We start from the raw sequence: 57,671 nt of genomic DNA, 5'->3' as shown, positions 1-57,671 counted from the left end.
GAGGAGGAGTTCGAGACCGAGACCCGCGAGGCCGCGGTCAAGGGCATCAAGACCCAGTTCGTGCTCGACGAGCTCGTCAAGCAGGAGAAGCTCAACGTCAACCAGGAGGAGCTCACCGAGCACCTCATGCGGCGTGCGGCCTCCTCCGGCATGTCCCCCGACCAGTTCGCCCAGGCGGTCGTCGAGGGCGGCCAGGTTCCGCTCCTGGTCGGCGAGGTCGCCCGCGGCAAGGCCCTGGCCGTCGTGGTCGAGAAGGCCACGGTCAAGGACACCAACGGCGAGATCATCGACCTCGACGACGAAGAGGACGAGACCGAGTCCACCGAGGCCGCCGCCGAGGAGACCCCGGCCGAGTCCGCCGAGGAGAAGTCCGCCGAGGAGAAGACCGAGGGCTGAGCCCCGGTCGCGGTGAGTTCGTGAGAAGGCCCTGGGGCACGCCCCAGGGCCTTCTTGCCACCCAGGGGGCGGCGCTCCTCAGGGGCGCGGGGAACTGCGCGACGAGCCCCCACGCACCTGCAGCCGCCCACGGCCCGAAACCAGCCCGGCCCTGCCGCGCAGCGCTACGCCCCCGGCGAACACTCCCATCTCCGGGATTCCCCGAAGGGACCCGCGCGTTAGGGTCCATGAATACCAGGGCAGAGGAGTCCCCGAACGGCTCCGAGCCCCGCAGGGAAACGTGAGACGGCCCGGCGCCGTCGTAAGACGAGCAGGTGGATACGTGACGAATCTGATGCCTTCAGCCGCCGGCGAGCCTTCCATCGGTGGTGGCCTCGGTGACCAGGTCTACAACCGGCTGCTCAACGAGCGGATCATCTTCCTCGGCCAGCCGGTCGACGACGACATCGCCAACAAGATCACCGCACAGCTGCTGCTCCTTGCCGCCGACCCGGACAAGGACATCTACCTGTACATCAACAGCCCCGGCGGTTCGATCACGGCCGGCATGGCGATCTACGACACCATGCAGTTCATCAAGAACGACGTGGTGACCATCGCCATGGGTCTCGCGGCGTCCATGGGGCAGTTCCTGCTCAGCGCGGGCACCCCCGGCAAGCGCTTCGCGCTGCCGAACGCCGAGATCCTGATCCACCAGCCCTCCGCCGGCCTGGCCGGTTCGGCCTCGGACATCAAGATCCACGCGGAGCGGCTGCTGCACACCAAGAAGCGCATGGCCGAGCTCACCGCCCAGCACACCGGGCAGACGGTCGAGCAGATCACCCGCGACTCGGACCGCGACCGCTGGTTCGACGCCTTCGAGGCCAAGGAGTACGGCCTCATCGACGACGTGATTCCCACGGCCGCCGGTATGCCGGGCGGCGGCGGCACCGGGGCCTGAGCGGTCCCCACGGGGCCTGTGGCGCCCCGTGAGGCCCACGGAGCCCTCCCGGGCCCCAGCGACCCCAGACAGCCCCAGCCGACCGCCTCAGCCCCTTTCAGGAGACACCGTGAACCAGTTCCCCGGCAGCGGGATCTACGACCGTATGCACGCCGTGCAGGACATGAGCGGCTCGCAGGGCCGCTACACCGGCCCGCAGGCCGAGTCCCGCTACGTCATCCCCCGCTTCGTCGAGCGCACCTCCCAGGGCATTCGCGAGTACGACCCGTACGCGAAGCTCTTCGAGGAGCGCGTGATCTTCCTCGGCGTCCAGATCGACGACGCCTCCGCCAACGACGTCATGGCGCAGCTGCTGTGCCTGGAGTCGATGGACCCCGACCGTGACATCTCGGTCTACATCAACAGCCCCGGTGGCTCCTTCACGGCGCTCACGGCGATCTACGACACGATGCAGTACGTGAAGCCGGACATCCAGACGGTCTGCATGGGCCAGGCCGCCTCCGCCGCCGCCGTCCTGCTGGCCGCCGGTACGCCGGGCAAGCGCATGGCCCTGCCGAACGCGCGCGTGCTGATCCACCAGCCGTACAGCGAGACCGGCCGCGGTCAGGTCTCCGACCTGGAGATCGCCGCCAACGAGATCCTCCGGATGCGCTCGCAGCTGGAGGAGATGCTGGCCAAGCACTCCACCACGCCGGTCGAGAAGATCCGCGAGGACATCGAGCGCGACAAGATCCTCACGGCCGAGGACGCGCTGAGCTACGGCCTGATCGACCAGATCATCACCACCCGGAAGATGGACAACTCGAGCCTGCGTTGAGGCGAGAGGCTGTAACGTCTGCCGCCCCTTGGCACGGTTTGGCTCGGTTCACGTCAAAGCGAACCGCGCCAAGGGGGGCCCGAACGGGGGGCCCGGCAAGGTACCGTCGACATAAGGCAGCACCAGGAGTCCGCTGGACGTCGACGTCCAGGAGTCTCCCAGGCGAAGGGGAAGCACACCGTGGCACGCATCGGTGACGGCGGCGATCTGCTCAAGTGCTCGTTCTGCGGCAAGAGCCAGAAGCAGGTCAAGAAGCTCATCGCAGGGCCCGGTGTGTACATCTGCGACGAGTGCATCGATCTCTGCAACGAGATCATCGAGGAAGAGCTGGCCGAGACCAGCGAGGTCCGCTGGGAGGAGCTCCCGAAGCCCCGCGAGATCTACGAGTTCCTCGAGGGCTACGTGGTCGGCCAGGAGGCCGCCAAGAAGGCCCTCTCCGTGGCGGTGTACAACCACTACAAGCGTGTGCAGGCCGGTGAGAACGGCGGGGCGAACGGCCGCGACGACGCCATCGAGTTGGCGAAGTCCAACATCCTGCTCCTCGGCCCCACGGGCTCCGGCAAGACCCTCCTCGCGCAGACCCTCGCGCGCATGCTGAACGTCCCCTTCGCGATCGCCGACGCCACGGCCCTCACGGAGGCCGGATACGTCGGCGAGGACGTCGAGAACATCCTCCTCAAGCTGATCCAGGCGGCCGACTACGACGTCAAGAAGGCCGAGACCGGGATCATCTACATCGACGAGATCGACAAGGTCGCGAGGAAGAGCGAGAACCCCTCGATCACCCGCGACGTGTCGGGCGAGGGCGTCCAGCAGGCCCTGCTGAAGATCCTGGAGGGCACCACGGCCTCCGTGCCGCCGCAGGGCGGGCGCAAGCACCCCCACCAGGAGTTCATCCAGATCGACACGACGAACGTGCTGTTCATCGTGGGTGGTGCCTTCGCGGGCCTGGAGAAGATCATCGAGGCCCGGGCCGGCGCCAAGGGCATCGGCTTCGGCGCGCAGATCCGCTCCAAGCGCGAGATGGAGTCCAAGGACCAGTTCCAGGAGGTCATGCCGGAGGACCTGGTCAAGTTCGGCATGATCCCCGAGTTCATCGGCCGTCTCCCGGTCATCACCTCGGTCCACAACCTCGACCGCGAGGCCCTGCTCCAGATCCTCGTCGAGCCGCGCAACGCGCTGGTCAAGCAGTACCAGCGCCTCTTCGAACTCGACGGCGTGGAGCTGGACTTCGAGCGCGAGGCCCTGGAGGCCATCGCCGACCAGGCCATCCTCCGCCAGACCGGCGCCCGGGGTCTGCGCGCCATCATGGAGGAAGTCCTCCAGGGCGTGATGTACGAGGTCCCGTCCCGCAAGGACGTCGCCCGGGTCGTCATCACGGCGGACGTCGTCCAGTCGAACGTCAACCCGACCCTGATCCCGCGGGATGCGCGGGGGCGGGGGCCGGGGGAGCAGAAGACGGCGTGACACAGACGTGAAGGAAGGGCCCCGGTCGATGACCGGGGCCCTTCCCTTTTGGCGTTTCGTCCGCCGTCAGACCTTCACCCGGATCTCCGGGCGGATCTTGGTGGCGATGTCGATCGCGGTGTCCTTGCTGGTCTCCTGCGTGGCCTCACGAGACGAGACGACGGCGATCGTGCTGTAGTCGGCCCAGGCGCAGAACCAGTTGGTCTGCTCCTTCTTGGTCATCGGGTCCGGCCCCTTGGTCGCCTGGCACTTCATGACCGCGCCGTCCAGGTCCGCCTCCTCCGGCTCCCCGAGCAGCTCGGTCTTCCCGCCGCTGCTGGAGGAGGAGTCCTTCTCGGCCGACTTCTTGAAGTTGGCGAAGAACGTGTCCAGGGCAGCCTCGGGGTCGGAGATCTCACCGTAGACGCCGAAGAACGAGGCGCTCTTGGCCGTCGCCATCTGAGCCGCGGACGACGGGTCCGTGGGGTCGTACTTGGTGGGGTCCACGGTCGAGTAGGTGGCCAGCACCGACTTGCCGTCCTTGACGCCGCTCTTCTCCAGCTCCTTCGCGGAGTCGTCGCCGGCGGTCGCCCCGTCCTTGGTGATGCGGTTGTACTCGCTCATCACCTTCGCCGGCGTCGCCAGCTTGTGCGGCCCGTCGTCCTCCAGGGCGCCCGCGCCGCCGCCTCCGCCGATCACGAAGTACGCGCCGACGCCGATCGCCGCCACGACCGCGACCGCGCCGATGATCAGGCCCGTCTTCTTCTTGCCGCCGCCCGGGGCCGGGGGCTGGGGGATGCCGTAGGGGGCCTGGCCGTAGGGCGGCTGCTGGCCGTACGGGGGCTGCTGGCCGTAGGGGGCCTGCTGGGGCGGGATGCCCTGCGGGGGCTGCTGCGGGTAGCCGTAGCCGGGCTGGGGCGGAGGGGCCTGCTGGGGATAGCCGTAGCCGGGCTGGGGCGCCTGCGGCGGCTGGCCGTACGGGCCCGGCTGGCCGTACGGACCGGGCTGCTGGGGCTGCCCGCCGTACGGGCCCGGCTGGTTGTAACTCATGTTCTGGGTTCCCCTCCAGATGCTTATGTGTTCCGGACATCCTGGCGCAGACCCGCCGTGTGCATGGCATCGGGGGCCCCTTCGTTACGAAGCAAACGCGTTTCGGTACGGGCCGGTGACACCTCTAAACTGACCCCCGTGACCGAGAACGCTCAGCAGCAGCCACCAGCGCCCAGCACCGACCTGCCGACCCAGTACGCGCCGGCCGACGTAGAGGGGCCGCTGTACGAGCGCTGGGTAGAGCGGGGCTACTTCGAGGCGGACGCCAAGAGCGACAAGCCGCCGTACACGATCGTCATCCCGCCGCCGAACGTCACGGGCTCGCTCCATCTGGGGCACGCCTTCGAGCACACGCTCATCGACGCCCTGACCCGCCGCAAGCGCATGCAGGGCTACGAGACGCTGTGGCAGCCCGGCATGGACCACGCCGGCATCGCCACGCAGAACGTCGTCGAGCGGGAGCTCGCCAAGGAGGGCAAGTCCCGCCACGACCTGGGCCGTGAGGCGTTCGTCGAGCGCGTCTGGCAGTGGAAGGGCGAGTCCGGCGGCCAGATCAGCGGCCAGATGCGGCGGTTGGGCGACGGCGTCGCCTGGTCGCGTGAGCGCTTCACCATGGACGAGGGCCTCTCCCAGGCCGTCCAGACCATCTTCAAGCGGCTCTACGACGACGAGCTCATCTACCGCGCCGAGCGCATCATCAACTGGTGCCCCCGCTGTCTGACGGCCATCTCGGACATCGAGGTCGAGTACCAGGACGACGACGGCGAGCTCGTCTCCATGAAGTACGGCGACGGGGACGACACCATCGTCGTCGCCACCACCCGCGCCGAGACGATGCTCGGTGACACGGCCGTCGCCGTCCACCCCGAGGACGAGCGCTACAAGCACCTGGTCGGCAAGACGGTCAAGCTGCCGCTGACCGACCGCTCCATCCCGGTCGTCGCCGACGAGCACGTCGACCCCGAGTTCGGCACCGGTGCCGTCAAGGTGACCCCGGCGCACGACCCGAACGACTTCGAGATCGGCCAGCGTCACGGCCTCCCGGCCCTGACGATCATGGACGAGCACGCGGTCATCACCGCCCACGGTCCCTTCCAGGGCCTGGACCGGCTGGAAGCCCGCTCGGCGATCGTCGCCGCGCTGCGCGCCGAGGGGCGGATCGTCGCCGAGAAGCGGCCGTACGTCCACTCGGTCGGCCACTGCTCGCGCTGCAAGACGACGATCGAGCCGCGGCTGTCCATGCAGTGGTGGGTCAAGGTCGGCCCGCTCGCCAAGGCAGCCGGTGACGCCGTCCGCGACGGCAAGGTCAAGATCCATCCGCAGGAGATGGAGAAGCGCTACTTCGACTGGGTCGACAACCTCCACGACTGGTGCATCTCGCGGCAGTTGTGGTGGGGCCACCGCATCCCGGTCTGGTACGGCCCGAACGGCGAGGTCGTCTGCGTCGGCCCCGACGAGCAGCCGCCCGGCACCGAGGCCGAGGGCTGGCGCCAGGACACCGACGTCCTCGACACCTGGTTCTCCTCCGGCCTGTGGCCGTTCTCCACGCTCGGCTGGCCCGAACAGACCGAGTCGCTCGCGAAGTTCTACCCGAACGCGGTCCTCGTCACGGGCTACGACATCCTCTTCTTCTGGGTCGCCCGGATGATGATGTTCGGCCTGTACGCGATGGACGGCACCCCGCCGTTCCACACCATCGCCCTGCACGGCATGGTCCGCGACCAGTTCGGCAAGAAGATGTCGAAGTCCTTCGGCAACGCGGTCAACCCGCTGGACTGGATGGACAAGTACGGCTCCGACGCCCTGCGCTTCACCCTCGCCCGCGGCGCCAACCCGGGCGTCGACGTCCCGATCGGCGAGGACTGGGTCCAGGGCTCCCGCAACTTCGCCAACAAGATCTGGAACGCGACGCGCTTCGCGATGATGAACGGCGCGACGATCGAGGGCCCGCTGCCGGACGCCTCGAAGATGTCGTCGACCGACCGCTGGATCCTCTCCCGCCTCAACACGGTCGTCGCCGAGGTCGACGCCTTCTACGAGGACTACCAGTTCGCGAAGCTCTCGGACGCCCTGTTCCACTTCGCGTGGGACGAGGTCTTCGACTGGTACGTCGAGCTGTCCAAGACGACGTTCCAGGCGGGCGGCGAGGCGGCCGAGGTCTCCCAGCGCGTCCTCGGCGAGGTCCTCGACGTCACCCTGAAGCTGCTGCACCCGGTGGTCCCGTTCGTCACCGAGACCCTGTGGACCACGCTCACCGGCGGCGAGTCGGTCGTCATCGCCGACTGGCCCAAGGACAGCGGCTTCCGGGACGCCGACGCCGAGCGGGAGATCGAGTCCCTCCAGTCGGTCATCACCGAGGTCCGCCGCTTCCGTGCCGACCAGGGCCTCCAGCCCGGCCAGCGGGTCCCCGCCCGGCTGTCCCTGGACGGCACCCGGTTCGCCCCCCACGAGGCCGCCATCCGCCAGCTGCTCCGCCTCCAGCCGGAGGGCGAGTCCTTCACGGCCACGGCCACCCTCCCGGTCGCCGGTGCGGAAGTCGCCCTCGACCTCTCCGGCACGATCGACGTCGCGGCGGAGCGCAAGCGCCTCGCCAAGGACCTCGCCGCGGCCGAGAAGGAGAAGTCCCAGGCGAACGCCAAGCTCGGCAACGAGGCGTTCCTGGCCAAGGCCCCCGACCACGTCGTCGACAAGATCCGCACCCGCCTGACCAAGGCGGAGGAGGACATCACCCGCATCCAGGCCCAGCTGGAGCGCCTGCCGCAGGCGTAGTGGTTCGTACGGTCGTGAAGGCCCCCGCGCTTGTCGGCGCGGGGGCCTTCACGCGGTTCAGGGGCGCGGGGAACTGCGCGAGCGGCCCCCACGGACCCGCAGCCGCCCGGGGACACAAGCCACCGCGAACAATGCCGGCCGGTCTCCGTAGACTGGCCCCGTGAGCGAGCTCCCTCCAGACCACAACGCCGACGACCAGCCCGACCCTCTCGACGGCTTCGACGAGATCATCGCGGAGGAAACCACCCGCGACCCCGACCTCGCCGTCATCGAAGCCGGCAGCCGCACCCTGCGCACCCAGGGGGGTCCGCCCGACGCCGACATCCCCACGCGCCCCGCCGACCCCGAGGTCGACAAGGCCCTGCGCGAGGTCGAGACCGAGCTCGCCACCCGCTGGGGCGAGACCAAGCTGGAGCCCTCCGTCAGCCGTATCGCCGCGCTGATGGACGTCCTGGGGGAGCCGCAGCGCTCCTACCCGTCCATCCACATCACGGGGACGAACGGCAAGACCTCCACGGCCCGCATGATCGAGGCCCTGCTCGGCGCCTTCGAGCTGCGCACCGGCCGTTACACCTCGCCCCACGTGCAGTCGATCACCGAGCGCATCAGCCTCGACGGCGCCCCGATCTCCGCCGAGCGCTTCATCGAGACGTACCAGGACATCAAGCCGTACGTGGAGATGGTCGACGCCGCACAGGAGTACCGGCTGTCGTTCTTCGAGGTGCTCACCGGCATGGCGTACGCGGCCTTCGCCGACGCCCCCGCCGACGTGGCCGTCGTCGAGGTCGGCATGGGCGGCTCCTGGGACGCCACGAACGTGATCGACGGGGACGTCGCCGTCGTCACGCCCATAGACCTCGACCACACCGACCGGCTGGGCACCACGCACGCCGAGATCGCCACGGAGAAGGCCGGCATCATCAAGCAGGGTGCGACGGTCATCATGGCGCAGCAGCCGGTCGAGGCGGCGCAGGTGCTGCTGAAGAAGGCGGTCGAGGTGGACGCGACCGTGGCCCGGGAGGGCCTGGAGTTCGGCGTCGTCGAGCGGCAGGTCGCCGTCGGCGGGCAGCTGGTGACGCTGCGCGGGCTCGGCGGCGAGTACCCCGAGGTGTACCTGCCGCTGCACGGCGCGCACCAGGCGCACAACGCGGCCGTGGCGCTCGCCGCCGTCGAGGCGTTCTTCGGTGTCGGCGCGCAGCGGGCCGACGCACTGGATCTGGACACGGTCCGCAAGGCCTTCGCCGCCGTGGCCTCGCCGGGCCGGCTGGAGGTCGTGCGCCGGTCGCCGACGGTCGTGCTGGACGCCGCCCACAACCCGGCGGGCGCCCGGGCGGCCGCCGAGGCGATCGGGGAGGCGTTCCAGTTCAGCCGTCTGGTCGGCGTGGTCGGCGCGAGCGGCGACAAGAACGTGCGGGGGCTGCTGGAGGCCTTCGAGCCGGTGTTCGCCGAGATCGTGGTCACGCAGAATTCGAGCCACCGCGCGATGGACGCCGACGAGCTCGCCGGGATCGCCGTGGAGGTGTTCGGCGAGGACCGCGTCCAGGTCGAGCCGCGGCTTCCGGACGCCCTGGAGGCCGCCATCACGCTGGCGGAGGAGGAGGGCGAGTTCTCCGGCGGCGGTGTGCTCGTCACCGGTTCCGTCATCACCGTCGGCGAGGCCCGACTGCTCCTGGGGAGGGGCTGAGTCCCGTGCGCACGCTCTGTTCTTCGACGCTGATCGGCGAGTTCTTCGTCATCGGGTTCGCCGGTCTGGTCGCCATGAAGGACCCCGACCTGTCCATGGCGACGGTGTGGACGGTCAGCGGCGTCGCGATGTTCCTGTGTCTGGTGCTGTGCGGCCTGGTGACGCGCCCGGGCGGGGTCGCCCTCGGCTGGGCGCTGCAGATCGCGCTCATCGCGTCGGGGTTCATCGTGCCGACCATGTACTTCCTGGGTGCGGTCTTCGCGGCGCTGTGGTGGGCGTCCGTCCACTACGGGCGGAAGATCGACGAGGCGAAGGCGAGATTCGCGGAGCAGGCGAGCTCCTCCACGGCTGACGCTGCGTGACAGCCCTCCCGACACGCCGGGTAATCTCGTCCCACCGCAAGACCTTCACCCACAAGGAGCCCGTCGTGAGCCAGCGCACCCTCGTCCTCCTCAAGCCCGACGCCGTTCGTCGTGGCCTGACCGGCGAGATCATCAGCCGCATCGAGCGCAAGGCGGGCTGGACGATCACCGCGCTGGAGCTGCGCACCCTGGACCAGGACACGCTGGAGCAGCACTACGGCGAGCACAAGGGCAAGCCCTTCTACGAGCCGCTGGTGGACTTCATGGCCTCCGGCCCGGTCGTGGCGCTGATCGTCGAGGGTGAGCGGGTCATCGAGGGCGTGCGCGCTCTCGCCGGCCCGACCGACCCGATCGCCGCGGCGCCCGGTTCCATCCGCGGCGACTACGGCGTGATCGTCCGCGAGAACCTGATCCACGCCTCCGACTCCGAGGAGTCCGCCGAGCGCGAGGTGAAGATCTTCTTCCCCGGCCGGGCGTAGCCTCCGCACCTCACCAGCACATACGGCAGAGTCTGGGGGCGGGCCCCCCGGACTTTGCGGCATATGCGTGGCGATCGAGGGAACGATGGGCCCCGAACGCCCGTCTCCAGAAGCGAATGCGGTCGGCATCTGCTGACAATGGCGGAGACCCTCCCGCAGTGTTCGCGAAGGCGCGTCTACGATGGAAGCCTTCACGTCACAGCACCCACCTTTGCCTACCTGAAAAGCCCTCAAAAGCTCCTGGGAAGGCCAGACGAATCCTGATGGGGAACTCAATGTCGTTCATCGGCCGTGACATGGCTGTCGACCTCGGGACCGCCAACACGCTGGTGTACGTCAGGGGTCGCGGGATCGTACTCAACGAGCCGTCCGTCGTCGCGATCAACACCAACACCGGTGGCATCCTCGCGGTCGGTGCCGAAGCGAAGAAGATGATCGGGCGGACCCCCGGCAACATCGTTGCCGTGCGGCCGCTGAAGGACGGCGTGATCGCCGACTTCGAGATCACCGAGCGGATGCTCCGCTACTTCATCCTGAAGATCCACAAGCGGCGTTATCTGGCTCGTCCGCGGGTCGTCGTCTGTGTGCCCTCGGGCATCACGGGCGTCGAGCGCCGCGCCGTCATCGAGGCGTCGTCCCAGGCCGGCGCCCGTCAGGTGCACATCATCGAGGAGCCCATGGCCGCGGCCATCGGCTCCGGCCTGCCGGTCCACGAGGCCACGGGCAACATGGTGGTCGACATCGGCGGCGGCACCACGGAGGTCGCGGTCATCTCCCTCGGCGGCATCGTCACCGCCCAGTCCATCCGGGTCGCGGGCGACGAACTGGACAACGCGATCATCCAGCACATCAAGAAGGAGTACTCCCTCCTGCTGGGTGAGCGCACGGCCGAGCAGATCAAGATCACGATCGGTTCGGCGTACGACCTCGACTCCGACGAGCACACCGAAATCCGCGGCCGGGACCTGGTCTCCGGGTTGCCGAAGACCGTGGTCATCTCAGCGGCGGAAGTCCGCAAGGCGATCGAGGAGCCGGTCAACGCGATCGTCGACGCCGTCAAGACGACCCTCGACAAGTGCCCGCCGGAGCTGTCCGGCGACATCATGGACCGAGGAATCGTTCTGACCGGCGGCGGGGCGCTGCTGCGCGGTCTCGACGAGCGGCTGCGCCGGGAGACCGGCATGCCGATCCACATCGCCGAGGACCCGCTGGACAGCGTGGCGCTCGGATCCGGAAAGTGCGTCGAGGAGTTCGAGGCGCTCCAGCAGGTGCTGGACGCCCAGCCGCGCAGATGACATAACTCTTCGATTCCGCCGTACGGGACGATCTCCTCTCGTACGGCGGATCGTTGATATAGAGGCATAAGCTCCCACAAAGCAGCCCCTCGGGTTTCCCTGGGGCTTCCCGAATTCCTATGAGGAAGGGCACGGCCGCCGCACGTGAGGGACACACGAGAGAGCCGGCTGCTCCTGGTGCTGCTGATCGCCGTCGCGTTCGCGTTGATCACGGTGGACATCCGCGGTGGGGAGGACTCGCCCGTCGACGGTGCCCGCCAGGGTGCGGCGACGGTCTTCGGCCCGATCGAGAGCGGCGTCTCGGCCGCGGTCGACCCGGTCGGCAACGCGGTCTCCGCCATCCGCGACTCCGGAGAACGCCACGACCGGCTCGCCGCGCTGGAAGAGGAGAACGCGGCCCTGAAGGCGCGGCTCGGCAGCGACGACCGCAGCCGCAGCCGCCTCAAGCAGCTCGACAAGATGCTGAAGATCGCCGGCCGGGGCCAGTACGGCATCAAGGGCGCCCAGGTCATCGCCATCGGAGCGGCGCAGGGCTTCTCCTGGACCATCACCGTCGACGTCGGCGCCAACGACGGCATCAAACGCGACATGACCGTCCTGAACGGGGACGGCCTCGTCGGCCGCGTCACCACCGTCGGCCCCGACACCGCCACCGTGCTGCTGGCCAGCGACCCCGACTTCACGGTCGGCACCCGCATGGAGTCCGGCGACGAACTCGGCTTCGCCTCCGGGCAGGGCGACCGTCCGCTGCGCGTGGAGCTCCTCAACGGCAAGGCCGAGGTGAAGAAGGGCGACCGCCTGGTCACATTCGGCTCGCAGGCCGACCGGCCGTTCGTGCCCGGCGTGCCCGTCGGCGTGGTGTCCCGCGTGGACCCCTCCGGCGGCGGCCTGACCCGCACGCTGTACGTCACGCCGTACGCGGCCTTCACCAAGCTCGACATCGTCGGTGTCGTCGTCGAGGCCCCGAAGAAGGACCCGCGTGACACGGTGCTCCCGCCCAAGCCCAAGCCGACCCCCAGGCCGACGGTGACGGTGACCGTGACGCCGTCCGCCGAGGCACCCGTGGACGGCCAGAACCAGCAAGAGCAGTAGGAGCTGTCACCCCATGCGCGTCAACCGGATCCTGCTCTCCTCCGCCCTGGTCGTCGTCGCCCTGGTGATCCAGGTGAGCGTCCTCGCCCGGCTGCACCTGCCGGGCGCCGTACCCGACCTGCTGCTGCTCACCGTCCTCGGCCTCGCGCTGGTGTACGGGCACGTGGGCGGCGCCCTCGTCGGTTTCGGCGCGGGTCTGCTCGCCGACCTGGCCCCGCCCGCCGACCACGCGGCCGGGCGCTACGCCCTCGTGCTGTGCGTCGTCGGCTACCTCGCGGGCCTGGTGAAGCCCGAGACGGGCCGGCTGAAATCCGCGACCGGCCCCATGGTCGTGGTGGTCGCCGCCGCGGTCGCCTCCACCCTGCTGTACGCCGGGGTCGGCGCCCTCGTCGGCGACACCGCGGCCCGCCACGTCGGCCTCGGCAGCCTGCTGTTCACGGCCGCCCTGTACGACCTGCTGCTCGCCCCGTTCGTCGTGCCGGGTGTCATGGCGCTGGCCCGGCGCGCCGACAACGACCCGCTCGCCGAGTCCACCTCGGCCGCCGCCAAGGCCACGGACATCTCCTCCGGCTGGCTCTCCGGCGGCACCGGCCTGAAGATCGGCAGCCAGCGCAACGGACTGCGCGTGAAGGCCGCCCGGGCACGGATGGCGCGCGCCGGGCGCATCAAGGGGGTCAAGCGCCTGTGAACGCCCGGAAGTTCACCCGAACGGGGCGGTCCGGGAGGAACGCCGGCGCGTGGGCCCGTCGTTCCTCACTCGTATCCGCACACCCGTGCCCGGACACACCGTCGCACCCGCACATCCGTACGCGCACCGAGAGGGGGAGGCAGCCGCAGTGACCAACATTCCCGAGACCGGCAGGAACTCACGGGTCCAGATCCGGCTCGTCGTCATCCAGGTCCTCGTCCTCTCCCTCCTGCTCACCCTCGGCGGGCGGCTCTGGTACCTGCAGATCCGTGAGGGCGCCGCCTACGCCAAGGAGGCGTCGGGCAACCACGTCCAGCAGGTCGTCCAGCCGGCCGTCCGCGGCTCCATCCTCGACGCCCGCGGCGTGGCCCTCGCCGACAACGAGACCCGGCTGGTCGTCTCCGCGTCCCGCACGGACCTGCTGAAGATGAAGGACGACGGCAAGGAAGTCCTGACCAAGCTCGCCGGAGTCCTGGGCATGACGCCCAAGGAGGTCCAGGAGAAGGTCCGGCTGTGCGACGCCAAGACACCCCAGCCCTGCTGGAACGGCTCGCCCTACCAGCCCATCCCGATCACCGACGAGGCCACCGCCAAGCAGGCCCTGCAGATCCGCGAGCGCGCCGAGGACTTCCCCGGCATCACCGCCGAGCCGGAAGCCGTCCGCCGCTACCCGAGCCCCGGCAAGGCCAACTCCGCCCAGGTCCTCGGCTACCTCTCGCCGGTCACCGACGAGGAGATCAAGAAGGCGCAGAACACCGACTCGCCCTATCTGCGCTCCGACCAGGTCGGCCGCTCCGGCCTGGAGCGCCAGTACGACAAGGCGCTGCGCGGCAAGGCCGGCGTCACCCGCTACGAGGTCGACAACCTCGGCCGGGTCATCGGCCAGGCCGAAGCCGACCCGGCCCATCCCGGCGACAACCTCGTCACCAGCATCGACTCCCGGGTCCAGCGGATCGCCGAGTACCAGCTGAACGAGGCCATGAAGGAAGCCCGCAAGCAGCACGACCGCAACACGGGCACCAACTACAAGGCCGACTCCGGCGCCGTGGTCGTCATGGAGGCCAAGACCGGCCGCGTCGTCGCCATGGCCTCGAACCCCACCTACGACCCGAACGCCTGGGTGGGCGGCATCTCCGCCAAGGACTACACCCGCCTCACCGGCAAGAGCTCCAACTACCCGCTGCTCAACCGCGCGATCCAGGGCCAGTCGGCCCCCGGCTCCATCTTCAAGGTCATCCCGACGGCCGCCGCGATCAACGCCGGGTACTCCTTCGACGGCCCCTACAACTGCTCCAGCTCGTACTCCATCGGCGGCCAGGTCTTCAAGAACTTCGAGTCCCAGAACCACGGCCCCATCAGCCTCGGCCGCGCCCTGGAGGTCTCCTGCGACACCGTCTTCTACGCCCTCTCCCACGAGGAGTGGAAGCGCGACGGGGGCTCCAAGCCGAAGAAGAAGCCCCACGACTGGTTCTACAAGACGGCCCACCAGTTCGGCCTCGGCAAGGAGACCGGCATCGACCTGCCCAACGAGGTCACCGGCCGCGTCCCCGACCGCCAGTGGAAGCTGAACTACTGGAAGGCCAACAAGGACGCCTGGTGCCGCACCGGCAAGCGCAACGGCAGCTACGCCGAGAAGATCGCCTACGAGAACTGCCTCGAAGGCAACCGCATGCGCGCCGGTGACTCCGTCAACTACTCCATCGGCCAGGGCGACACCCTCGTCACCCCCATCCAGATGGCCACCATCTACGCGGCCATCTCCAACGGCGGCACCCTCTACAACCCCTCCGTCGGCAAGGCCGTCATCAGCCCCGACGGCAAGACCGTCACGCCGATCAAGCCCGAGTCGCACGGCAAGCTGCCGATGACGCAGAAGACGCGCGACGAGATAGACGAAGCCCTCGCGGGAGTCGCGACCCGCGGTACGGCCGCCTGGAGGTTCGGCGGCTGGCCGCAGGACAAGATCCCGATGCACGCCAAGACGGGTACGGCGGAGGTCTACGGCAAGCAGACGACCTCCTGGTTCGCCACGTACACCAAGGACTACTCGATCGTCATGACGATCTCCCAGGGTGGTACGGGCTCCGGCGCCTCGGGCCCCGCCGTCCGCAACATCTACAACGCGCTGTACGGCGTCTCCGAGGACGGCGACATCGACACCAAGAAGGCACTGCTGCCCACGCCGCAGAAGACCCTGCCGAAGATCAAGACGGACGGCACCATCGCCTCCCCGAAGGTCCCCAAGGACCCGGCCAAGGACCGCCAGGCGGACAAGAAGGACCCCAACGCCCCGGCGGACCCGCTCCAGCCGGCCACGTCGGCCCCGCCGTCCCCCGAGAACCGCGACACCCGAAGGCGCCGGCGCCGCCGGGGAAGCCGGAGGTTGCCCGCATGACCGGCGGAGTGAACAGCTTTCAGGTCTCCGGCTACGGACCCGAGCGCTCCGGCTGGACACGGCTGCTGGCCCGCGACTCGGTGGCACGGCGGCTCGACTGGCCGATCCTGCTGTCGGCGCTGACCCTGTCGCTGTTCGGCACGCTGCTCGTCTACTCGGCGACTCGCAACCGCACCGAGCTCAACCAGGGCGACCCGTACTACTTCCTCGTACGGCACCTGCTGAACACCGGCATCGGACTGGCCCTGATGGCCGGCACGATCTGGCTCGGCCACCGCGCCCTGCGCACGGCCGTGCCGGTCCTGTACGGCTTCTCGTTGCTGCTGATCCTGCTGGTGCTGACCCCGCTCGGCTCCACGATCAACGGCGCCCACTCCTGGATCAAACTGCCCGGCGGCTTCTCGCTCCAGCCGTCGGAGTTCGTCAAGGTGACGATCATCCTCGGCATGGCGATGCTGCTGGCGGCCCGGGTCGACGCGGGCGACAAGCAGTACCCCGACCACCGCACGGTCGTGCAGGCCCTCGGCCTGGCAGCCGTGCCGATGCTGATCGTCATGCTGATGCCCGACCTCGGGTCGGTCATGGTGATGGTCATCATCGTGCTCGGCGTGCTGCTGGCCTCCGGCGCGTCCAACCGCTGGGTGTTCGGCCTGCTGGGCGCGGGCACCCTCGGAGCGGTCGCCGTCTGGCAGCTCGGGGTGCTCGACGACTACCAGATCGCCCGCTTCGCCGCCTTCGCCAACCCCGCACTCGACCCGGCCGGCGTCGGCTACAACACCAACCAGGCCCGCATCGCCATCGGTTCGGGCGGCCTGACCGGCTCCGGCCTCTTCCACGGCTCGCAGACCACCGGCCAGTTCGTGCCCGAGCAGCAGACGGACTTCGTCTTCACCGTGGCAGGTGAGGAACTGGGCTTCCTCGGCGGCGGCCTGATCATCGTGCTCCTCGGCATCGTCCTGTGGCGGGCCTGCCGTATCGCCCGGGAGACCACGGACCTGTACGGCACGGTCGTGGCCGCGGGCATCGTCGCCTGGTTCGCCTTCCAGACGTTCGAGAACGTCGGCATGACCCTCGGCATCATGCCGGTCACCGGCCTGCCGCTGCCGTTCGTGTCGTACGGCGGCTCGTCGATGTTCGCCGTGTGGATAGCGGTCGGGTTGTTGCAGTCGATCAGGGTGCAGCGGCCGATGTCGGCCTAGCGTCCTGCAAGGGGGAATCCGACATGTCCGGGGAGTTCGTGGCCCGGTGCCCGGTCACCGAGGAGCTGGTGGGCCAGCTCCTCGCCCTGGCGGAGCTGGACCTGACCGACACCGGCGCCATCGAGGCACGGATGCGGGAGGCCGGCTGGCCCGACTGGTCGCAGGCGGTGACCGGACCGGCGTACGAGGACACCCCCGACGTCCCGGACGCCACCCATGTCAGCCCCCAGGGCCACTTCGTCACCTGTGACGGCGACGGCTCGCTCCACCTTCCCTTCGCCTACCTCTACTCGGTCGACGGCGGCCTCCTCGACGAGGACTGCTGGGGCCCCGTGCCCGGCTGGACCAGCGAGGAGGGCGCCTGGCGGCCGGAGTTCGACGCGCACTTCGCCGCCGTCGTGCAGCGCTTCACCGAGCGGCTGGGCCTGCCGGACCACGACATCCGGCAGCCCCGGTACGACACCCGGTACGTCAGCTGGCGCCTGGAGCACAACGTGCTGATCGTCGGGCAGGGCCCGGAGCCGCTGTCGTACCACCAGTTCGAGGACGCCCACGTCCGCCTCGTCTCCCGCACCGTCAAGGACGCGCCGTTCCCGGACGGCGAGGAGATGCGGGCCCTGCTGACGACCTGAGCGTGACCCTCCTCCCAGAGGGCGCCCACCACTGCTGTCCCGGCCTCCCGGGCACTAGATTTGATCCATGGCGGAGACGAAACGCGAGATCGAGCGCAAGTACGAATCCGACGAGAGCGGGCTTCCCGACCTGACCGGCGTCGCCGGCGTCGCGTCCGTGGTCGACAAGGGCATCGCCCACCTCGACGCCACCTACCACGACACCGCGGACGAGCGCCTCGCCGCGTCGTCCGTCACCCTCCGCCGTCGCACCGGCGGTTCCGACGCGGGCTGGCACCTCAAGTTCCCCATCGCCCCGGGCGTCCGCGACGAGATCCGCGCCCCGCTCACCGACACCCTCCCCGACGAGCTCGCCGCGCTGGTCCGCTCCCGCGTCCGCGACCGCGAACTGCTCCCGGTGGTCCGGCTGCGCTCCGACCGCGACGTACGCCACCTCCTCGACGCCGACGGCCGGCTGCTCGCCGAGGTGAGCGTGGACACCGTGCACGCCGAGCGGCTCACCGGGCGCGGCGGACAAGCACAGTGGACCGAGATCGAGGTGGAACTCGCCGACGGGGGAGACGCGTCCCTGCTCGACAAGGTCGACAAGCGGCTGCGCAAGGCGGGCGTCAGACCGTCGAAGTCGTCGTCGAAGCTCGCCCGCGCCCTGGAGGAGACCGCACCGGGGAAGCGGCGCAGGAGGCCCACCCGCGACCGCGAACCGGTGACCGCCGGAGACCACGTGCTCGCCTACGCGCGCACCCAGCGGGACGCGATCGTCGCACTCGACCCCGCCGTCCGCCGGGACACCGAGGACTCCGTGCACAGCATGCGGGTGGCCACCCGCCGGCTGCGCAGCACCTTCAAGTCGTTCGGCGCGATCCTCGACCGGGCCGTCACCGGTCCGGTCGCCGACGAGCTGAAGTGGCTCGCCGGTGAGCTGGGACGGGACCGGGACCGCGAGGTGCTGGCCGAGCGGCTGTTGTCGGCCGCCGGAGAGGTACCCGAGGAGCTGATGCGCGGCCCGGTCGTGGAGCGCCTGCGCGCCTGGTCGAGCGCCGAGCACAGTGGGGCCCGGGGCCACCTCCTCGGTGTCCTGGACTCCCGCCGCTACCTGACCCTGCTCGACACCCTCGACGCGCTGATCGCCGACCCGCCCCTGCTGCAGGCCGCCGGCAAGGCACCCCGCAAGCCCCTCGCCAAGGCCGTGCGGAAGGACTTCTACAAAGTGTCGAAGCTGGTCGAACGGGCGGCCGAGCTGGAACCCGGCACCGACCGCGACGTCGCCGTGCACGAGGCCCGCAAGAAAGCCAAGCGCACCCGCTACGCGGCGGAGGCGGCCGAACCGGTCCTCGGCAAGCCGGCCAAGACCATGGTCAAGTCCATGAAGGCCCTGCAGAACCTGCTCGGCGAGCACCAGGACAGCGTGATGGCCCGGCACACCCTGCGCGAGCTGTCGGCGGTCGCCCACGCGGCGGGGGAGAGCGCCTTCACCTACGGCCTCCTGCACGAGCGGGAGGAGCAGCGGGCACTGCGCGTGGAGGCCGAACTGCCCGGGTTCTGGGACGGGATCAAGGACGGTGCGGCGGATCTCTGATCTTCCGGCGTACGGAGGTACCCCGCGACCGCGTTAGTCTGGATGGTCACCCCTGTCAGTTCAGTCCAGCTCACGAAGGTGCGCGACATGCCTGCCGAAGTCGCTGCGTCGGTCTTCCCGCAGCTCGAAGCTCTGCTCCCGCATGTGCAGAAGCCGATCCAGTACGTCGGCGGAGAGCTCAACTCCACGGTCAAGGACTGGGACTCCTGTGACGTCCGCTGGGCGCTCATGTACCCGGACGCCTACGAGGTCGGTCTGCCCAACCAGGGCGTCATGATCCTCTACGAGGTGCTCAACGAGCAGCAGGGCGTCCTCGCCGAGCGCACCTACAGCGTGTGGCCGGACCTCGAGGAGCTCATGCGGGAGCACCACGTCCCGCAGTTCACGGTCGACAGCCACCGGCCCGTGAAGGCCTTCGACGTGTTCGGCCTGTCCTTCTCCACGGAGCTGGGCTACACGAACATGCTGGCCGCCCTCGACCTGGCCGGCATCCCGCTGGAATCCAAGGACCGCGGCCTGGACGACCCGATCGTCCTGGCCGGCGGCCACGCGGCGTTCAACCCCGAGCCGATCGCCGACTTCATCGACTGCGCCGTGATCGGCGACGGCGAGCAGGCGGTCCTGGAGATCACCGCGATCGTCCGCGCCTGGAAGGCCGAGGGCCGCCCCGGCGGCCGCGAGGAGCTCCTCTTCCGCCTGGCGAAGACGGGCGGGGTGTACGTCCCCGGCTTCTACGACGTCGAGTACCTGCCGGACGGCCGTATCGCCCGTGTCGTGCCCAAGCGCAGCGGGGTGCCGTGGCGCGTGTCCAAGCACACCGTCATGGACCTCGACGAGTGGCCGTACCCCAAGCAGCCGCTGGTCCCGCTGGCCGAGACGGTCCACGAGCGCATGTCGGTGGAGATCTTCCGCGGCTGCACCCGCGGCTGCCGTTTCTGCCAGGCCGGCATGATCACCCGCCCGGTGCGCGAGCGCTCCATCACGGGCATCGGCGACATGGTCGAGCAGGGCCTGAAGGCGACGGGCTTCGAGGAGGTCGGCCTGCTGTCGCTGTCCTCCGCCGACCACACGGAGATCGGCGACATCGCCAAGGGCCTGGCCGACCGTTACGAGGACGACAAGATCGGCCTGTCGCTCCCCTCCACCCGGGTGGACGCCTTCAACATCGACCTGGCGAACGAGCTGACCCGGAACGGCCGCCGTTCCGGCCTCACCTTCGCCCCTGAGGGCGGCTCGGAGCGCATCCGCAAGGTCATCAACAAGATGGTCTCGGAAGAGGACCTGATCCGTACGGTCGCGACGGCGTACGGCAACGGTTGGCGTCAGGTGAAGCTGTACTTCATGTGCGGCCTGCCGACCGAGACCGACGACGACGTCCTGCAGATCGCCGACATGGCGACGAAGGTCATCGCCAAGGGCCGCGAGGTCTCCCGCTCCAACGACATCCGCTGCACGGTCTCGATCGGCGGCTTCGTCCCCAAGCCGCACACGCCGTTCCAGTGGGCCCCGCAGCTCTCCGCCGAGGAGACGGACGCCCGGCTGCAGAAGCTGCGCGACAAGATCCGCGGCGACAAGAAGTACGGCCGCTCGATCGGCTTCCGCTACCACGACGGCAAGCCCGGCATCGTCGAGGGCCTCCTCTCCCGCGGCGACCGCCGCATCGGCGCCGTCATCCGCGCGGTCTACGACGACGGCGGCCGCTTCGACGGCTGGCGCGAGCACTTCTCGTACGACCGCTGGATGGCCTGCGCGGACAAGGCGCTGGAGCCGTACGGCGTGGACGTCGACTGGTACACCACCCGTGAGCGCACCTACGAGGAGGTCCTCCCCTGGGACCACCTCGACTCCGGGCTGGACAAGGACTGGCTCTGGGAGGACTGGCAGGACGCCCTCGACGAGACCGAGGTCGACGACTGCCGCTGGACGCCGTGCTTCGACTGCGGGGTGTGCCCGCAGATGGACACCAGCATCCAGATCGGCCCGACGGGCAAGAAGCTGCTGCCCCTGACCGTGAAGAACGCCGCGCCGGCTCCTGGAGGGCACGCGCACTGAGGTGCGTCGCGTGAGGCTCTGCACCTGTCGGAGCCGCGACGCAGCGCTGTCACGACCACTGAGCCCCCTTCGATACGGAGGGGGCTCAGTGCGTCTTGGCGCCTGCCTGGCGGAAAGGGCTGCACGGGCGGCTTGGAGCGGCTCGTGGAGGGGCGTCAGCGCAGGAGTTCGCAGATCCTGAACAGCAGCATCGTGACGGCGATGAAGGCGCCCCCCGCACAGGTCACCGCGCCGAAGATCGTCGCGTGGAGCAGGATGGCCAGCACGCCTGCTGTGAGGCCCGTGAGGAGGCCGAGCAGTAAGGCGATGATGACGAGCAGAGCTCGCTGCGACAGCCCCCCCAGCAGGAGGCGGCGGCAACTGAGTCATGAGGTGCCTCCCACAGGACTCGGTATGGGACCGGTGGTGAAGGCCCAACCGTGGCTCTGGCGTGTGACACGACTCGCGTTACTATCTGCCATGAGGCTTCCTGGTTCATTCGAGTGGACGAGGGCGCTTCGCGGTGGGGGAGTACTCGGACGATGCTTGCCGGCTGACCGGGCGCTCCCCTTCTCGCTGTGAAAAACTCTCCGCGTGCTTGGCCGAAAAGACGCTTGCCGCTTTGCGGAGCACCATGTGCCTGTTCAGCTTTCCATGCACGACCCCTTCTTCGACGTCGAGATCATCGGTTTTCGGTGGCCTTGGCAGTCAAGGCTCCTGCCGTCATACTGACGGCCAGGCGCTGACTGTGCCGTCGGTACCGCAGTGCGGGATTGGGGGAGTCGTGACCTTTCCGGATCCGATATCGGAGTGGCGGAAGAGTTCCGCCAGTGGGCCGGAAAACTGCGTAGAAGTCCTTCTGGGCCGTCCTGTCATGGTCAGGGATTCGAAAGTGTCCGAGGGGCCTCGCCTTGCGGTTGGTTCCACGGCGTGGGCCTCCTTTCTGGATTCCCTGTCCCGGCACTACGCCGCGAGCTGAGGGAGATTCGCACTCCACTCGGTGATGGACTGGGCGTAACGGTTCTCGATCTCCCAGAATGCTTCGAGGTAGTTCTCGACGCTCCGTTGCACGCCGACGATCGCCTTGCTGTTGAGGATGACGCTTCCGTCGGGATTCTCGAGATACACCACCCGTTCCTGCTCGGCCTTGGCGAACTCGAAGATGACATACGGTGAACGCAGCAGGGGGTAGAGGCCGCTGCTGAAAGGCACCACTCCGACGCTCACGTGGTCCAGCGCGCTGACGTGTCGCAGGTGCCGGATCTGGGCCTCCATCAACTCGCCGCTGCCCACCACACGCCGGAGCGCGGCCTCGTCGATCAGGAATCGGAGCTCGGTGCTCGACGATTCGTTCAGCATGCGTTCCTGGCGCTTCAGGCGGAGGTCGAGCAGCTCCTCCTTCTCCGGCACCACGGACTGCTGAAGGGCGACGCGCGCGTACTCCTCGGTCTGCAGCAGTCCGGGGACGAACAGCGCCTCGAAATTCCGGATGACGGACGAGGACGCCTCATAACCGAGGTAGGACTGGAATCCCTCCGACAGCAGGGACCGGTACTCGTACCACCAGGGCTGCCGACGTGCTTCCTCCCCGGCGCGAAGCAATGTCGCCTTCTCCTCCGGGTCCACGTCATAAAAGTTGATCAGCGCTTTGAGGTCGGTCATGGAGATCTTCACCCTGCCCGACTCCAGTCGCATGACTTTCGACAGGGACCATCCAGTCTCTCGCGCAACATCGGGCTGCGAGTACCCCGCCTTTTTGCGCGCCTCTTGAAGCTGGGAGCTCAGGACGTGTCGGTAGAACATCGGGTCGGCATCGCGCATGAAAAGCTCCTTCTGGTGCCACAGGTCGTACCGCCGCCAGGCACTCCGACCGTGTTCAGGACGACCAGTTTCGCAAGGCTACGCGGATTTCTGCCACGTGTCACTATGCCGCACGGCTCCATGCCTCCACCGCGTATTCAGAAGGGATGCACGGGATGAGTGGGAAAGAATGGAACGCCTATGCGTTCCATGCGGACGCATTGTCGATGCATTCACTCACGCGGGTGACTTCCGTGACCGCAGTCCCCATGAATTGCCCTCGCTGCTCCCCCGGCTCACCGGGAAACGGGGAAACATCGGCCCCGGTGCTCGTCTCGCGCCCGTGTGGGCGGGAAACGGGAGGTGAGAGGGGCGTTGTGAGGGGGACCCGCAGGGCAGGTCGAGTCGGTGACGCTCCCCCGGGGGATCGGCCCGACCAGGTTCCCCCAGTTCGGAATATGTGCTGGGGGAGCCGTCAGGCCAGGCGGCCCTCTTCGCAGACCCGCCGGGCGACCTCGCGGAGCTTGATGTTCTTCTCCTGGGAATAGCGCCGCAGCACGTCGAAGGCCTGCTCCTCCGTGAGGTGGTGGCTGCCCATGAGGATGCCCATGGCCTCACCGATGATGTGCCGGGTGGCCAGCGCCTGCTCCATCTGAGCGTGGCTGCGGGCGCTGGAGAAGGCGACCGCGGCGTGCGAGGCCAGCAGCCAGCCGGCCGTCTCACTGTCGTCGGTGAAGGATCCCGGCCGGTGCCCGTAGAAATTGAGCGCGCCCAGATCCTCGTCGTCGGTGTACAGCAGGAAGCCCATCATGCTGCCCACGCCCAGATCGCGGGCGCGCGCGGCGTAGGCGGGCCAGCGGTCCTGTTCGGCGGTGAGGTCGGCGATGCGGAACACACGCTCCCCGTTGCTGGTCCGGGCCGCGTCGAAGCAGGGGCCCTGCGTGAGGCGCTCCTGGAGCCGGTCGCTCTCGATCACCATGTCGTCGGTGGGTGCCAGTGTCTCCACGCGCTTGCCGTGTAGGAGGAGGATGCCGGCCGCGTCGCACCCGGCCACGCGCTCCGTGGCCGCTTTGGTGATGTGCTGGAGGGTGGCCAGGACCGTCTCCTGGGCGAGCAGGTCGCGCGCCATGGACGCCATCTGCTGTGCGAACACGCGCCAGTCCACCGTCGTCCTCCTCGTTCGGGTGCTCCCGGCTCTCCGGGTGCTCCGAGTGCCGGGCATTCCCTTCTCCTGCCACGGTGTCACGGGTCGTACGCACCGGCAGGTGTACGCCGTGGTCTGCGCTCAGACTCGGCACTCTTGCGATGTCTATCGATTCTCGATAGATTTCCATCGTGGTTCGATCGAAGGAGTGGCGATGGGGAAGCTGGCCGTGGTGGCGTTGCGTGGGGTGCTCGTGGTGCTGCTCGCCGGATCGTTGTTCGTCCAGGCGGTGATGGTGCCGTTGCTGGCCGCCGACATGAACGGGCTCAAGCCCGAGTACGCGTATCTGCGCACCCCGATCCTTATGATCATCGTCCTGGGTATCGTGACGGCTCAGGTCGTCGTGGTCTGCGTGTGGCGGCTGGTGACGATGGTGCGTCGCGGCACGGTGTTCTCCACGGCCGCCTTCCGCTATGTGCACATCGTGATCGGCGCGTTCGTGGCGGCCGCCCTGCTGGTCTTCGCACTCGCCGTCGTGCTCGCGCCGGGCGAGGCCGTCGCACCCGGGGTGGTCCTGCTGTTGTGCGGGGTGGTGGTGGCGGTGCTGGGCGTCGCCCTGGTCGTGCTCGTGCTGCGGATGCTGCTCGCGCAGGCCGTCGCACGTGACATCGAGGCGGCCCAGATGCAGGCAGAGCTGGAAGAGGTCATCTGATGCCGATCGCCGTCGACATCGACGTGATGCTGGCCAAACGCAAGATGTCCGTGGGCGAGTTGGCGGAACGCGTGGGCATCACCCCCGCCAACCTGGCCGTCCTCAAGAACGGCCGTGCCAAGGCGGTCCGCTTCTCCACCCTCGCCGCGCTGTGCGAGGTGCTGGAGTGCCAGCCGGGGGATCTGCTGCGCTGGGAGACAGAGAGCGCGGAGAGCGCGACGGAGCCGACAACGCGCTAGACGGAGCCGACAACGCGCCGGACGGAGCCGGCAACGCGCTAGACGGAGCCGGCAACGCGCTGGACGGAGCCGGCAACGCGCTGGACGGAGCCGACAACGCGCTGGACGGAGCCGACAACGCGCTGCTGGAGAGCAGGTCGCCCGGGCGCGGGGGAACGCCACAAACCGTGGTCGTCCCCGCGTAGGCGCGCAGCAGCTTCCAGGGGTCGTTCCGGCTGCTGCAGGCGCGCGGGGCGCCCGCGTGTGAGCCTTATGATCTTGCGGCCGAGTGGCGGACATGCGGGAGAACGGGGTGGGGCTGTGCGGAGCTGCATCCGGACGGGGCGCTGAGGGCGTCTACGACGGTATGGACCTGGAGAAGCGACCCCGCGAGGGTTCCGAGACGCCGGCCGGCCTGTCCCAGGGGCCGGACGATCCGTCCCAGCGGCCGGCCGACCTGCCCCGGCGTGCGGCCGGCCCGCCCCCGCCGTCGGCCCATGAGCCCCAACAGCCGGACGGGACCTCGCCCGTGCTGCGCGAGCCGAGCGCGCCCGAGGGGTGTCTCACCGTCGCCATCCGCATCCCCGTGCGGATCATCGCGCTCGTCCTGGTCGTCCCCGTGCGGATGCTGTGGGACGCGCTCGTCGTCGCCGGGCGGTTCCTGAACGACACGCTGCTCCGGCCGCTCGGGCGGGCGCTGCTGTGGCTCGCGCGGGCCGTGTTCGTCTGGCCGTTCGTCGGGCTGTGGCGCTATGTCGCCGTGCCGGTGGGCAAGGTCCTGGGGTGGCTCGGGAACGTCCTCGTCGTGGTCCCCCTGGTCTGGCTCCACCGCTCGGTCCTGGCCCCCGTGGGGCACGCGATCGCATGGGCCGCCCGGGGTCTGGGGGCCGGGATCGCGTGGGTCGCCCGGGGTGTCGGGGCCGCGGTCGGCTGGATCGTCAGGGGCCTGGGTGCCGGGCTCGGCTGGGTGTACGCGCGGCTGCTCACGCCCGTCGGGCACGCGCTGCGGTGGGTCCTGAAGGGACTCGGCGCCGGGATCGCCGCGCTCGGCATCGGCGTCTGGACCGTCGTGGCCCTGCTCACGAAGTACCTCGTCGTCGCACCGGCCGTGTGGCTGTACACCTGGGTGCTCGCACCCGTCGGCCGCGCGGTCGCCTGGTGCGCCAAGGGGCTGGTGTGGCTGGTGCGCACGACTCTCACCGGCATCGGGACGGCCCTTCACTGGATCGCCCGGATCCTGTTCGTCCTGCCCGCACTCGCCCTCTGGCGCTGGATCCTCACCCCGGCCGGACGCGTCCTGGCCGTCATCGGCCGGGAGGTGTGGGGCGCCCTCGGGCACGCCTGGCGCGTCGCCGGGCACATCTCGCTCGCCGTCGGGCGGTTCCTCGGCACCCTCTTCCGGTGGATCTTCGTCGAGCCGGTGCGGTGGGTGTACCGCACGGTGCTGACGCCCGTCGGGCACGCCGTCCGGGACGCCGTCCTGCGGCCCGCCGCCGAGGCCGCCCGCAGCGTGGGGCGGGCCACCCGGCAGGCACTGGCCGCCGCCCGGGAGTCCGTACGGCAGGCCCGCGCCGACTTCCGCCGGATGCTCTTCGGCGAACCGCGCCGGCCGCGGCCCGTCGACCGCCGGGAACCATCGGGGCGCCGGGCACGTACTCTTGGTAGCAGTACGACCGCTCTCACGAAGGACTGAACGACACTGGGCAAGCGACAGCCCGAAGGCCCGCCGCCCGCACCCGCGGTGCAGCGCATCCGACTGCGTTACACCAAGCGCGGCCGCCTCCGGTTCACCAGCCACCGTGACTTCCAGCGCGCCTTCGAGCGTGCGTTGCGCCGTGCCGAGGTGCCGATGGCCTACTCGGCGGGCTTCACACCGCACCCGAAGGTGTCGTACGCCAATGCCGCACCCACCGGCACGGGCAGTGAGGCGGAATACCTGGAGATCGCGCTCACCGCGCCCCGCGACCCGGAGCAGCTCAGGGCCCTTCTCGACGAGTCGCTGCCCACCGGGCTCGACATCACCGACGCGGTCGAGGCCCGCACCTCCGGGCTCGCCGACCGGCTGACGGCTTCCGTCTGGGAGCTCCGGCTGGACGGGGTGCCGGTGGAGGAGGCCCGCCGAGCGGCGGACGCCTTCAACGCGGCCGAGACGGTCGAGGTCCAGCGCCTCGCCAAGAACGGCGTCCGTACGTTCGACGCCCGCGCCGCCGTGGCGAGCCTGGAGGTCCGCGAGCTCGAGGAAACGCACAGTTCGCAGGCTGATAGGCCGACCGACCAGCCCTGTGCGATACTGCGGCTGGTTGTTCGGCACGTGACGCCTGCCGTACGACCCGACGACGTCCTGTCCGGTCTTCGCGCCGTGGCCGACCTGGCGCCGCCGGTCCCCGCAGCGGTGACCAGGCTGGCGCAGGGGCTGTTCGATGCAGAGACCGGCACGGTGACCGACCCGCTCGCGCCCGACCGCGAGGCAGCCGAGGCCCACCCAACGGCCGAACCGACTGCCACCGCGACGGCGTCGGCGTAAGGAAGGTCCCGCGTAGGGACGGACGTCGTAGCGCCGCCCTCGGACTCGGGAGCCACCTGGGTCGGGCAGCGCACCGACCAGAAGACTTTCGCCAGGCCGTGCGCATTCGGCGTACGGAACCGGCGAGACAGGACACAGAGAGCTCCCGTGCGGCGCCCGCGCCCCGGACGGCGGCGAACGCGCACAGCGCGCGCCGCGGACGTCACCGGCATACGCCGGACCAGGCGCGGCGCCCGGGAGCCTGACGGGAGACAAGCCCGCATGCTCGAGCCGACCGAACCCACAGAGGGTTCCGAACAGAACACCCCCAGCGACACCCTGCCGCCCCGCCGGCGGCGCCGTGCCGCGTCCCGCCCGGCGGGCCCGCCCACGGGTGCCGCCTCCGACACCTCGGCGGAGACCGTCGCGCCGGCCATAGCGGCCGCCGATGCCGAGGATCTCGCGGCGGATGTCGAGTCCGTCGAGGCCGAGGACACAGCCGCCGAAGCCGTCCAGGCACCTGAGGCCCCCGCAGCGCCCGTGGCCGGTGAGAGCGACGAGGACGCCCCGCCCGCCGGGCGCAAGCGCCGTCGCGCCGTGCGCCGCGCCTCCGCGCCCGCCGGGACTCCCGCCGCCGCGGAGGCCGCCGAGACCGTGGTCCCGGCAGCCACCACCCCCACCGACTCCGCCCCCGAGGCGGCGACCGAGCCGGCCGAGGCCGCCGCTCCCGCCGCGTCCGCCGCCGCGACCGAGGACGCCGCCCCCAAGCGCGCCCGCCGTCGCGCCACCCGCACCGTGACCTCACCCGCCGCCGCTCCGGCCGAGGCAGCCGAGACCGCCGCGGCAGACACCGCGAAGCCCGAGGCCGGCACCGGGAAGCCCGAGGCCGGCACCGGGAAGCCTGCGGCCGGCACGGCGAAGCCCGAGGCCGGCACCGCGAAGCCCGCGGCCGTCGCCGACGCCGCTGAGCCGGCGGTCGTGGGCGACCAGGCCGCCGACAGCTCCGAGGCCGTTGAAGAGGCTGCTCCGCGCCGGACCCGCCGACGTGCCTCGCGGCGTGCGTCCGCGCCTGCCGGGGCGCCCTCCGCGGAGAGCGCGGAGGTGACCGCCGAGGAGGCGAAGGCACCCGTGACCGAGACCCCCGCCACCGAGCCCGAGCGCGCGTCCGAGGCCGCTGCCTCCGAGGCCCCCGCCGAGCCCGCTGCCGCCGAGCCCGCCCGCGCGTCCGAGGCCGTCGCCTCCGAGGCGCCCGCCGGGGAGGCCGCCGAGTCGGCCGAAGAGGCCGGTCCGCGTCGCCGTCGCCGGGTCGTGCGCCGCGCCGCGGGCGGCTTCGCCGAGCCCGCCCAGCCCGCCCGGGGCGGCAGGGCCTCGAAGGCCGCCGCACGGGTGCCCGCGGACGCGGGCGACAGCGAGAGCGAGGCGCCCTCGCGGCCGCGGCGGCCCGCCGTCGCGCTGTTCCAGGCGCCCGTCTTCACCGAGCCCCAGTTCCAGACGCCGGAGCGGGCCGCCGCCGCTGCCGCCGCCGAGGCGGCCGGTGCGGTGGAGCCCGAGGAGAACCAGGAGTCCGCGCCGGCCGAGGCCCAGCGCGAGGAGCAGAGCGGCGGATCGCGTCGCCGCCGCCGTCGCCGCGGTGCCGGTGACGAGCCCGAGGCACAGACCCCCGAGACCGCCGCCGACACCACCGCCGAGGAGGCGGAGGAGGCCGACGACTCCGCCGAGGACCAGGCCGACGGTGACGAGCAGGACGAGTCCGAGGGCACCGGTTCGCGCCGCCGCCGTCGCCGGGGCGGCCGCCGCCGGCGGCGTGGAGAGTCCGCCGACTCCGACGGTGAGGGCGGTGAGGGCGGTGACGCCTCGGACGCCGAGTCCGACGCTGCCGCCGCGCAGGACGGCGAAGACGGTGCCGAGGAGGACGACGAGGACTCCGAGGAGACCACCGACCGCGACGAGTCCGGCGGGAGCGGCTCCAGCAGCAGCCGCCGTCGCCGCCGGCGTCGCCGCCGCGCCGGCGACTCCGGCCCCGACTCCGAGCCCTCCGACGACGACCCCGAGCGCACGGTCGTCAAGGTCCGCGAGCCGCGCCCCAAGACGGAACCGTCCGACGAGGTGCAGTCCATCAAGGGCTCGACCCGTCTGGAGGCCAAGAAGCAGCGCCGCCGCGAAGGCCGCGAGCAGGGCCGCCGCCGCGTGCCGATCATCACCGAGGCCGAGTTCCTGGCCCGGCGCGAGGCCGTCGAGCGCGTCATGGTCGTCCGCCAGCACGGCGACCGCACGCAGATCGGCGTCCTCGAGGACAACGTGCTCGTCGAGCACTACGTCAACAAGGAGCAGTCGACCTCGTACGTCGGCAACGTCTACCTCGGCAAGGTGCAGAACGTGCTGCCGTCGATGGAGGCCGCCTTCATCGACATCGGCAAGGGCCGCAACGCCGTCCTGTACGCCGGTGAGGTCAACTTCGAGGCGCTCGGCATGGCCAACGGGCCCCGCCGCATCGAGTCCGCCCTGAAGTCCGGCCAGTCGGTGCTCGTCCAGGTGACGAAGGACCCGATCGGCCACAAGGGCGCCCGTCTGACCAGCCAGGTCTCCCTCCCGGGCCGCTACCTCGTGTACGTGCCCGAGGGCTCCATGACCGGCATCAGCCGCAAGCTGCCCGACACCGAGCGGGCCCGGCTGAAGACCATCCTCAAGAAGATCGTCCCCGAGGACGCGGGCGTCATCGTGCGCACCGCCGCCGAGGGCGCCAGCGAGGACGAGCTGCGCCGGGACGTCGAGCGGCTGCAGCAGCAGTGGGAGGACATCCAGAAGAAGGCCAAGAGCGGCAACGCCCCGACGCTGCTCTACGGCGAGCCGGACATGACCGTCCGGGTCGTGCGCGACATCTTCAACGAGGACTTCTCCAAGGTCGTCGTCAGCGGTGAAGAGGCCTGGTCGACCATCCACGGCTACGTCTCGCACGTCGCGCCGGACCTCGCCGAGCGGCTGTCGAAGTGGACCTCCGAGGTCGACGTGTTCGCCACGTACCGGATCGACGAGCAGCTCGCCAAGGCCCTGGACCGCAAGGTCTGGCTGCCCAGCGGCGGTTCGCTGGTCATCGACCGGACCGAGGCGATGGTCGTCGTCGACGTCAACACCGGCAAGTTCACCGGCCAGGGCGGCAACCTCGAGGAGACCGTCACCAGGAACAACCTGGAGGCGGCCGAGGAGATCGTGCGTCAGCTGCGGCTGCGCGACCTCGGCGGCATCATCGTCATCGACTTCATCGACATGGTGCTGGAGTCCAACCGGGACCTGGTGCTGCGGCGGCTGCTGGAGTGCCTGGGCCGGGACCGGACCAAGCACCAGGTCGCCGAGGTCACCTCGCTGGGCCTGGTCCAGATGACCCGCAAGCGGGTCGGCCAGGGCCTGCTGGAGTCCTTCTCCGAGACCTGCGTCCACTGCAACGGCCGCGGCGTCATCGTCCACATGGAGCAGCCGACGGCTCCCGGAGGCGGCGGCAAGCGCAAGAAGCGCGCCCGCGCCGGTGCCGCCGAGCCGCACGTGCACGAGGCCGCCGTCGACACCGCCGAGACCGCCGAGCAGGAAGCGGAGGCCGAGGCGGAGGTCGTCGCCGAGGTCGCCGAGCCGGTCGCGCTGCCCGCGCCGGCCTTCGAGCCCGACGAGGAGCTGTACAGCAGCGCCGCCGAGGCGGAGGCCGCGGCCGGCCGCGGGCGTTCGCGTCGCCGGGCGAGCCGGCGGGCGTCGGCCCCGGCGGGCTCCCCGCGCGGGGAGGCGGCCGAGCCGAAGGCCGAGGAGAGCAGGGAGACGACCCGGCGGGGCCGGGGCCGGGCCGCGCAGGCCGTGGCCGAGGCGCCGACGGCGCAGGACGTGACCGCCGAGCAGGAGGCGGCCCGTCCCGTGCAGCCGGAGCCGGCCGCCGAGGCACAGGCCGAGCCGATGGCCGTGGAGGACCCGGTGGTCGAGGCCGCGCCCGCCGCGCCCGCCGCCCCCGAGGCCCCCGCTGCTCCGGTGGAGGAGGCCGCGCCCAAGGGCCGCACCCGGCGCCGGGCCACCCGCAAGGTGTCCGCTCCGGCCGGTTCCCCCGCGGGAGCCGAGGCGGCCGTGGTGACGGTCACCGAGACCGCGCCCGCGCAGCCCGAGGCCGCAGCCGCCGAGGCACCGGCCGAGCCGGTCGCCGAGCCCGTCGCCGAGGCGCCCGCCGAGAGCGCCGCCCCGGCCCGTCCGCGGCGCCGTGCCGTGCGCAAGCCGACGGCGTCCACGGCGTCCGAGGAGACGGCCGTCGTGGTCGTCCCGTCGGCCGCGTCCGAGGAGGCTCCGGAGGTGCCCGCGTCCGGCGGTGCCGTCCCGGAGGAGGCCGCCGAGGAGTCGGCGCCCGCCAAGAAGACGGCCCGCAAGACGGCCAAGAAGGCCACGGCGAAGAAGGCCGCCACCACCAAGAAGACGGCGGCGAAGAAGACCGCCGCCAAGAAGACGACGGCCAAGAAGGCGGCGAAGACCACCAAGACGGCCGCCAAGAAGACCGCGTCGAAGAAGACCGTGGCGGCGGAGCAGTCGGCGTCGTCCGCGTCCTCCGTCTCGGCCTCCACCGACGAGGGCTGAGATGCACCGCCTGTGCGACCGGCGTGACCGGTCGCACAGGCGGCGGGTCCGACTCGGTTTGACCCTTTCGGCCGCGGCCCCGTAACCTTGACCGTCGGCGTGTCGACTGACGCGTCTACATCCCCGTAAACCTCATCCTCCGGGCGCCGGGCGCCAGGAGAGGCTGCTCGCTGAGTCGGGCGGCTGGCCTGCGGGGGTGCCGTTTCCCGAGCGAGAGAGTGAGTTCCGCGTGTACGCCATCGTGCGCAGCGGTGGTCGCCAGCACAAGGTTGCTGTCGGCGACATCGTTGAGGTTGACAAGATTTCCACTGCCAAGGTTGGCGACACGGTCGAGCTCTCGACCCTGCTCGTTGTCGACGGCGACGCCGTGACCAGCGACCCGTGGGTGCTGGCCGGCATCAAGGTCCAGGCCGAGGTCGTGGACCACCACAAGGGCCAGAAGATCGACATTCTGCGCTACAAGAACAAGACGGGTTACCGCCGTCGCCAGGGCCACCGCCAGCAGTACACGGCGATCAAGGTCACTGAGATCCCCACGGCTGCGAAGTAAGGGACTGAGGAGAAATGGCACACAAGAAGGGCGCATCGTCCACCCGGAACGGTCGCGACTCCAACGCCCAGCGGCTCGGCGTGAAGCGCTTCGGCGGTCAGGTCGTCAACGCGGGTGAGATCCTGGTCCGTCAGCGTGGCACCCACTTCCACCCGGGCTCCGGCGTCGGCCGTGGCGGCGACGACACGCTGTTCGCCCTCGAGGCCGGTTCGGTGCAGTTCGGCACCCACCGTGGCCGCAAGGTCGTGAACATCGTTCCGGTCGCCTGATCGGACACTTTCGCGAGGCGGACCTCACTTCCCTCACGGGAAGCGGGTCCGCCTTTCGCGTGTTACGCAGAGAACAACCCCGTAGAACCCCGTACACATACGTACGCACCTGGAGGCACACACCATGACCACCTTCGTGGACCGCGTCGAGCTGCACGTCGCCGCGGGTAGCGGAGGCCACGGCTGTGCCTCCGTCCACCGTGAGAAGTTCAAGCCGCTGGGCGGACCCGACGGCGGCAACGGCGGGCGCGGCGGGGACGTGATCCTCACCGTCGACCAGTCGGTCACCACGCTGCTCGACTACCACCACTCCCCGCACCGCAAGGCCACCAACGGCAAGCCCGGCGAGGGCGGCAACCGCTTCGGCAAGGACGGCCAGGACCTGATCCTGCCGGTGCCGGACGGCACGGTGGTGCTGGACAAGGCGGGCAACGTCCTCGCCGACCTGGTCGGACACGGCACGTCGTACGTCGCCGCGCAGGGCGGCCGGGGCGGACTGGGCAACGCGGCCCTGGCGTCCGCGCGGCGCAAGGCGCCCGGGTTCGCGCTCCTCGGCGAGCCGGGTGACCTGCGGGACATCGTCCTGGAGCTGAAGACCGTCGCCGACGTGGCGCTCGTGGGCTACCCGAGCGCCGGCAAGTCGTCCCTGATCTCGGTGCTGAGCGCCGCCAAGCCGAAGATCGCCGACTACCCCTTCACCACCCTCGTGCCCAACCTCGGTGTCGTCACGGCCGGGTCGACGGTCTACACGATCGCCGACGTTCCCGGGCTGATCCCCGGCGCCAGCCAGGGCAAGGGGCTGGGCCTGGAGTTCCTGCGGCACGTGGAGCGGTGCAGTGTGCTCGTGCACGTCCTCGACACCGCGACGCTGGAGTCGGACCGCGACCCGGCCTCCGACCTCGACATCATCGAGGAGGAGCTGCGGCAGTACGGCGGGCTGGACAACCGGCCGCGGATCGTCGTCCTGAACAAGATCGACGTACCGGACGGCAAGGACCTCGCCGAGATGGTGCGGCCCGACCTGGAGGCGCGCGGCTACCGCGTGTTCGAGGTGTCGGCCGTGGCGCACATCGGCCTGAAGGAGCTGTCGTACGCGCTCGCGGAGCTCGTGGCGAAGTCCCGGGCGGCGAAGCCGAAGGAAGAGGCCACCCGGATCGTGATCCGGCCCAAGGCCGTGGACGACACCGGCTTCACCGTGACGCAGGAGGCCGACGGCCTGTTCCGGGTGCGCGGCGAGAAGCCCGAGCGCTGGGTGCGCCAGACCGACTTCAACAACGACGAGGCCGTCGGTTACCTCGCCGACCGGCTCAACCGGCTCGGTGTCGAGCAGGAGCTGGTGAAGGCGGGCGCCCGGGGCGGCGACGGCGTCGCCATCGGTCCCGAGGACAACGCGGTCGTCTTCGACTGGGAGCCGTCCATGACGGCCGGGGCCGAGATGCTCGGCCGGCGTGGTGAGGACCACCGCTTCGAGGGTGAGCGGCCGGCCGCGCAGCGCCGCAAGGACCGGCAGGCCGAGCGGGACGAGGCGCAGCAGGAATTCGACGACTTCGAGCCGTTCTGAGTTAACAAACAGCAAATTCGCAACGGACTTCGGTGCAACCAAGTCGATCTCCGGTGAGTCGTACAGGGTGGCGCCGGTAGGGATCTTGTTTCCTGCCGCGCCGTAACTGCCCAGCGGATCAACGGAGTTGACGTGCCTCAGTCCATGAGCAAGCGCAGGGTCGGCCGAGCGGTCGCCGCGGCCATCGCCGTCGTCGCGGCCGTGACCACGCCGGTGGCCGCCGCGCACGCGGCCCCGGCCGCACCGGCCGCACCGGCCGCCCCGTCCGTCGCGGACAAGCTCCGGGACGACTTCAACGGCGACGGCTACCAGGACCTGGCCGTCGCCGCCTCGCGCGGAAAGGTCGACGGCCAGGCCCAGGCGGGGTACGTCGCCGTTGTGTACGGCTCGGCCAAGGGCCTCGATCTGACGCACAGGCAGGTCATCAGCCAGAACACTCCGGGCATACCCGGTACCGCCGAGACCAACGACGACTACGGCGACGGTCTCGCGGCCGGTGATCTGGACGGCGACGGCTACGCCGACCTGGTCGTGGGCGCCCCGGGCGAGAGCGTCGGGGAGGTCACCTACGCCGGTACGCTCGCCGTGCTGTGGGGCGGGAAGCAGGGCCTTTCCGGCGGTACGGCCGTGGCCACCGGCACCGAGGAGGACCGGGTCGACCCCGAGACCCCGGCGCTCGGCGACTTCGACGGCGACGGCCATCTGGACCTCGCCACCGGCAACCGCCTGCTGTCCGGGCCGTTCGACCGCACCACGGGTGCCGCGAAGAGCCGGCCCCTGGCCATCGAGCCCGCCTACGTCACGGACGACGTGGCGGCCGGGGACGTCGACCACGACGGCATCACGGATCTGGTCGCGCTCATCCACGACGTCAGCGACGACGACATGCACGACCCCGACTACCGGCACCGGCGCGCGGTCTTCCTGCGGGGCACCCCCGACGGCCTGAGCGCCCCCGCCCCGGTGAACAACCCCGACGGCACGCGCATGCGCGGCGGCGAGAGCCTCGGCGTCGGCGACGTGGACAAGGACGGGTACGCCGACCTCGTCATCGGTCGCCCGAACGACGGCTTCGGCGAAGTCGACCTCGACGACCCGCTGCTGAAGGGCGGGCAGATCGGCGTGGTGCACGGCTCGGCGAAGGGCCCCGACACCTCCCGTACGGCGATCATCACGCAGGAGACCCCGGGCGTGCCCGGAAGCTCCGAGTGGTCCGACAGTTTCGGCGGGAGCATCTCCGTCGGTGACGTCAACGCCGACGGTTACGCGGACGTCTCCACCGGCAGCTCGAGCGAGGACCTCGGCGAGATCTACGCGGCCGGCCAGGTCACCGTCCTGCGCGGCGGCAAGAAGGGGCTCACCGGGGACGGCGCCTACAGCCTCAACCAGAACACCGGGAACGTCCCGGGCACCGCGGAGCAGAACGACTTCTTCGGCGCCGACACCAACCTGCTCGACGTCAACGGCGACGGCCGGGCCGAGCTGTTCGTCGGCGCCACCGGCGAGAACCGGGACGGCGGAGTCTGGGCATTCCCCAACCCGGTGAACGCCCCCACCGCGACCGGTTCGGTCAGCTTCGGCGCGGGCACCCTCGGCACGGTCAAGAGCGGCTCCTCCCTCGGCAGGGGTTTCGCGCGCTGACCCGTCCCTGAACACCTGTCAGACTCGCCCCGGCAACGGCTTGTTCCGACGCTGGCGGCGAGTCTCTCTTTGTCTGCTTAGTTGTCATGTACGTGAACCCCGGCGTTCAGCGGGCGGACCGCCCGTGAGCGTGAAGCTTCCCCGTGTCCATGTGGCCCGCGAGGTAAGGGAGTCAGCCGATGACCGGAGCAGCAACCCCCGACCGACGCCGCTTTCTGACCGCCGGTGCCGCGGTGCTCGGCGCCGCGGCCTCCGCCCAGCTCTGGCTCCCGGCCGCGGCCCGCGCGGCCGAGACCCCGCTGCCGGACGGGGTGTTCAGCCTCTCAGTCGCCTCGGGCGACCCGCTCCCGGACGGCATCGTGCTGTGGACCAGGCTCGCCCCGGACCCGCTGAACGGCGGCGGCATGCCCGACCGGGTGGTCCCCGTGGAGTGGCAGCTCGCGGAGGAGCCGCGGTTCAGAAAGCCCGTCCGGCAGGGCACGGCCCAGGCCCGACCCGAGTACGGGCACAGCGTTCACGTGGACGTACGCGGCCTGCGCGCGGACCGTACGTACTGGTACCGCTTCCGCACCGGTGGGCAGGTCTCACCCGTCGGGCGCACCCGTACCGCGCCCCACCCGCACAGCTCCGGTGGCTCCCTGCGCATGGCCCTCGCCTCCTGCCAGAACTGGCAGCACGGCTACTTCACGCCATACGCGGACATGCTCGACCAGGACCCGGACGTCGTGGTGTTCGTCGGCGACTACATCTACGAGTCCACGCCCTCGGCGACGGCCGTACGGCGGCACGAGGGCTCCGGCGAGCCCTACAGCCTCGTCCAGTACCGCAACCGGTACGCCCAGTACCGCTCCGATCCTGACCTCGCCGCGATGCACGCCAACGCGCCCTTCGTGGTGACCTTCGACGACCACGAGGTGGACAACGACTTCGCGGGCGAGATCCCGCAGGACCCGGACAAGCAGCCGCACGACGCGTTCGTGGCCCGGCTGACCGCGGCCTACCAAGCGTTCTACGAGCACATGCCGGTCCGTGCCGCCGCCGTCCCGGACGGTCCGCACATCCGGATGTACCGGCGTCTGGAGTTCGGCCGGCTGGCCCGGCTCAACGTCCTGGACACCCGCCAGTACCGCAGCGACCAGGCCACCAGCCAGGAAGGCGCCCAGGACCCTTCCCTGACCATGCTGGGCGCCCGCCAGAAGAGCTGGCTGCTGAACGGACTGCAGGACTCGCCCGCCCGCTGGAACCTCATCGCCTCCCAGATCATGATGGCCGAGACGGACCTCAAGGTCGGCGAGGGCAAGCTCTGGTTCTACGACGCCTGGGACGGCTACCAGGCCGAACGCAATCGGTTCCTGGAGGAGTTCCAGCAGGTCCGCAACCCGGTGGTGCTCTCCGGGGACCGGCACCTGACGATGATCAGCGACCTCAAGGAGGACTACGTCGATCCGGACTCGGACGTCGTCGGCGCCGAGTTCGTCGGCACCTCCATCTCCAGCAACGGTGACCAGGACCAGGACGCCTTCCGCAGGGAGTGGGACCCGCGGCGCCCGGACAACCCGCACTGGAAGCTGCTCGACGCCCACCGCGGCTACCACCTCTTCGACGTCCGCCGCGACGGCATCGACGCCCAGGTCAGGGTGGTCGACACGGTGCGCCGGCCCACGGCGACCCCGAGCACGCTGGCCCGGCTGCGGGTCGAGGCGGGCCGTCCGGGCGTCGAGGTCGTCTGACCCCGTCCGTACGCCGCGTGGGGCCCGGGACTGCGAGAGTCCCGGGCCCTTCCGCGTACGGGGCGGCCGGGACATGTGAGAAGTCCGACCCGGGTTTGCGGCGCATCGCTCACGCCGAGACCGAAATGCTGTGGAATCTTGACCGGGAATTCCGCGGCAATGAGCGGCCGGGCGGCCCGTATTCGCGGCCGGCTGACATGAAGAAGGCGTGCAGCCGCGGGCACCGGGAAGTGGAGATCCCCGCACCGCGGCCCCCGTACCCGGCCCCGCGCGCGACGGGCGCGGTTCGGGAAGCACCGCCAAAGCGCGTACCGTGCACAGGACATGTCCGAGGAACCCGCGCAGGTCCCCGGTCACCGCGGTCCCGGACGGCTCCGCAGTCGCGGAGCTTCTGTGCAGTTACTCACAGCGCTTTTTACCGGGGGTTGAGCAACCATCCGCAATCACCAGCGTCGGCAGGTGAATGAGAGGTTGCGCGCACATATGCGGTGGAGGGCGCTCACCTTGCATCGCGGTAACCACAAGTGGGACCATTTCCGAGTTCCCTGTCGCCCCAAGGTAGGTCACCTGTGTCCCAGCACATAGCCAAGCCCCGTACCACCGCAGTGATCCTGGCCGGTGGCACCGGCCAGCGCGTGGGTCTGTCGATCCCCAAGCAGCTGCTGAAGATCGCCGGCAAGGCAGTCATCGAGCACACGCTGACCACCTTCGAGAACGCCGACTCGATCGACGACATCATCGTGCTGATGGCGCCGGGTTACGTGCCCGACATCGAGAAGATCGTCGCGAAGGCCGGATTCAAGAAGGTCTCGAAGGTCATCGAGGGCGGCTCCACGCGGAACGAGACCACCGAGCGCGCCATCGCCGCGCTGGGCGAGGGCCTGGCCGAGGGCGAGGACGCCAACGTCCTCTTCCACGACGCCGTGCGCCCCCTGCTGTCGCAGCGCGTCATCGACGACTGCGTCGTCGCGCTGGAGCGCTACCAGGCCGTCGACGTGGCCATCCCGTCCGCGGACACCATCATCGTCACGCGCACGCACGGCGAGGACGGCGAGTTCATCACCGAGATCCCGGACCGCTCCCGGCTGCGCCGCGGCCAGACGCCGCAGGCCTTCAAGCTGTCCACGATCCGGCGGGCCTACGAGGTCGCCGCCGGTGACCCCAACTTCCAGGCCACCGACGACTGCTCCGTCGTGCTCAAGTACCTGCCGGACGTGCCGATCCACGTCGTCGCGGGTGACGAGTACAACATGAAGGTCACCCAGCCCGTCGACGTCTTCATCGCCGACAAGCTGTTCCAGCTGGCCTCCACGGCCGCGCCCGAGCAGGTCTCCGAGGAGGCCTACCGCGAGCTGCTCACCGGCAAGACCATGGTCGTCTTCGGCGGCAGCTACGGCATCGGCAAGGACATCGCCGAGCTCGCCGAGTCCTACGGCGCCAAGGTCTACGCGCTGGGCCGCTCCACCACCGGCACCCACGTGGAGAACCCGGAGGAGGTCGACGACGCCCTGTCCAAGGCGTACGCCGAGACCGGCCGCATCGACTACGTGGTCAACACCGCCGGCGTGCTGCGCATAGGGAAGCTCGCCGAGACCGACAACGCCACCATCGAGGAGGCGCTGAAGGTCAACTACCTGGCCCCGGTGCAGATCGCCCGGTCGTCGTACAAGTACCTGTCCGAGACCAAGGGCCAGTTGCTGCTGTACACCTCCAGCAGCTACACCCGCGGCCGCGCCGAGTACAGCCTGTACTCCTCCACCAAGGCCGCCATGGTGAACCTCACCCAGGCCCTGTCCGACGAGTGGGCCGGCGAGGGCGTCCGCGTCAACTGCATCAACCCCGAGCGCACCGCCACCCCCATGCGCACCAAGGCCTTCGGCCAGGAGCCCGCGGGTTCCCTGCTGTCCTCCGAGGCCGTGGCCCGCACCTCCCTCGACGTGCTGCTCTCCGAGCTCACCGGCCACGTCATCGACGTCCGCCAGCAGGACCCGACGGCGGGCGCGGCCCGGGCCTCCGGCTTCGAGCAGGCACTCGCCTCGGTGCTGGACCGGCAGGACGGCGTGTAATAATTGGCGCCAAATAGACTTCGGTAATTCAGGCCTCTGCGCCCTCCTGTTCACGGCTTTTGTCGTCGACCGGAGTGTTCGCAGGGGCCTGAATCCATACCGTCCCGCGAATATTCACAGACCAGCCGCATTCGAACCAAGACCGGCACACCCCTCCCAAGAGCAGGTTTCTCCGTGATATCCACCGCTATTCGCGTCGCCCGGGTGGGCAGCGCGGCCGAGCTGGCCGCGGCGATCCTCATGGTGGCGGGCTTCCCCGCCCTCATGCTGGCCGCGCTCGTCCCGAGCGTCCCCGCCTTCGCGGCAGCGGCCGCCGTGACGTACCTGGCGGACCACTATCTGCACCGCAAGGGCAGCTACCTGATCAACCGCCTCGGCAAGGTGCGGGCCGGCCTCTCGATCCGCTTCCTGATACGGCAGCTGCTGCTCGTCCTGCTGCTGGCCCGGTTGTCCCTCGCGGACAACCTGATCTACTACGGGGCGATCGCCTGCTTCATCGCCTTCTACGGTCTGCAGGCCCCGCACGGCGCGCTGGTCCAGCTGATCCGCAACCGCCGCCGCATGCCGGTCGCCACCCGCAACGTCGACCTGGCCTCGCGCATCCGCATCCCGGACGCCCCGCCGCGCAGGCTGCTGCACCGCTCCGCCGAGAAGATGCTGCACCTCGACCTCGCGGCGGTCGTCGGCATCCTGGTCGCCGCCGAGGTGAAGTCGTCCCTGGTCGGCTTCATCGGCATCGGCATCACCGTGGCGGTGGCCACCCTGTACGTGCTGGCGCTCGTGCCGTACGTGCGCGGCGGGAAGATCCCGCCGAAGGCGGAGACGGTCCTGGCCGCCGTCGACGACTGGCTGGGCGAGTACAAGCCGGAGACGGTGCTGTACTTCTCCGGCTCCAAGGACTCCGCGTACCAGGTCAACATGTGGCTGGACACCATGGAGAAGCTGGACTCCAAGCCGCTGATCATCCTGCGTGAACGGGCCATCCTGAACAACCTCGCGCCCACCACGGTCCCCGTCATCTGCGTGCCCGGAGGGGTGCACCTGATGAACATGGACCTGTCCACGGTGCGCGTCGCGCTCTACGCGGCCAACGTCGGCAAGAACATCCACATGCTGCGCGTGCCCACCATCAAGCACGTCTTCATCGGCCACGGCGACAGCGACAAGCTCGCCAGCGTCAACCCGTACAGCAAGGTCTACGACGAGGTGTGGACCGCCGGCCGCGCGGGCCGCGACCGCTACGCCATCGCCGACGTCGGTGTCCGCGACGACGACATCGTCGAGGTCGGCCGCCCGCAGCTCGCCCCGATCCAGACCTGGCAGGGCGTCCCCGACGGCCGTATCCCGACCGTGCTGTACGCCCCCACCTGGGAGGGCTGGGACGGCAACCCGGGCAACACCTCGGTGGTGCTGGCCGGCGAGAACATCGTGCAGCAGCTCGTGCAGGCCGACCCGCCGGTCCGCGTCCTGTACAAGCCGCACCCCTTCACCGGCAACGTCAGCAAGGAGGCCGGCGCCGCGCACCGGCGGATCACCGCGCTGGTGCAGAAGGCCGCCGCCGAGCGCGCCCTCGACCCCCGGTTCATCGCCGACACCGCCGCCCAGGCCCAGGCCAAGGCCGAGCTGAGCCGCATCGAGGCCCGGCTCGCGCAGCTGTCCGGCTCCGGCGGCGACCGCGGCGACGAGGCCGTGGCCACCCGTGACGGGCTGATCGACGTCGCCCGGCACGAGGAGGTCGCCCGGCTGCGCGCCGAGTGGAACGACGCCTACTGGCGTTCCTTCCCGTCCTTCGAGCACCGCGTCATCACCGGCGCCGAGCCGCGGCTGTACGACTGCTTCAACGTCTCCGACGCGATGGTCTCCGACATCTCCAGCGTGGTCTCCGACTTCATCGCGAGCGGCAAGCCGTACGCGGTCACGGACTCCGCCGGGGTGGGTGTCGAGGAGTTCAAGCGGAACAACACGGCGGTGCGGGCCGCGGTGATCCTGTCCAACAGCGCCGGCGAGCTGGGCGAGCTGCTCGGCGCGGTCCGCGCCCCGGACGCCGACCCGCTGGCCGAGGACCGCAAGGAGCTCAAGCAGTACCTGCTGGGCCCGGACGAGCCGACCTCGCTGGAGCAGTTCAACACCGCCGTCGCGAACCTCGCGCTCAAGGCCGAGACGCGCAACGTCGGCCAGCAGTCGCGGGACGCGGCCGCCCTCGCGGAGAGCGAGGCCGAGCTGGCGAACGCCGTGCCCGGGCAGCGGGCGGCCGCCGCCGGTGACACGGACGGCGTCGGCACGGCCTGAACCGCCGCCGCTGATCGAAGGGTTCGGCCCCGAGGGTGCTCCTCGGGGCCGGGCCCTTTTCCGTTCCCCGCGGTCCCTCCGATCACCCTGTGACGTCCCCCACTAAGACCCGTGGGAGAGGCAACCGCTTACGTCGATCACCCGTCTATCAAGTAGCGAATGAGGCGATACGGGGGGAATATCCCATTGACCAGGGGAGACGTAACCGTGACGCAGCCTGATGTGAGTGTGATCATCGGTGCGTACGAAGCGATGCCGTATCTGATCGAGTGCCTCGCGTCCGTCGAGGCGCAGACCATCGATCCGACACGCGTCGAGGTCATCGCGGTGGACGACGGTTCGACGGACGGGACGGGGGAGTACCTGGAGGAGTTCGCCGAGCGGGCTCCCATGCACGTGCTGGTGATCCGTCAGGAGAACTCCGGCGGCCCCAGCGGCCCGCGCAACGTGGGCCTGGGGAAGGCCACCGGGCGCTACGTGTTCTTCCTCGACGCCGACGACCGGCTGGGCCCCGAGGCCCTGGAGCGCATGGTCGCCATGGCCGACCGCGCCGGCACGGACGTGGTGCTGGGCAAGGTCGAGGGCGTCAACCGCTCCGCGCCGAAGTCCATGTGGGGCAGGACGGTGGAGCGGACGGACGTCTTCTCCTCCAACATCAAGTTCACCCTCAGCGCCCAGAAGCTGTTCCGCCGCGCCCTGCTCGACCGGCACGGCATGCGCTTCGACGAGTCGCTGTTCACCGGCGAGGACGCGCTGTTCACCATGGAGGCGTACCTGCGGGCGGACGGCGTCTCCGTGGTCGCCGACCACACCTGCTACTACCTGGTCGGCCGCGACGACGGCAAGCACGTGACGAAGAGCGGCAGTTACACGCTGCGTTTCGACTCCGCGCGGGCTCTGATGGAGCTCATCGCCGAACTCGTCCCCGCGGGCGGCCGGCGCGACCAGCTGATGGTCCGGCCCTTCCTCGTCACGCTGCTGCCGCAGTTCGGGCCCAAGTACCTGACGGACAGCGAGGAGGTCCGGCGGAACAAGTTCGCGCTCGCCAAGCCGCTCATGGACGCCTACTGGACCCAGGGCGTCGCCCAGCGGCTCAAGGTCCACGAGCGACTGCGACTGCACCTGGTCGCCGAGCAGCGTCCCGAACTGCTCCCGGACGTCGTGCAGTTCGTGAAGGCCAAGAAGCAGGCGGCGGCCCTCCTGGAGAGGAAGGGCCGCCGTGTGTACCTGGCCTACCCGCACTTCCGGGACCGCGCCGCCGGTGTCCCCGACTCGGTCTACCTCGCCGAGCCCCGGGAGGCCCGTGCCTTCCCGGGGTACCGCGAGGGCGGTGTCGACACGTTCATGCGGCGCGCCGTGCGCAAGGCCCGGCGCGTGCTGACGTCCCGGGAGATACGCCACGCGGCGTGACCGGCGCGGGAGCGCCCGGCGCCGCTCAGCGCCGGGCGGTCGGGACCTCGGCCCCGGTGCGCTGACCGGGCACCGCGGCCAGCCGCTCCGCCACCCGTGCCCGGTGGTCCCGGGCCTCCCCGCACAGCGCCCGGACGGCCGCGTTGAACCGCTCCTGCGACGACGGCTCGGCCGGGCCCAGCAGGCGCAGCTTCAACTCGGCACGCGCCTCGGCCAGCTCGTCGCGCTCCGGGTGCCGGACGGTCTCCAGCAGCTCCGGCACCCCGGCGGCATCAGGCGTCAGCACGGTCGCCGCCACCACCGTCGGGAACGCCGCACGGAAGGCCTCCTCGGGCAGCCCGCTGGTGTTGGCCACCGCGTACGGCTTCTCACTCGCCAGGAAGTCGCTGATGACGCTCGACACGTCGCTGATCAGCAGGTCGGCCACGTTGAAGCAGGAGTACAGCGTGGGCCGGGCGTCCGTGATGATCTGGTGTTCACCCGCCGGCAGCGAGGCCCAGTACGCCTCGTCCCACGCGGCCGCCGCCCGCGCCACCGCCGCCGCGCGGCCCGGCTCCGGCGCCGACTGCACCAGCATCCGCTCCACGGTGTCGGCCCCGGACCGGAAGACCGAAGTGGTGAGCCGGTCCAGTTCGGCGGTGCGGCGGGCGAGCTCCGTGCCGTCCGAGGGGCGCGCGTCCGCCCGGTCCCGGTTGGCGGCCCTGATCAGCTCCCGGATCCGCAGGTCGGCCGCTCCCGCGCGCGGATCCACCGACCCCGTCAGCGGGTGCGGCTTGTACAGCAGCCGCACGCCCGGGTCCGCGAGCAGCGCCCGCACCAGGTTCTCCCCGGCCTCGATCACCGACGTGTTGCCGGGGTTGCCGTCCCAGCCCTCCCAGGTCGGCGCGTACAGCACGGTCGTCCAGGGCCCGGCCGGCGGCCCCGCGTAGGGCAGCACACCGTCCAGCTGCGGGCGGCCCGTCTCCACCACGTCCTTGTCGTCGACCCCGACCTCGGCCAGCGCGTACCGCTCGCGCGCGGCGGGCCCGGCGACCCACACCTCGTCGTACGCCTTCGCGTACGGGTTGCACGAGGACAGCTTGTCGCTCTCGCCGTGGTTGACGAAGGTGTGCTTGATCGTGGGGATGCGCAGCACCTGGGAGGTCTTGCCGGAGTTCGACGGGTGGATGAGGACCTGGAGCGTGGAGTGCTCCAGGCGCATCAGCGTCGACACCTTCGGCAGGCACAGGATCGGGATGTCCGTCGCCGCGATCTTCTGCACCATGAACCGCTCGCGCAGGATGATGACGGGCCTGCCCTCGAGACCGGCCAGCGGTGCCAGCCACATGTTCGCCTGGTAGGCCGAGGAGGCGCCGCCCGAGAAGTACAGGCCCGCGGTCGGCCGGTACTCGGCCAGCCACGCGTCGAGCCACTCGAGGACCTCCTGCTCGTCCGCGGGGCGGCGGCCGGGCAGCAGCCGGAGCAGCAGGACACCGAGGCCGGTCAGCCCGAGGGCGAGGGAGAGCGCGATGCCCGCCGCCGCGAACACCGGCCGGTCGACCGTCGCGCTGGCGAGCAGTCCGGCCGTCGCCGGCAGGCCGAACACCAGCAGCCGGTGGCCGGGGCGGCGCAGCAGACCCCACGGGGCCGGGGACAGCCGCAGCGCGGAGGCGTCGATGTTGCGGGTGACCACGGGCAGGGTGCGGGTGCGGCGCACCAGCACGGAGACCGCCTGGATCGCGCTGTGCAGCACGTAGCACAGCAGCAGCCCGGCCACCAACGGCGCGTACACCGTCTCCCGGTCCTGCTCGCCCAGCCGCAGCAGGGCCACGACCAGCAGCAGATCCCGTACGACGTGCCGCACGGTGATGTCCGCGTGTGACTTGGCGAACAGCGACAGCACCCCGCGCTGCCACTTGTACAGGACGCCTTCGGTGGCCAGCGAGACGGTCGTCGCGGCGATCAGCAGCGGGACGTCGGGCAGCAGCGCCGCGACCGCCTGCGCGGCGAACGCGGCGGCCAGGACGACGGTGACCAGCCCCTTGAGGAGGGCCTGGGGGCGGGGGAGAGGTACGGGCACTGCGGTCACTCCAGGAGCGTCGGGTCGGCGCAGGTCGGCCGTCCGGGTTAACGCGTGGCGGCCTCCCGACGACACGCGCGTGTCGCCGGGGTGTGGGGGCGGGGGCCGTAAGGCGTGTCGTCGGACGGTAGCGGATGATCCTGTTCCTGTCGTGGGGTGGGCCCGGAAGGGGCAGAAGGTCGGTTTCCAGCCGTGGCTCTGGCCGAACCGAGAGGACGGATGATCCCTTTCCGGCCGGGGGCCCGCGGGGCATGGAGGGGGCGGCTTCCGGCCGGGGGCGGGGCGGGGTGGGTGGAGGGGGGCGGGTTCGCGCTCCCGTGACGCGGGTGGGGTGGTGCCGGCCGAGGGGGTGGCGGCTGCGCTCGCGTATCGCGGGCGGGGCCGGGCCGGCGGAAGGGGGTGGCGGCTGTGCTCCCGTGACGCGGGCCGGGTCGGCGGAGGAGGGCAGGGTTCGCGCTCCCGTGACGCGGACGGCACCGTCCGTAGCGTGGACCGGCGCCGCGCCCCGCCCGGGCGTCCCGTAGATTTCCTGGTGAGCGACCGAATCGACGCGAGGGGACGGACGGCGACGTGGCAGGGGCAAGGCAGGCCGTGGGCGAGGCCCGCAGGATCGTCGTCAAGGTCGGGTCCTCCTCGCTGACCACCGCCTCGGGCGGCCTGGACGCGGACCGGGTGGACGCGCTGGTCGACGTCCTCGCCAAGGTCCGCAGCGGCGGAGAACGCGAGATCGTCCTGGTCTCCTCGGGTGCCATCGCCGCCGGGCTCGCCCCGCTCGGCCTGCGCCGCCGCCCCAAGGACCTCGCCCGGCAGCAGGCCGCCGCCAGCGTCGGCCAGGGCCTGCTGGTCGCCCGCTACACCGCCTCCTTCGCCCGCTACGGCGTCCGCGTCGGGCAGGTTCTGCTGACCTCCGACGACATGAGCCGCCGCTCGCACCACCGCAACGCCTCGCGCACCCTCGACAAGCTGCTCGCGATGGGCGCCTTCCCGATCGTCAACGAGAACGACACCGTCGCCACGGACGAGATCCGCTTCGGCGACAACGACCGCCTCGCCGCCCTGGTCGCCCACCTCGTCCACGCCGACCTGCTCGTCCTGCTGTCCGACGTGGACGGCGTCTACGACGGGGACCCCGCCAGGCCCGGCACCTCCCGCATCGGCGAGGTGCGCGAGCCGTCCGACCTCGCCCACGTCGAGATCGGCAGCGCGGGCAAGGCCGGCGTCGGCACCGGCGGCATGGTCACCAAGGTCGAGGCCGCCCGGATCGCGGCCGCCGCCGGCGTCCCCGTCGTCCTCACCAGCGCCGTCCACGCCGCCGACGCCCTGACCGGCCAGGACACCGGCACCTTCTTCCACCCCACCGGCAAGCGCTCCGCCGACCGGCTGCTGTGGCTCCAGCACGCCTCCACCCCCCAGGGCGCGCTGACCCTGGACGACGGCGCCGTGCGGGCCGTCGTCGACCGCCGCAAGTCGCTGCTGCCGGCCGGCATCGCCGCGGTCGAGGGCGAGTTCAGCGCCGGCGACCCCGTCGAGCTGCGGGACGGCGCGGGCCACGCGGTGGCGCGCGGACTGGTCAACTTCGACGCCAAGGAGATCCCCCGGCTGATCGGCCGCTCCACCCGGGAACTGGCCCGCGACCTCGGACCCGCGTACGAACGCGAGGTCGTACACAGGGACGACCTGGTGCTCCTGCACCCTTAATGTGTCGAAAGGTCCGCCCCCGGTGGTGGACGTTCCGCAAAAGCGCCACGCGATCCCTTGCGGCCTGCTCAACTTTGTCTCGGGGAACTGTTCCGCAGCACCACTGTGCAAAGGAGGCCGTCGTGAGACGAGTGCGCCCTGGGGCTCAGGCGTCCCGCGGTGGTGCCGGCTCCCGCGCGGCCGGTGAGGAGCGCGCCCTGACCAGCGTGGCGGCCGGGGACCGGTTCGAGGGCGAGGAACCCGTGGACACCCCGCGCCTGTGGCACGTCACCCTCAGTGTCTCCGGCAAGGAGGCCCCGCTCCCCGAGGTCCGGCGCGCCCTGGAACAGCTCGCCCACGACCACCCCTTCTTCCTGACCAGCCGCTACGCCGTCGACCACGCCGAGATCCGCTACTGGGAGGAGGCCCGCGACCTGCACGACGCGGCCGCCGTCGCCCTGCGCCTGTGGGGCGAGCACCGGCAGACCGCGGGACTGCCGCCCTGGGAGATCGTCGGCCTGGAGGTCATCGACCGCGCGACCTATCACCAGCGCATCGCCGAGGGGTACGGTCCGCCCCCGGCGTCGCCGGTCGGCGTTCATCCGTTTTGACCCGTTCCGCGAAGTGTCTCGCGCTGTGGAACGAACGATGAACCGAGCCGCCCGGCGCACTACCCTTCCCTCATGACCACGCTCTCTCCGTACGACTCCATGTCCCCGGTCACCGAGGCCGCCTACCGTGCCAAGGCCGCCGCCGCGGTCCTCGCGCCGCTGCCCCGGGCCGAGAAGGACGACGCGCTGCTCGCCATCGCGGACGCCCTGGAGGTCCGTGCGAGCGAGATCGTCGAGGCCAACGCCAAGGACGTCGCCAAGGCCCGCGAGGCCGGCACCAGCGAGGGCATGATCGACCGGCTCACCCTCACCCCCGAGCGGATCCGCTCCATCGCCTCCGACGTGCGCGACGTGGCCGCGCTGCCCGACCCGGTCGGCGAGGTCGTGCGCGGCTCCACGCTGCCCAACGGCATCGACCTGCGCCAGGTCCGCGTGCCGCTCGGCGTCGTCGGGATCATCTACGAGGGCCGGCCGAACGTCACCGTGGACGCCGCCGCCCTCTGCCTGAAGTCCGGCAACGCCGTCCTGCTGCGCGGCTCCTCCTCGGCGTACCAGTCGAACACCGCCCTCGTGCGGGTCCTGCGCGACGCCGTCGGCGGGGCGGGGCTGCCCGCCGACGCCGTCCAGCTCGTCCCCGGGGAGAGCCGGGACAGCGTGCGCGAGCTGATGCGCGCCCGCGGCCTGGTCGACGTGCTCATCCCGCGCGGCGGCGCCTCCCTGATCAACGCGGTCGTCCAGGAGTCCGTCGTCCCGGTCATCGAGACCGGCACCGGCAACTGCCACGTCTACGTCGACGCCCAGGCCGACCTCGACATGGCCGTCGAGATCCTGATCAACTCCAAGGCCCAGCGGGTCGGCGTCTGCAACGCCGCCGAGACGCTCCTGGTCCACCAGGACATCGCGGCGCAGTTCCTGCCGCGCGCCCTGGACGCCCTCGCGGAGGCCGGGGTCACCGTGCACGCCGACGAGCGCGTGCAGGCCTACGCCAAGGATTCCAAGGCCACCGTCGTCGAGGCGACGGCCGAGGACTGGGAGACCGAGTACCTGTCGTACGACATCGCGGCCGCCGTCGTGGACTCGCTGGACAAGGCCGTCGAGCACATCCGGCTGTGGACCTCCGGCCACACCGAGGCCATCGTGACGACCTCCCAGCAGGCCGCCCGCCGCTTCACCCAGTTGGTCGACTCCACCACCGTCGCCGTGAACGCCTCCACCCGTTTCACCGACGGCGGCCAGTTCGGCTTCGGCGCCGAGATCGGCATCTCCACGCAGAAGCTGCACTCCCGAGGCCCCATGGGCCTGCCGGAGCTGACCAGCACGAAGTACATCGTCACCGGCGACGGGCACGTACGGCGCTGAGGCGCGTACACGCGGAGCACGGGCATGCGCAGGGGCGCATCCCCGTGCACGGTCACCCGAATGGCGCAGACGCGCACGAGAGGAGTGACCGGCGGGGCGTGCGCCGTCCGGCGCCCCGTGGAAGCCGTCTCGACCGGTGGATGAATTTCCATACCGTCTGCCCAAATTGACCCCCCAGGTCTACTCTGGATCCGTGCCGGAGGACGTGGGGGGCACGCCGTTTCCGGACGGCCGCGAGCCCGACGACGACCACGACCGCGGGGTGTCGGACGAAGAGTTCGCCTCCGTGGTCTTCGACGAGGCCTTCGTACGCGCGGCCGTGGTGCACGAGCCGACCGCCGTGGAGCGCCTCCTGGCCGCGGCGCAGGCGAGAGCCGAGGCCTCCGAGGCCGAGGCACGCCGCACCCACCCCAGGGGCGAGCGCTACGACGACGGGTACGGCCCGGACCGGCGCGGCGTCCACGGTCCCGATCCCGGCCTCGACGCCTTCGACGACCCCGACGTCCTCGAAGACCACTACGACGGCACCGGGCCCTACTCCAGACAGGTCCGCTGGCACCGCCCCGTCGCCTGGCTGCTCGCCCTCGTGATGGGCGTCGGCATGGTCGCCCTGGCCTTCACGGCGGTCTACCGGGGTGCCTCCGACAACCGCGAGGAGCCCGCGCCGCCGCCCGCCTCGACGGGACTGGAACAGGGCAGTGGAGCCGCCCCCTCGACGTCCGCCGAGTACTCCCCGCCGGCCGTCTCGGTGATCCCCCACGGCCCCTGACCGGAACCCGCCCATCTTGGTGAGAACCTGTCAGAACTTGTGGAGCAGCCGGGCGTTTACCCGAGCTTCCGGCGACCTACCCTGAAGATATGGGCGGGCCTGGAAACCCACCTGAGGGGACTCCAGAGGGCGCCCCCGGAGGTGGAGAGGACGAGTACCGATCCGTCGTCTTCGACGAGTCGTTCGTCCGTGCTGCCCGCCTCCAGGAGTTCTCCGCGCAGGAGCGCATCGCGGACCACGCTCCCGCGGTGCGACGCAGGCCCCCGCTGCGCCGGGGCCTGTCCCGGCAGGCCCTGGTCCTCGTCCTGCTGATCGCCGTCGCCTTCGGCACCGCGATCTACATGGGCGTACGGCACCCCTACCAGACCCCCGCCGCCCAGGAACCCGTCGAGCCCCTGCGGATGACCGTCATCCCTCTCGCCCCCGAGGGCAAGGTGCCCGGCACGGCCGACCCGGCGTATCTGTACGCGCACAGCTCCGCCGCGCAGTTCCGCACCGGCGCGGAAGGGGTGCCGTTGCCGGCCTCGCGGCGCACCGCGCACTTCTCGGACAGCCAGGTCGTGACCGCCCTGACCACCGCCAAGGACTACGTCGTCCGTTCGGCCATGGACCCCGAGGTGCTCACCGGCGGTGAGGTCCGCGCCGTCCGTGTGCTGCTCGACCCCGACCAGCTGGACCAGTTCGACCAGAGCTTCGCCCGCCCCACCGCCGACGGACGCCACGCGCCGACCGGCTGGCTGGTCCGCTTCGACCCGTCCCGCGCCCAGCTCGCCGACCGGAAGGTCCGGGTCCAGGGCACGCTGCAGGCCGCCGAGACCGACGCCTCCACGCTGGAGGTCACCGCCGATCACACGTTCGTGTACGCGCTGCGGGCGGCCGGGGCGGGAGCCGAGGACAAGGTGTCCCTGTTCACCCTCCGGCGTGAGCTGCACTTCCGCTTCGACCGCGACGACCTGCGGCTGCACCAGGCGCAGCTCCTGGTCTCCTACGTGCAGGCCGGCCCGCTGTCCTGCGCCGAGGACTCCACGAACCACCTCCGGCCCCTCCTGGCCGGCCAGACGGCCAGGGAGGGCGGCCCCGCCGGCACCGACCCTTACGCCACGGGCGGCGCGACGGCCCTGTGCGGCACTCTGGCGACGAGCGCACAGCCGAAGGTGTGAGGGAACCGCACCGCGCCGAAGAAGCCTCTTGCCCGGGGCCGGAGGCCCTACCGGCCGGGGAACGCTCCGTCCGGGCGGGGGGACGCGCTCCGTCCGGGCCGGGAGGGTGCCGTAGGCCCGGGGCGGGGTCCTGTGGCGTCTAGCGCCCCTCTCGGGGCGGCTGGTCGTCTCCCGAGGAGTCCGACGGGCCCGACGCGTCCGTCCCGGGCCCCTGGGACGGCTTCGGGGGTGTGGCCGTGAAGCCGCCGAAGCCGCGGCGGACCCGCTCGCCCAGGTCGCCGGCGCCGCCCGCGAGATCCGTGACCAGCTTCATCAGCGGGTCCTTGGAGTTCTTCACATGGGACGAGTAGTGGCTCGCCGAATCCCGCCAGGAGTCCCGGACCGAGGTGTCCTTGTCCTCGTCGCGCCGCGCGTAGTGACCGTCCATGATCCGCTGGTAGTCCCGCGACTCCGCCCACTTCTTCAGCTCGGCCGCCCGCACGGTCGTGAAGGGATGAGTGCGGGGCAGCACGTTCAGGATCTTCAGCACGGAGTCGCGCAGGTCGCCCCCGGCCTCGTACTCCTCGGCCTGGGCCAGGAAGGCGTCCACGTTCATCTCGTGCAGGTGGTTGCCGCCGGCGATCTTCATCAGACCCCGCATCGAGGCCCGCAGGTCCTGCCCGACCAGCAGCCCCGCACGGTCCGCCGACAGCTCCGACTTGCGGAACCACTCCCGCAGCCCGGTCACGATCGCCATGATCGCGAGATTGCCCAGCGGGATCCAGGCCACCCGGACGGCGAGGCTCGTCAGGAACAGCAGGATCGTCCGGTAGACGGAGTGCCCGGACAGCGCGTGCCCCACCTCGTGCCCGACGACCGCGCGCATCTCCTCCTCGTCGAGCAGCTCGACGAGTCCCGTCGTGACGACGATGATCGGCTCGTCCAGGCCGATGCACATCGCGTTCGGCTGCGGGTCCTGCGCCACGTACATCGGCGGGACCTTCTCCAGGTCCAGGATGTAGCAGGCGTCCCGGAGCATCACGTTCAGGTGGGCGAACTGCTGGTCCGAGACGCGCACCGAGTCGGACAGGAACAGCAGCCGCAGACTGCGCTCGGGCAGCAGACCGCTGAGCGCCTTGAACACCGTGTCGAACCCGCTCAGCTTGCGCAGCGCCACCAGGGCGGAACGGTCGGCCGGGTGCTCGTACGTCCGCGAGGAGATCCCGGGGAAGCGCCTGCGCTGCCTGCTCGGCACCCGCTCGTGCCCCTGCTGCTCGTGGCCGTCGGACATGTCTTCCCCCATGCGTCTGGTATGACCTTTGCGGCCCTTTGTGCGGCCCTTTGCTTCCCCGAGGCGGAGCCCAGCCTAGGCGGAGTTACGGTGGTCGGGCAGTACAGCGAAGGAGACCACCGCCATGGAGCACCATCCCGTATCCGCCTGGCTCGCCGGGGCCGCGGACGCCGCCGGAGGACAGGGGCCGGGGATGCTGCGGATCGTGCTGATCGTGATGATTCTGGGCTGTGCGCTGACCGCGTGGTTCCTGCTGCGTGGCTACAGACGGAAGGACGACTGAGCCCGCACGAAGGTTCCCCGCGCCGGGCCTCGGACCGGGCCCGGCGCGGCACGTGGGAGCGCCGCGGCACGAACAGGCGGAGTCGGGGTGATCGCGCGAGGGGCGCCCGCTTACGATGAGCCGACGTCTTTAACCCGCCCACACGCGATAGGTCCTGCCGAAGATGAGCTTCCACAGCACCGCTGCCCAGTTGGTCACCCTCGCCGCCGAGGGCGAGGAGCACGGCGGAAACCACGAGAGCCTCAGCCCCTACCTCACCGGCGGCGGCGCGCTCTTCATCCTGCTGCTCCTGCTGTGGATCACCACCCGCTTCAACCGCGACCGCTGACCCGCGGGGCGTCCCGCCGAGGACGCCCGGGGGCCACGGGGGCGGCCGGAGCCCTCAGGCAGGGCCGGTAGGGTCTGCACGCATGGGAGAGCAGGACATGCCTACCGGTCCGGCGGACGAGACGCCGCACGACCCGGCACAGGAGACGGCGAGCGGCACCGAGCGACACTCGGGGCCCCGCCGTGCCTCCGCGGTGGCGCCCCGGGCCGACGGCCCCGGAAGGACCCTTTCGCGTCCGGGCAAGCGCCGGCTGGGCGTCATGGGCGGCACCTTCGACCCGATCCACCACGGTCACCTGGTGGCGGCCAGCGAGGTCGCCGCGGCGTTCCACCTCGACGAGGTGGTCTTCGTGCCGACCGGCCAGCCCTGGCAGAAGACCCACCGCAGCGTCTCCCCGGCCGAGGACCGTTATCTGATGACGGTCATCGCGACCGCCGAGAACCCGCAGTTCTCCGTGAGCCGCATCGACATCGACCGCGGCGGCCCCACCTACACCGTGGACACGCTGCGCGACCTGCGCGCGCTGAACCCCGACACGGACCTGTTCTTCATCACCGGCGCCGACGCGCTCGCCCAGATCCTCACCTGGCGGGACAGCGAGGAACTGTTCTCCCTGGCGCACTTCATCGGAGCCACCCGGCCGGGCCACCACCTGGACGACGCCGGTCTCCCGGAGGGCGGTGTCTCCCTGGTGGAGGTCCCCGCGCTGGCCATCTCCTCCACCGACTGCCGCGCGAGAGTCGCCAAGGGCGACCCCATCTGGTACCTGGTGCCGGACGGCGTCGTGCGCTATATCGACAAGCGCGAGCTGTACCGCGGCGAGTGAGCCGAGAGGGGCACCGGTGAACGACCGATACGACGCGGGATCCGCGGGATACGGCGCCGACCAGTACGAGCTCGTCGGCTACGACGAGTACGGCCAGCCCGTCTACCGGCAGGTCCAGGCGCAGCAGACCCAGCAGCAGGGCTACGACCCGTACGCCCAGCAGCACCAGCAGGGCTACGGCTACGACCCGTACGCCCAGCAGCAGGGGCAGCAGGGGCAGCAGGGGCAGCAGGGCCGGCAGCCGGCGCCCGGGTACGCCTACGGCGCGGACGGCCGGCAACCCGCCTTCGACTACGGCTCCTACGACCCGTACGGCACCGTCCCCCAGCAGGGCGGCCCCGCACAGGGCGCCCCGCACGACCCCTACGGCCAGGCCACCGCCGCCGGTGGCGGCCACCGGGGCGCCGAGCAGACCGCTCAGCAGACCGCCCAGCACCCTGCCCAGCACACCGCCCACATCCCGCAGCAGGCCGGCCCTGACCACGACCAGGAGACACCGGACGGGTCGCAACGGGATTACCACACCGAGCAGTTCGCCTTCGTCGAGGAACCGGACGCCCACTCCGAGGACGTCATCGACTGGCTCAAGTTCACCGAGAACCGCACCGAACGCCGCGAGGAGGCCCGGCGCCGCGCCCGCGGCCGGATCGTCGCCCTGACGGTCGTCCTCGCGCTCGTCGCGGCCGGCGGCGTCGGCTGGCTCTGGTACGCGGGCAAGCTGCCCGGCCTGTCGTCCGAGGACTCCAAGACGGGCTCGGCGACGGCCGCGGGCGCCCAGAAGCGCGACGTGATCGTCGTCCACCTGCACGACACCAAGGGCGGCGGCACCTCCACGGCCCTGCTCGTCGACAACACCACCACCCAGCGCGGCAGCACCGTCCTGCTGCCCAACTCCCTCGCCCTGACCAGCGAGGACGGCACCACCACGACGCTCGCCAAGTCGGTCGAGGACGACGGCTCCGACGGCACCCGCGACGCGCTCGACACGGTCCTCGGCACCGACATCGAGGGCACGTGGCGCCTGGACACGCCCTACCTGCAGAACCTCGTCGACCTCGTCGGCAACATCGACGTCGACACCGACGCCGACGTCCCCGACCCGGCCGCCAAGAAGAAGGGCGAGGCCCCCCTGGTCCACAAGGGCGAGGACCAGACCCTCAGCGGCAAGATGGCCGTCGCCTACGCCACCCACCGCGCCCCCGGCGAGGCACAGAACGCCCAGCTGGAGCGCTTCGGGCAGGTCATGCAGGGCGTCCTGCGCAAGATGTCCTCCGACCCGCAGGCCGCGACCACCACCATCCAGACCCTCGCCCAGATCCTCGACCCGTCCCTCACCGACAAGGACCTCGGCACCTTCCTCGCCGGGCTCTCCGACCTCGCCAAGGGCGGCGACGTCAAGACCGACCTGCTGCCCGTCCGCAACGACGGCACGCTCAGCACCCAGGCGAGCGCGGCCATCGTCAAGGACGTCCTCGGCGGCACGGCCAAGAGCCCCGACAAGGACGCCGCCGTCAGCGTCTCCGTCCAGAACGCGACCGGCGTCGAGGACAACACCGAGAAGGCCCGCGTCGTGCTCCTCAACGGCGGCTTCACCTTCCTGGAGAGCGGCGCCGGCACCGCCCGGGCCACCTCCCGGGTCGTGTACGCCGACGCCGCCGACAAGGCGAACGCCGCCGAGGTCGCCAAGACCCTGGGCCTGCCGGCCGGCTCCGTCACCAAGGGCCGGACCTCCGGCGGCGCCGACGTCTCCGTGGTCCTCGGCCAGGACTACAAGCCGTCCGCCGGATAGACGGCACGAGCGTGCTCCCCACGTGATCCGCGCCATCGCGTGGGGGGCCCGGGGCGGTCCGTGAGACCCTTGGTGTCAAGTGACCGCCGACCGAAAGCCGTGCAGTGACCGTGACCGACCGCTCTCACGAGCTGATCAACACCGCCGCCCAGGCGGCCGCAGACAAGCTGGCCCACGACATCGTCGCCTACGACGTCAGTGACGTGCTGTCCATCACGGACGCCTTCCTGCTGGCCTCCGCACCCAACGACCGCCAGGTCAAGGCGATCGTCGACGCGATCGAGGAGAGCCTCGCGAAGGAACTCGGCGCGAAGCCGGTGCGCCGCGAGGGCGACCGCGAGGCCCGCTGGGTGCTGCTCGACTACGTCGACATCGTCGTCCACGTCCAGCACAGCGAGGAGCGCGTCTTCTACGCCCTGGAGCGGCTGTGGAAGGACTGCCCCGAGCTCGACCTGCCCGAGGAGGCCAAGGCCACCCGCGGCAAGGCCGAGGAGCACGCCAAGCTGCGCGCCGCCGAGGAGGAGGCGGAACTGGACGGTGACTGGCGGTGACCTCCTCGCGTGAGGCGTCCACCGGGAAGGGCCGGGGCCGCCGGATCATCCTCTGGCGGCACGGCCAGACCTCGTGGAACGTGGAGCGCCGCTTCCAGGGCAGTACGGACGTCGAGCTGACCGAGACCGGCGTCGCCCAGGCCCGCCGCGCCGCCCGGCTGCTCGCTTCCCTGAAGCCGGACGCCATCGTCGCCTCCGACCTGCGGCGCGCCGCGGCCACGGCCGCCGAGCTCGCCACGCTCACCGGCCTCGACGTCTGCCACGACGAGGGGCTGCGGGAGACCTACGCGGGCGTCTGGCAGGGCCTGACACACGAGGAGATCATCGCCCGGTACGGCGAGGAGTACGCCGCGTGGAAGCGCGGCGAGCCGGTGCGCCGCGGTGGCGGCGAGCTGGAGACCGAGGTCGCCGACCGCGCGGCCCCCGTGGTCCTCCGGCACGCCGAGAAGCTCCCCGAGGACGGCACGCTCGTGGTGGTCAGCCACGGCGGCACGATCCGCACCACGATCGGACGCCTGCTGGGGCTCGACCCCCACCACTGGGAGAGCCTCGGCGGACTCTCCAACTGCTGCTGGTCCGTGCTGGGCGAGGGCGCCCGGGGCTGGCGCCTGCTGGAGCACAACGCCGGCACCCTGCCCGAACCGGTGCTCGGCGACGACGACTGACCCCGGATTTCACTTTCCGGCAGGTCGCAGGCTAAAGTTCTTCTTGTTCGCCCCGGCAGCGGGGCAGGACAGAGGGGCTATAGCTCAGTTGGTAGAGCGCCTGCATGGCATGCAGGAGGTCAGGAGTTCAATTCTCCTTAGCTCCACGTCAAGATCCCGTTCCCGGTGTGGGGGCGGGATTTTTCGTGCTCCGGCTTGAGTCACTCGGGCACGCTGAGGCGTATACCTCTACGGCCCCGCCGGGTGGTGTGTCCGGACTGGTACTGAGGCGTCGCTGACCGTATTGGTCCGGCCGTGGCAGAATCAAACGGCCGGAAGGGGGCGCGGCCCGACGGGAGGAGTAGTGATGCCTGCGAGCATCATCGAGGAGGTCGACCACCTCCTCGAAGCAGCGTTCACACGGGACATGTCCACCCGACTCAGCTGCCCTTCCTGCGGTTCCGCGCACGTGGCCCAGATGCTCGGCGACAACGGCGGGATCTCCTACGTGTGCACGGCCTGCGGCCACAGCTGGAGCTGATCGATGGGTGCACACAGGCGGAAGTGCGACTGGTGCGGCAGCGGGACTCCGATCGTCCGCGACATGGAACCGATCAATCCCGACTACCAGTACTGGTGCGAGGAATGCGCGCGGGCGCTGATCATAAAAGGGGACCCGATCGAGACGTACCGCGAGTTGGAGGGCGAGCCGATCTACGGTCGGCTTCTGGAGGAGCACTGCACGCTCAAGCGGTTCTATTCGTTCGTGACGGCCTGACGCTCGAAGCCCCGAGGCGGCAAAACGGTCATATCGGGCAAGGGGAAACCGATTTGGTGTTGGGCCCCCAGGACCAGTAATGTTGGCGTCGCCGCCGGGGAAACCGGGCGGAACACCGCAAGGGGCTATAGCTCAGTTGGTAGAGCGCCTGCATGGCATGCAGGAGGTCAGGAGTTCAATTCTCCTTAGCTCCACAGCAGATGAGAAGGCGGGCCATCCGATCGGAT

48 protein-coding genes and 2 tRNA genes (1 of these 50 running past the window's edge) are annotated in these 57,671 nt (G+C 70.7%); 45 read left to right on the top strand and 5 right to left on the bottom strand.

The window, feature by feature from the left end:
• From tig to clpX, 4 genes are all read left to right on the top strand, one after another.
• Positions 1-396: the 3' end of a trigger factor gene (gene tig / locus ACFV20_RS30925; RefSeq protein WP_385662594.1), read on the top strand. Its footprint begins 1,008 nt before the window's first position; 396 of the gene's 1,404 nt are visible here — the last part of the coding sequence; its start codon lies beyond the left edge, outside the window; it ends in the stop codon at positions 394-396.
• Between the two features lie 334 nt (positions 397-730).
• Positions 731-1,336, top strand: coding sequence for an ATP-dependent Clp protease proteolytic subunit (locus ACFV20_RS30920; protein WP_030240055.1), 606 nt, complete (start codon positions 731-733; stop codon positions 1,334-1,336).
• A 109-nt stretch (positions 1,337-1,445) separates the two neighbouring features.
• Positions 1,446-2,153, top strand: coding sequence for an ATP-dependent Clp protease proteolytic subunit (locus tag ACFV20_RS30915; RefSeq protein WP_308122550.1), 708 nt, complete (start codon positions 1,446-1,448; stop codon positions 2,151-2,153).
• A 180-nt stretch (positions 2,154-2,333) separates the two neighbouring features.
• The gene (gene clpX / locus ACFV20_RS30910) at positions 2,334-3,620 is read left to right on the top strand and encodes an ATP-dependent Clp protease ATP-binding subunit ClpX (protein ID WP_031114127.1); all 1,287 of its coding nucleotides are present in this window, start codon (positions 2,334-2,336) and stop codon (positions 3,618-3,620) included.
• 66 nt (positions 3,621-3,686) lie between these two features.
• On the opposite strand, the gene ACFV20_RS30905 is transcribed toward clpX, so the two are convergent.
• On the bottom strand, positions 3,687-4,649 hold the full coding sequence (locus ACFV20_RS30905) for a hypothetical protein (protein ID WP_385662591.1): 963 nt from the start codon (positions 4,647-4,649) through the stop codon (positions 3,687-3,689).
• Positions 4,650-4,787: 138 nt separating this feature from the next.
• Here ACFV20_RS30905 and ACFV20_RS30900 point away from each other — a divergent pair, with 138 nt between their 5' ends.
• The 13 genes from ACFV20_RS30900 (at position 4,788) to ACFV20_RS30840 (ending at position 21,830) form a co-directional block, all read left to right on the top strand.
• Positions 4,788-7,418: a valine--tRNA ligase gene (locus ACFV20_RS30900; protein WP_385662588.1), complete on the top strand. Its 2,631-nt coding sequence runs from the start codon at positions 4,788-4,790 to the stop codon at positions 7,416-7,418.
• A 160-nt stretch (positions 7,419-7,578) separates the two neighbouring features.
• On the top strand, positions 7,579-9,102 hold the full coding sequence (locus tag ACFV20_RS30895) for a bifunctional folylpolyglutamate synthase/dihydrofolate synthase (RefSeq protein WP_385662585.1): 1,524 nt from the start codon (positions 7,579-7,581) through the stop codon (positions 9,100-9,102).
• A 5-nt stretch (positions 9,103-9,107) separates the two neighbouring features.
• Positions 9,108-9,464, top strand: a complete 357-nt coding sequence (locus tag ACFV20_RS30890) for a DUF4233 domain-containing protein (protein ID WP_385662582.1) — start codon at positions 9,108-9,110, stop codon at positions 9,462-9,464.
• Between the two features lie 65 nt (positions 9,465-9,529).
• Positions 9,530-9,943, top strand: coding sequence for a nucleoside-diphosphate kinase (gene ndk / locus ACFV20_RS30885; protein ID WP_030836243.1), 414 nt, complete (start codon positions 9,530-9,532; stop codon positions 9,941-9,943).
• A 275-nt stretch (positions 9,944-10,218) separates the two neighbouring features.
• Entirely contained in the window at positions 10,219-11,238 is a 1,020-nt protein-coding gene (locus ACFV20_RS30880) for a rod shape-determining protein (RefSeq protein ID WP_004001297.1), read from the top strand.
• 144 nt (positions 11,239-11,382) lie between these two features.
• Positions 11,383-12,330 carry a rod shape-determining protein MreC gene (mreC, locus tag ACFV20_RS30875; protein ID WP_385662578.1) on the top strand — a complete coding sequence of 316 codons (948 nt, stop codon included), beginning with the start codon at positions 11,383-11,385 and terminating at the stop codon, positions 12,328-12,330.
• A gap of 13 nt (positions 12,331-12,343) precedes the next feature.
• The gene (mreD, locus tag ACFV20_RS30870; RefSeq protein ID WP_385662575.1) at positions 12,344-13,018 is read left to right on the top strand and encodes a rod shape-determining protein MreD; all 675 of its coding nucleotides are present in this window, start codon (positions 12,344-12,346) and stop codon (positions 13,016-13,018) included.
• 148 nt (positions 13,019-13,166) lie between these two features.
• Positions 13,167-15,413: a penicillin-binding protein 2 gene (mrdA, locus tag ACFV20_RS30865; RefSeq protein ID WP_385662572.1), complete on the top strand. Its 2,247-nt coding sequence runs from the start codon at positions 13,167-13,169 to the stop codon at positions 15,411-15,413.
• Positions 15,410-16,612, top strand: coding sequence for a rod shape-determining protein RodA (gene rodA / locus ACFV20_RS30860; RefSeq protein WP_385662570.1), 1,203 nt, complete (start codon positions 15,410-15,412; stop codon positions 16,610-16,612). The genes mrdA and rodA overlap by 4 nt, the downstream gene beginning before the upstream one ends.
• A 23-nt stretch (positions 16,613-16,635) precedes the next feature.
• Positions 16,636-17,244 (top strand): hypothetical protein, encoded by a 609-nt coding sequence (locus ACFV20_RS30855; RefSeq protein ID WP_385662567.1) that lies wholly within the window; start codon positions 16,636-16,638, stop codon positions 17,242-17,244.
• A gap of 67 nt (positions 17,245-17,311) precedes the next feature.
• Positions 17,312-18,820, top strand: coding sequence for a CHAD domain-containing protein (locus ACFV20_RS30850; RefSeq protein ID WP_385662565.1), 1,509 nt, complete (start codon positions 17,312-17,314; stop codon positions 18,818-18,820).
• A gap of 87 nt (positions 18,821-18,907) precedes the next feature.
• Positions 18,908-20,872: a TIGR03960 family B12-binding radical SAM protein gene (locus ACFV20_RS30845; RefSeq protein ID WP_385662563.1), complete on the top strand. Its 1,965-nt coding sequence runs from the start codon at positions 18,908-18,910 to the stop codon at positions 20,870-20,872.
• 613 nt (positions 20,873-21,485) lie between these two features.
• Positions 21,486-21,830 (top strand): DUF397 domain-containing protein, encoded by a 345-nt coding sequence (locus ACFV20_RS30840; protein WP_385662635.1) that lies wholly within the window; start codon positions 21,486-21,488, stop codon positions 21,828-21,830.
• On the opposite strand, the gene ACFV20_RS30835 is transcribed toward ACFV20_RS30840, so the two are convergent.
• Together ACFV20_RS30835 and ACFV20_RS30830 are read right to left on the bottom strand one after the other, a co-directional pair.
• Entirely contained in the window at positions 21,815-22,672 is an 858-nt protein-coding gene (locus ACFV20_RS30835) for a helix-turn-helix domain-containing protein (protein WP_385662560.1), read from the bottom strand. The two genes, ACFV20_RS30840 and ACFV20_RS30835, sit on opposite strands and share 16 nt — an antisense overlap.
• A 454-nt stretch (positions 22,673-23,126) precedes the next feature.
• Entirely contained in the window at positions 23,127-23,816 is a 690-nt protein-coding gene (locus tag ACFV20_RS30830) for a GAF and ANTAR domain-containing protein (protein ID WP_385662558.1), read from the bottom strand.
• Positions 23,817-24,009: 193 nt separating this feature from the next.
• Here ACFV20_RS30830 and ACFV20_RS30825 point away from each other — a divergent pair, with 193 nt between their 5' ends.
• The 13 genes from ACFV20_RS30825 to ACFV20_RS30765 all read left to right on the top strand — a co-directional run bounded on the left by ACFV20_RS30825 (position 24,010) and on the right by ACFV20_RS30765 (position 43,340).
• Positions 24,010-24,507, top strand: a complete 498-nt coding sequence (locus ACFV20_RS30825; RefSeq protein ID WP_385662555.1) for a DUF2975 domain-containing protein — start codon at positions 24,010-24,012, stop codon at positions 24,505-24,507.
• Complete coding sequence (locus tag ACFV20_RS30820) at positions 24,507-24,746, top strand: helix-turn-helix domain-containing protein (RefSeq protein WP_385662552.1); 240 nt, start codon at positions 24,507-24,509, stop codon at positions 24,744-24,746. Before ACFV20_RS30825 ends, ACFV20_RS30820 begins: the two co-directional genes overlap by 1 nt.
• Before the next feature lie 346 nt (positions 24,747-25,092).
• Positions 25,093-26,418, top strand: a complete 1,326-nt coding sequence (locus ACFV20_RS30815) for a hypothetical protein (protein WP_385662632.1) — start codon at positions 25,093-25,095, stop codon at positions 26,416-26,418.
• Between the two features lie 48 nt (positions 26,419-26,466).
• Positions 26,467-27,249: a TIGR03936 family radical SAM-associated protein gene (locus ACFV20_RS30810; RefSeq protein ID WP_385662550.1), complete on the top strand. Its 783-nt coding sequence runs from the start codon at positions 26,467-26,469 to the stop codon at positions 27,247-27,249.
• A 261-nt stretch (positions 27,250-27,510) separates the two neighbouring features.
• Positions 27,511-31,824 carry a ribonuclease E/G gene (locus tag ACFV20_RS30805; RefSeq protein ID WP_385662548.1) on the top strand — a complete coding sequence of 1,438 codons (4,314 nt, stop codon included), beginning with the start codon at positions 27,511-27,513 and terminating at the stop codon, positions 31,822-31,824.
• Between the two features lie 229 nt (positions 31,825-32,053).
• Positions 32,054-32,374 (top strand): 50S ribosomal protein L21, encoded by a 321-nt coding sequence (gene rplU, locus ACFV20_RS30800; RefSeq protein WP_003990208.1) that lies wholly within the window; start codon positions 32,054-32,056, stop codon positions 32,372-32,374.
• A gap of 14 nt (positions 32,375-32,388) precedes the next feature.
• The gene (gene rpmA, locus ACFV20_RS30795; protein WP_031107501.1) at positions 32,389-32,643 is read left to right on the top strand and encodes a 50S ribosomal protein L27; all 255 of its coding nucleotides are present in this window, start codon (positions 32,389-32,391) and stop codon (positions 32,641-32,643) included.
• A gap of 124 nt (positions 32,644-32,767) precedes the next feature.
• Positions 32,768-34,204 (top strand): GTPase ObgE, encoded by a 1,437-nt coding sequence (obgE, locus tag ACFV20_RS30790; RefSeq protein WP_385662543.1) that lies wholly within the window; start codon positions 32,768-32,770, stop codon positions 34,202-34,204.
• A 144-nt stretch (positions 34,205-34,348) separates the two neighbouring features.
• Positions 34,349-35,845, top strand: a complete 1,497-nt coding sequence (locus ACFV20_RS30785; RefSeq protein ID WP_385662540.1) for a VCBS repeat-containing protein — start codon at positions 34,349-34,351, stop codon at positions 35,843-35,845.
• A gap of 179 nt (positions 35,846-36,024) precedes the next feature.
• Complete coding sequence (locus tag ACFV20_RS30780; protein ID WP_385662538.1) at positions 36,025-37,575, top strand: alkaline phosphatase D family protein; 1,551 nt, start codon at positions 36,025-36,027, stop codon at positions 37,573-37,575.
• Positions 37,576-38,144: 569 nt separating this feature from the next.
• Entirely contained in the window at positions 38,145-39,641 is a 1,497-nt protein-coding gene (locus tag ACFV20_RS30775) for a D-ribitol-5-phosphate cytidylyltransferase (RefSeq protein WP_385662535.1), read from the top strand.
• Positions 39,642-39,815: 174 nt separating this feature from the next.
• Positions 39,816-41,930, top strand: a complete 2,115-nt coding sequence (locus tag ACFV20_RS30770; RefSeq protein WP_385662532.1) for a hypothetical protein — start codon at positions 39,816-39,818, stop codon at positions 41,928-41,930.
• Between the two features lie 252 nt (positions 41,931-42,182).
• Positions 42,183-43,340 carry a glycosyltransferase family 2 protein gene (locus ACFV20_RS30765; protein ID WP_385662629.1) on the top strand — a complete coding sequence of 386 codons (1,158 nt, stop codon included), beginning with the start codon at positions 42,183-42,185 and terminating at the stop codon, positions 43,338-43,340.
• A 25-nt stretch (positions 43,341-43,365) separates the two neighbouring features.
• Here ACFV20_RS30765 and ACFV20_RS30760 read toward each other — a convergent pair whose 3' ends face one another.
• On the bottom strand, positions 43,366-45,399 hold the full coding sequence (locus ACFV20_RS30760) for a hypothetical protein (protein WP_385662528.1): 2,034 nt from the start codon (positions 45,397-45,399) through the stop codon (positions 43,366-43,368).
• A 591-nt stretch (positions 45,400-45,990) separates the two neighbouring features.
• Here ACFV20_RS30760 and proB point away from each other — a divergent pair.
• The 5 genes from proB (at position 45,991) to ACFV20_RS30735 (ending at position 50,975) form a co-directional block, all read left to right on the top strand.
• Positions 45,991-47,097 (top strand): glutamate 5-kinase, encoded by a 1,107-nt coding sequence (proB, locus tag ACFV20_RS30755; protein ID WP_385662626.1) that lies wholly within the window; start codon positions 45,991-45,993, stop codon positions 47,095-47,097.
• A gap of 131 nt (positions 47,098-47,228) precedes the next feature.
• The gene (locus ACFV20_RS30750) at positions 47,229-47,687 is read left to right on the top strand and encodes a hypothetical protein (RefSeq protein WP_234845875.1); all 459 of its coding nucleotides are present in this window, start codon (positions 47,229-47,231) and stop codon (positions 47,685-47,687) included.
• A gap of 72 nt (positions 47,688-47,759) precedes the next feature.
• The gene (locus tag ACFV20_RS30745) at positions 47,760-49,046 is read left to right on the top strand and encodes a glutamate-5-semialdehyde dehydrogenase (protein ID WP_385662525.1); all 1,287 of its coding nucleotides are present in this window, start codon (positions 47,760-47,762) and stop codon (positions 49,044-49,046) included.
• A 166-nt stretch (positions 49,047-49,212) separates the two neighbouring features.
• Positions 49,213-49,815 (top strand): hypothetical protein, encoded by a 603-nt coding sequence (locus ACFV20_RS30740; RefSeq protein WP_385662522.1) that lies wholly within the window; start codon positions 49,213-49,215, stop codon positions 49,813-49,815.
• A gap of 89 nt (positions 49,816-49,904) precedes the next feature.
• Positions 49,905-50,975: a hypothetical protein gene (locus tag ACFV20_RS30735; protein ID WP_385662520.1), complete on the top strand. Its 1,071-nt coding sequence runs from the start codon at positions 49,905-49,907 to the stop codon at positions 50,973-50,975.
• Between the two features lie 139 nt (positions 50,976-51,114).
• On the opposite strand, the gene ACFV20_RS30730 is transcribed toward ACFV20_RS30735, so the two are convergent.
• A complete protein-coding gene (locus tag ACFV20_RS30730) occupies positions 51,115-52,245 on the bottom strand; it encodes a M48 family metallopeptidase (protein WP_385662623.1) in 1,131 nt (376 codons plus the stop codon).
• Between the two features lie 124 nt (positions 52,246-52,369).
• Between ACFV20_RS30730 and ACFV20_RS30725 the strand changes: the two genes are divergently transcribed.
• From ACFV20_RS30725 to ACFV20_RS30680, 10 genes are all read left to right on the top strand, one after another.
• Positions 52,370-52,528: a hypothetical protein gene (locus ACFV20_RS30725; RefSeq protein WP_385662517.1), complete on the top strand. Its 159-nt coding sequence runs from the start codon at positions 52,370-52,372 to the stop codon at positions 52,526-52,528.
• A gap of 163 nt (positions 52,529-52,691) precedes the next feature.
• A complete protein-coding gene (locus ACFV20_RS30720) occupies positions 52,692-52,856 on the top strand; it encodes a hypothetical protein (RefSeq protein WP_003990192.1) in 165 nt (54 codons plus the stop codon).
• An 82-nt stretch (positions 52,857-52,938) separates the two neighbouring features.
• Positions 52,939-53,682, top strand: a complete 744-nt coding sequence (gene nadD, locus ACFV20_RS30715; RefSeq protein ID WP_385662515.1) for a nicotinate-nucleotide adenylyltransferase — start codon at positions 52,939-52,941, stop codon at positions 53,680-53,682.
• A gap of 16 nt (positions 53,683-53,698) precedes the next feature.
• Entirely contained in the window at positions 53,699-55,471 is a 1,773-nt protein-coding gene (locus ACFV20_RS30710; RefSeq protein ID WP_385662511.1) for an LCP family protein, read from the top strand.
• A 104-nt stretch (positions 55,472-55,575) separates the two neighbouring features.
• A complete protein-coding gene (gene rsfS / locus ACFV20_RS30705; protein ID WP_385662508.1) occupies positions 55,576-56,022 on the top strand; it encodes a ribosome silencing factor in 447 nt (148 codons plus the stop codon).
• Entirely contained in the window at positions 56,019-56,687 is a 669-nt protein-coding gene (locus tag ACFV20_RS30700; RefSeq protein WP_385662506.1) for a histidine phosphatase family protein, read from the top strand. Before rsfS ends, ACFV20_RS30700 begins: the two co-directional genes overlap by 4 nt.
• Before the next feature lie 73 nt (positions 56,688-56,760).
• Positions 56,761-56,833, top strand: a tRNA-Ala gene (locus tag ACFV20_RS30695).
• A gap of 200 nt (positions 56,834-57,033) precedes the next feature.
• Entirely contained in the window at positions 57,034-57,207 is a 174-nt protein-coding gene (locus ACFV20_RS30690; protein WP_248500531.1) for a hypothetical protein, read from the top strand.
• A gap of 3 nt (positions 57,208-57,210) precedes the next feature.
• Positions 57,211-57,444 carry a hypothetical protein gene (locus tag ACFV20_RS30685; RefSeq protein ID WP_006136074.1) on the top strand — a complete coding sequence of 78 codons (234 nt, stop codon included), beginning with the start codon at positions 57,211-57,213 and terminating at the stop codon, positions 57,442-57,444.
• Between the two features lie 121 nt (positions 57,445-57,565).
• A tRNA-Ala gene (locus ACFV20_RS30680) sits at positions 57,566-57,638 on the top strand.
• Positions 57,639-57,671: the final 33 nt, after the last annotated feature.

Origin of the sequence: Streptomyces sp. NPDC059696 (assembly GCF_042733745.1) — a bacterium.
Lineage (GTDB): Bacteria > Actinomycetota > Actinomycetes > Streptomycetales > Streptomycetaceae > Streptomyces.
This window is presented reverse-complemented; position numbering and strand designations above follow the sequence as displayed.

Excerpts from the sequence above, each read along its gene's own strand:
- ACFV20_RS30920 (WP_030240055.1), top strand. The coding sequence starts at position 731 with ATGCCTTCAGCCGCCGGCGAGCCTTCCATCGGTGGTGGCCTCGGTGAC.
- ACFV20_RS30905 (WP_385662591.1), bottom strand. The coding sequence starts at position 4,649 with ATGAGTTACAACCAGCCGGGCCCGTACGGCGGGCAGCCCCAGCAGCCC.
- ACFV20_RS30880 (WP_004001297.1), top strand. The coding sequence starts at position 10,219 with ATGTCGTTCATCGGCCGTGACATGGCTGTCGACCTCGGGACCGCCAAC.
- mreD (WP_385662575.1), top strand. The coding sequence starts at position 12,344 with ATGCGCGTCAACCGGATCCTGCTCTCCTCCGCCCTGGTCGTCGTCGCC.
- rodA (WP_385662570.1), top strand. The coding sequence starts at position 15,410 with ATGACCGGCGGAGTGAACAGCTTTCAGGTCTCCGGCTACGGACCCGAG.
- ACFV20_RS30855 (WP_385662567.1), top strand. The coding sequence starts at position 16,636 with ATGTCCGGGGAGTTCGTGGCCCGGTGCCCGGTCACCGAGGAGCTGGTG.
- ACFV20_RS30850 (WP_385662565.1), top strand. The coding sequence starts at position 17,312 with ATGGCGGAGACGAAACGCGAGATCGAGCGCAAGTACGAATCCGACGAG.
- ACFV20_RS30845 (WP_385662563.1), top strand. The coding sequence starts at position 18,908 with ATGCCTGCCGAAGTCGCTGCGTCGGTCTTCCCGCAGCTCGAAGCTCTG.
- ACFV20_RS30840 (WP_385662635.1), top strand. The coding sequence starts at position 21,486 with ATGTGCCTGTTCAGCTTTCCATGCACGACCCCTTCTTCGACGTCGAGA.
- ACFV20_RS30835 (WP_385662560.1), bottom strand. The coding sequence starts at position 22,672 with ATGCGCGATGCCGACCCGATGTTCTACCGACACGTCCTGAGCTCCCAG.
- ACFV20_RS30825 (WP_385662555.1), top strand. The coding sequence starts at position 24,010 with ATGGGGAAGCTGGCCGTGGTGGCGTTGCGTGGGGTGCTCGTGGTGCTG.
- ACFV20_RS30820 (WP_385662552.1), top strand. The coding sequence starts at position 24,507 with ATGCCGATCGCCGTCGACATCGACGTGATGCTGGCCAAACGCAAGATG.
- ACFV20_RS30815 (WP_385662632.1), top strand. The coding sequence starts at position 25,093 with ATGGACCTGGAGAAGCGACCCCGCGAGGGTTCCGAGACGCCGGCCGGC.
- ACFV20_RS30805 (WP_385662548.1), top strand. The coding sequence starts at position 27,511 with ATGCTCGAGCCGACCGAACCCACAGAGGGTTCCGAACAGAACACCCCC.
- rpmA (WP_031107501.1), top strand. The coding sequence starts at position 32,389 with ATGGCACACAAGAAGGGCGCATCGTCCACCCGGAACGGTCGCGACTCC.
- obgE (WP_385662543.1), top strand. The coding sequence starts at position 32,768 with ATGACCACCTTCGTGGACCGCGTCGAGCTGCACGTCGCCGCGGGTAGC.
- ACFV20_RS30785 (WP_385662540.1), top strand. The coding sequence starts at position 34,349 with ATGAGCAAGCGCAGGGTCGGCCGAGCGGTCGCCGCGGCCATCGCCGTC.
- ACFV20_RS30780 (WP_385662538.1), top strand. The coding sequence starts at position 36,025 with ATGACCGGAGCAGCAACCCCCGACCGACGCCGCTTTCTGACCGCCGGT.
- ACFV20_RS30765 (WP_385662629.1), top strand. The coding sequence starts at position 42,183 with ATGCCGTATCTGATCGAGTGCCTCGCGTCCGTCGAGGCGCAGACCATC.
- ACFV20_RS30745 (WP_385662525.1), top strand. The coding sequence starts at position 47,760 with ATGACCACGCTCTCTCCGTACGACTCCATGTCCCCGGTCACCGAGGCC.
- ACFV20_RS30735 (WP_385662520.1), top strand. The coding sequence starts at position 49,905 with ATGGGCGGGCCTGGAAACCCACCTGAGGGGACTCCAGAGGGCGCCCCC.
- ACFV20_RS30730 (WP_385662623.1), bottom strand. The coding sequence starts at position 52,245 with ATGTCCGACGGCCACGAGCAGCAGGGGCACGAGCGGGTGCCGAGCAGG.
- ACFV20_RS30725 (WP_385662517.1), top strand. The coding sequence starts at position 52,370 with ATGGAGCACCATCCCGTATCCGCCTGGCTCGCCGGGGCCGCGGACGCC.
- ACFV20_RS30720 (WP_003990192.1), top strand. The coding sequence starts at position 52,692 with ATGAGCTTCCACAGCACCGCTGCCCAGTTGGTCACCCTCGCCGCCGAG.
- nadD (WP_385662515.1), top strand. The coding sequence starts at position 52,939 with ATGGGAGAGCAGGACATGCCTACCGGTCCGGCGGACGAGACGCCGCAC.
- ACFV20_RS30690 (WP_248500531.1), top strand. The coding sequence starts at position 57,034 with ATGCCTGCGAGCATCATCGAGGAGGTCGACCACCTCCTCGAAGCAGCG.
- ACFV20_RS30685 (WP_006136074.1), top strand. The coding sequence starts at position 57,211 with ATGGGTGCACACAGGCGGAAGTGCGACTGGTGCGGCAGCGGGACTCCG.